This is a genomic window from Mesorhizobium sp. P2_D6 (genome assembly GCF_056404315.1).
On record NZ_JBFUEG010000005.1, the window covers coordinates 55,150 to 108,905 of the forward strand.

60 protein-coding genes, 1 tRNA gene and 2 pseudogenes (2 of these 63 only partly in view) are annotated in these 53,756 nt (G+C 62.3%); 32 read left to right on the forward strand and 31 right to left on the reverse strand.

Annotation, left to right across the window (positions count from 1 at the left end; genetic code table 11):
* Positions 1–376, forward strand: the 3' portion of a protein-coding gene (locus tag AC1D1L_RS12250; protein WP_477341569.1) for an ankyrin repeat domain-containing protein. Its footprint begins 173 nt before the window's first position; only the last 376 of its 549 coding nucleotides appear in the window; its start codon lies beyond the left edge, outside the window; its stop codon occupies positions 374–376.
* 59 nt (positions 377–435) lie between these two features.
* Here the strand turns inward: AC1D1L_RS12250 and AC1D1L_RS12255 are convergent, their stop codons facing one another.
* Together AC1D1L_RS12255 and AC1D1L_RS12260 are read right to left on the reverse strand one after the other, a co-directional pair.
* A complete protein-coding gene (locus AC1D1L_RS12255; RefSeq protein ID WP_477341571.1) occupies positions 436–963 on the reverse strand; it encodes a gamma carbonic anhydrase family protein in 528 nt (175 codons plus the stop codon).
* A gap of 100 nt (positions 964–1,063) precedes the next feature.
* On the reverse strand, positions 1,064–1,432 hold the full coding sequence (locus AC1D1L_RS12260; protein WP_477341573.1) for a DUF6949 family protein: 369 nt from the start codon (positions 1,430–1,432) through the stop codon (positions 1,064–1,066).
* Positions 1,433–1,547: 115 nt separating this feature from the next.
* On the opposite strand from AC1D1L_RS12260, the gene AC1D1L_RS12265 reads away from it, so the two are divergent.
* Positions 1,548–2,273, forward strand: a complete 726-nt coding sequence (locus AC1D1L_RS12265; protein WP_477341575.1) for a hypothetical protein — start codon at positions 1,548–1,550, stop codon at positions 2,271–2,273.
* A 263-nt stretch (positions 2,274–2,536) separates the two neighbouring features.
* On the opposite strand, the gene AC1D1L_RS12270 is transcribed toward AC1D1L_RS12265, so the two are convergent.
* From AC1D1L_RS12270 to AC1D1L_RS12280, 3 genes are all read right to left on the reverse strand, one after another.
* Entirely contained in the window at positions 2,537–2,740 is a 204-nt protein-coding gene (locus AC1D1L_RS12270; RefSeq protein ID WP_112563401.1) for a DUF3126 family protein, read from the reverse strand.
* A gap of 153 nt (positions 2,741–2,893) precedes the next feature.
* Positions 2,894–3,742, reverse strand: a complete 849-nt coding sequence (gene cysE, locus AC1D1L_RS12275) for a serine O-acetyltransferase (protein WP_112563436.1) — start codon at positions 3,740–3,742, stop codon at positions 2,894–2,896.
* Positions 3,743–3,935: 193 nt separating this feature from the next.
* Complete coding sequence (locus tag AC1D1L_RS12280; RefSeq protein ID WP_477341577.1) at positions 3,936–4,562, reverse strand: VOC family protein; 627 nt, start codon at positions 4,560–4,562, stop codon at positions 3,936–3,938.
* Between the two features lie 113 nt (positions 4,563–4,675).
* On the opposite strand from AC1D1L_RS12280, the gene AC1D1L_RS12285 reads away from it, so the two are divergent.
* Positions 4,676–5,284: an HD domain-containing protein gene (locus AC1D1L_RS12285; RefSeq protein WP_477341579.1), complete on the forward strand. Its 609-nt coding sequence runs from the start codon at positions 4,676–4,678 to the stop codon at positions 5,282–5,284.
* Positions 5,285–5,298: 14 nt separating this feature from the next.
* Here AC1D1L_RS12285 and AC1D1L_RS12290 read toward each other — a convergent pair whose 3' ends face one another.
* From AC1D1L_RS12290 to AC1D1L_RS12310, 5 genes are all read right to left on the reverse strand, one after another.
* On the reverse strand, positions 5,299–5,799 hold the full coding sequence (locus AC1D1L_RS12290; protein ID WP_477341581.1) for a GNAT family N-acetyltransferase: 501 nt from the start codon (positions 5,797–5,799) through the stop codon (positions 5,299–5,301).
* Positions 5,800–5,847: 48 nt separating this feature from the next.
* The gene (locus AC1D1L_RS12295; protein ID WP_477341583.1) at positions 5,848–6,174 is read right to left on the reverse strand and encodes a hypothetical protein; all 327 of its coding nucleotides are present in this window, start codon (positions 6,172–6,174) and stop codon (positions 5,848–5,850) included.
* A gap of 66 nt (positions 6,175–6,240) precedes the next feature.
* Complete coding sequence (locus AC1D1L_RS12300) at positions 6,241–7,008, reverse strand: alpha/beta fold hydrolase (RefSeq protein WP_477341585.1); 768 nt, start codon at positions 7,006–7,008, stop codon at positions 6,241–6,243.
* 9 nt (positions 7,009–7,017) lie between these two features.
* On the reverse strand, positions 7,018–7,593 hold the full coding sequence (locus tag AC1D1L_RS12305; RefSeq protein ID WP_477341587.1) for a DUF192 domain-containing protein: 576 nt from the start codon (positions 7,591–7,593) through the stop codon (positions 7,018–7,020).
* Between the two features lie 123 nt (positions 7,594–7,716).
* Positions 7,717–8,313, reverse strand: a complete 597-nt coding sequence (locus tag AC1D1L_RS12310) for a cold-shock protein (protein ID WP_112563409.1) — start codon at positions 8,311–8,313, stop codon at positions 7,717–7,719.
* Between the two features lie 358 nt (positions 8,314–8,671).
* Between AC1D1L_RS12310 and AC1D1L_RS12315 the strand changes: the two genes are divergently transcribed.
* Entirely contained in the window at positions 8,672–9,112 is a 441-nt protein-coding gene (locus AC1D1L_RS12315; RefSeq protein ID WP_112563411.1) for a VOC family protein, read from the forward strand.
* A 133-nt stretch (positions 9,113–9,245) separates the two neighbouring features.
* On the forward strand, positions 9,246–9,536 hold the full coding sequence (locus tag AC1D1L_RS12320) for a DUF2218 domain-containing protein (RefSeq protein WP_352585921.1): 291 nt from the start codon (positions 9,246–9,248) through the stop codon (positions 9,534–9,536).
* Positions 9,537–9,538: 2 nt separating this feature from the next.
* Here the strand turns inward: AC1D1L_RS12320 and AC1D1L_RS12325 are convergent.
* Positions 9,539–10,093 (reverse strand): annotated as a pseudogene (locus tag AC1D1L_RS12325) (DUF1697 domain-containing protein).
* Positions 10,090–11,346: a threonine ammonia-lyase IlvA gene (ilvA, locus tag AC1D1L_RS12330; protein WP_112563442.1), complete on the reverse strand. Its 1,257-nt coding sequence runs from the start codon at positions 11,344–11,346 to the stop codon at positions 10,090–10,092. Before ilvA ends, AC1D1L_RS12325 begins: the two are co-directional and overlap by 4 nt.
* Before the next feature lie 117 nt (positions 11,347–11,463).
* Here ilvA and AC1D1L_RS12335 point away from each other — a divergent pair, with 117 nt between their 5' ends.
* From AC1D1L_RS12335 to AC1D1L_RS12345, 3 genes are all read left to right on the forward strand, one after another.
* Positions 11,464–12,867, forward strand: a complete 1,404-nt coding sequence (locus tag AC1D1L_RS12335; RefSeq protein ID WP_477341590.1) for an aminopeptidase P family N-terminal domain-containing protein — start codon at positions 11,464–11,466, stop codon at positions 12,865–12,867.
* A 101-nt stretch (positions 12,868–12,968) separates the two neighbouring features.
* Positions 12,969–14,042, forward strand: a complete 1,074-nt coding sequence (locus AC1D1L_RS12340) for an alpha/beta hydrolase (RefSeq protein ID WP_477341592.1) — start codon at positions 12,969–12,971, stop codon at positions 14,040–14,042.
* Between the two features lie 132 nt (positions 14,043–14,174).
* Positions 14,175–15,332, forward strand: a complete 1,158-nt coding sequence (locus AC1D1L_RS12345) for an alpha/beta hydrolase (protein WP_477341594.1) — start codon at positions 14,175–14,177, stop codon at positions 15,330–15,332.
* A gap of 12 nt (positions 15,333–15,344) precedes the next feature.
* Here AC1D1L_RS12345 and ade read toward each other — a convergent pair whose 3' ends face one another.
* Positions 15,345–17,156 carry an adenine deaminase gene (gene ade, locus AC1D1L_RS12350; protein WP_477341596.1) on the reverse strand — a complete coding sequence of 604 codons (1,812 nt, stop codon included), beginning with the start codon at positions 17,154–17,156 and terminating at the stop codon, positions 15,345–15,347.
* A 345-nt stretch (positions 17,157–17,501) separates the two neighbouring features.
* Here ade and AC1D1L_RS12355 point away from each other — a divergent pair, with 345 nt between their 5' ends.
* From AC1D1L_RS12355 to AC1D1L_RS12365, 3 genes are all read left to right on the forward strand, one after another.
* Positions 17,502–18,353 carry an alpha/beta fold hydrolase gene (locus AC1D1L_RS12355; RefSeq protein WP_477341598.1) on the forward strand — a complete coding sequence of 284 codons (852 nt, stop codon included), beginning with the start codon at positions 17,502–17,504 and terminating at the stop codon, positions 18,351–18,353.
* Between the two features lie 115 nt (positions 18,354–18,468).
* Entirely contained in the window at positions 18,469–19,131 is a 663-nt protein-coding gene (locus tag AC1D1L_RS12360) for an outer membrane protein (RefSeq protein ID WP_477341600.1), read from the forward strand.
* Positions 19,132–19,266: 135 nt separating this feature from the next.
* Positions 19,267–19,352 (forward strand) — tRNA-Leu (locus tag AC1D1L_RS12365).
* Between the two features lie 1,932 nt (positions 19,353–21,284).
* On the opposite strand, the gene AC1D1L_RS12370 is transcribed toward AC1D1L_RS12365, so the two are convergent.
* Complete coding sequence (locus tag AC1D1L_RS12370) at positions 21,285–21,530, reverse strand: hypothetical protein (protein ID WP_477341602.1); 246 nt, start codon at positions 21,528–21,530, stop codon at positions 21,285–21,287.
* A gap of 276 nt (positions 21,531–21,806) precedes the next feature.
* On the opposite strand from AC1D1L_RS12370, the gene AC1D1L_RS12375 reads away from it, so the two are divergent.
* From AC1D1L_RS12375 to AC1D1L_RS12385, 3 genes are all read left to right on the forward strand, one after another.
* Positions 21,807–22,007, forward strand: coding sequence for a hypothetical protein (locus AC1D1L_RS12375; protein WP_477341604.1), 201 nt, complete (start codon positions 21,807–21,809; stop codon positions 22,005–22,007).
* A gap of 336 nt (positions 22,008–22,343) precedes the next feature.
* Positions 22,344–22,532, forward strand: a complete 189-nt coding sequence (locus AC1D1L_RS12380) for a hypothetical protein (protein WP_477341606.1) — start codon at positions 22,344–22,346, stop codon at positions 22,530–22,532.
* 412 nt (positions 22,533–22,944) lie between these two features.
* Entirely contained in the window at positions 22,945–24,450 is a 1,506-nt protein-coding gene (locus AC1D1L_RS12385) for an HAL/PAL/TAL family ammonia-lyase (protein WP_477342167.1), read from the forward strand.
* 21 nt (positions 24,451–24,471) lie between these two features.
* Here the strand turns inward: AC1D1L_RS12385 and AC1D1L_RS12390 are convergent, their stop codons facing one another.
* Positions 24,472–25,050 (reverse strand): NUDIX domain-containing protein, encoded by a 579-nt coding sequence (locus AC1D1L_RS12390; RefSeq protein ID WP_112567320.1) that lies wholly within the window; start codon positions 25,048–25,050, stop codon positions 24,472–24,474.
* A 143-nt stretch (positions 25,051–25,193) separates the two neighbouring features.
* Here AC1D1L_RS12390 and AC1D1L_RS12395 point away from each other — a divergent pair, with 143 nt between their 5' ends.
* From AC1D1L_RS12395 to AC1D1L_RS12410, 4 genes are all read left to right on the forward strand, one after another.
* The gene (locus tag AC1D1L_RS12395; protein WP_477341608.1) at positions 25,194–26,291 is read left to right on the forward strand and encodes an NADH:flavin oxidoreductase/NADH oxidase; all 1,098 of its coding nucleotides are present in this window, start codon (positions 25,194–25,196) and stop codon (positions 26,289–26,291) included.
* A 125-nt stretch (positions 26,292–26,416) separates the two neighbouring features.
* Positions 26,417–26,731: an SH3 domain-containing protein gene (locus AC1D1L_RS12400; protein ID WP_477341610.1), complete on the forward strand. Its 315-nt coding sequence runs from the start codon at positions 26,417–26,419 to the stop codon at positions 26,729–26,731.
* 73 nt (positions 26,732–26,804) lie between these two features.
* On the forward strand, positions 26,805–27,083 hold the full coding sequence (locus tag AC1D1L_RS12405; RefSeq protein WP_352560999.1) for a DUF982 domain-containing protein: 279 nt from the start codon (positions 26,805–26,807) through the stop codon (positions 27,081–27,083).
* A gap of 42 nt (positions 27,084–27,125) precedes the next feature.
* A complete protein-coding gene (locus AC1D1L_RS12410) occupies positions 27,126–27,365 on the forward strand; it encodes a DUF2188 domain-containing protein (protein ID WP_477341612.1) in 240 nt (79 codons plus the stop codon).
* A gap of 79 nt (positions 27,366–27,444) precedes the next feature.
* Here the strand turns inward: AC1D1L_RS12410 and AC1D1L_RS12415 are convergent, their stop codons facing one another.
* Entirely contained in the window at positions 27,445–27,723 is a 279-nt protein-coding gene (locus tag AC1D1L_RS12415; RefSeq protein WP_477341614.1) for a hypothetical protein, read from the reverse strand.
* Between the two features lie 98 nt (positions 27,724–27,821).
* Positions 27,822–28,790 carry an alpha/beta fold hydrolase gene (locus AC1D1L_RS12420; protein ID WP_477341616.1) on the reverse strand — a complete coding sequence of 323 codons (969 nt, stop codon included), beginning with the start codon at positions 28,788–28,790 and terminating at the stop codon, positions 27,822–27,824.
* A 171-nt stretch (positions 28,791–28,961) separates the two neighbouring features.
* Between AC1D1L_RS12420 and AC1D1L_RS12425 the strand changes: the two genes are divergently transcribed.
* Positions 28,962–29,702, forward strand: coding sequence for a competence/damage-inducible protein A (locus tag AC1D1L_RS12425; RefSeq protein WP_477341618.1), 741 nt, complete (start codon positions 28,962–28,964; stop codon positions 29,700–29,702).
* Positions 29,703–29,799: 97 nt separating this feature from the next.
* Positions 29,800–30,633: a universal stress protein gene (locus AC1D1L_RS12430; protein WP_192251083.1), complete on the forward strand. Its 834-nt coding sequence runs from the start codon at positions 29,800–29,802 to the stop codon at positions 30,631–30,633.
* 4 nt (positions 30,634–30,637) lie between these two features.
* Here the strand turns inward: AC1D1L_RS12430 and AC1D1L_RS12435 are convergent, their stop codons facing one another.
* Entirely contained in the window at positions 30,638–31,549 is a 912-nt protein-coding gene (locus AC1D1L_RS12435; protein WP_477341620.1) for a LysR substrate-binding domain-containing protein, read from the reverse strand.
* A gap of 331 nt (positions 31,550–31,880) precedes the next feature.
* On the opposite strand from AC1D1L_RS12435, the gene AC1D1L_RS12440 reads away from it, so the two are divergent.
* The 3 genes from AC1D1L_RS12440 to AC1D1L_RS12450 all read left to right on the forward strand — a co-directional run bounded on the left by AC1D1L_RS12440 (position 31,881) and on the right by AC1D1L_RS12450 (position 34,564).
* Positions 31,881–33,284, forward strand: a complete 1,404-nt coding sequence (locus AC1D1L_RS12440) for a pyridoxal phosphate-dependent decarboxylase family protein (protein WP_477341622.1) — start codon at positions 31,881–31,883, stop codon at positions 33,282–33,284.
* A 74-nt stretch (positions 33,285–33,358) separates the two neighbouring features.
* Positions 33,359–33,859, forward strand: a complete 501-nt coding sequence (gpt, locus tag AC1D1L_RS12445) for a xanthine phosphoribosyltransferase (protein WP_477341624.1) — start codon at positions 33,359–33,361, stop codon at positions 33,857–33,859.
* A 207-nt stretch (positions 33,860–34,066) separates the two neighbouring features.
* Positions 34,067–34,564: an NUDIX hydrolase gene (locus AC1D1L_RS12450; RefSeq protein WP_477341626.1), complete on the forward strand. Its 498-nt coding sequence runs from the start codon at positions 34,067–34,069 to the stop codon at positions 34,562–34,564.
* A 52-nt stretch (positions 34,565–34,616) separates the two neighbouring features.
* On the opposite strand, the gene AC1D1L_RS12455 is transcribed toward AC1D1L_RS12450, so the two are convergent.
* A complete protein-coding gene (locus AC1D1L_RS12455) occupies positions 34,617–34,934 on the reverse strand; it encodes a type II toxin-antitoxin system RelE/ParE family toxin (RefSeq protein WP_477341628.1) in 318 nt (105 codons plus the stop codon).
* 2 nt (positions 34,935–34,936) lie between these two features.
* The gene (locus AC1D1L_RS12460; RefSeq protein WP_192251095.1) at positions 34,937–35,182 is read right to left on the reverse strand and encodes a type II toxin-antitoxin system ParD family antitoxin; all 246 of its coding nucleotides are present in this window, start codon (positions 35,180–35,182) and stop codon (positions 34,937–34,939) included.
* A gap of 179 nt (positions 35,183–35,361) precedes the next feature.
* Between AC1D1L_RS12460 and AC1D1L_RS12465 the strand changes: the two genes are divergently transcribed.
* The 3 genes from AC1D1L_RS12465 to AC1D1L_RS12475 are packed head-to-tail and all read left to right on the forward strand — an operon-like array spanning position 35,362 to position 36,579.
* Positions 35,362–35,682: an ArsR/SmtB family transcription factor gene (locus tag AC1D1L_RS12465; RefSeq protein WP_142864953.1), complete on the forward strand. Its 321-nt coding sequence runs from the start codon at positions 35,362–35,364 to the stop codon at positions 35,680–35,682.
* A complete protein-coding gene (locus AC1D1L_RS12470) occupies positions 35,679–36,143 on the forward strand; it encodes an SRPBCC family protein (protein WP_477341630.1) in 465 nt (154 codons plus the stop codon). Before AC1D1L_RS12465 ends, AC1D1L_RS12470 begins: the two co-directional genes overlap by 4 nt.
* Before the next feature lie 22 nt (positions 36,144–36,165).
* A complete protein-coding gene (locus tag AC1D1L_RS12475) occupies positions 36,166–36,579 on the forward strand; it encodes a GFA family protein (RefSeq protein WP_477341632.1) in 414 nt (137 codons plus the stop codon).
* A gap of 44 nt (positions 36,580–36,623) precedes the next feature.
* Here the strand turns inward: AC1D1L_RS12475 and AC1D1L_RS12480 are convergent.
* From AC1D1L_RS12480 to AC1D1L_RS12490, 3 genes and pseudogenes are all read right to left on the reverse strand, one after another.
* Positions 36,624–38,428: pseudogene (locus tag AC1D1L_RS12480) on the reverse strand (ABC transporter ATP-binding protein).
* 525 nt (positions 38,429–38,953) lie between these two features.
* Positions 38,954–40,636, reverse strand: coding sequence for an NAD+ synthase (locus AC1D1L_RS12485; RefSeq protein ID WP_477341634.1), 1,683 nt, complete (start codon positions 40,634–40,636; stop codon positions 38,954–38,956).
* A 96-nt stretch (positions 40,637–40,732) separates the two neighbouring features.
* Positions 40,733–41,446 (reverse strand): DNA-3-methyladenine glycosylase I, encoded by a 714-nt coding sequence (locus tag AC1D1L_RS12490; RefSeq protein WP_477341636.1) that lies wholly within the window; start codon positions 41,444–41,446, stop codon positions 40,733–40,735.
* Positions 41,447–41,546: 100 nt separating this feature from the next.
* Here AC1D1L_RS12490 and AC1D1L_RS12495 point away from each other — a divergent pair, with 100 nt between their 5' ends.
* Positions 41,547–42,110 (forward strand): DUF1003 domain-containing protein, encoded by a 564-nt coding sequence (locus tag AC1D1L_RS12495; protein WP_477341638.1) that lies wholly within the window; start codon positions 41,547–41,549, stop codon positions 42,108–42,110.
* The gene (locus AC1D1L_RS12500; RefSeq protein ID WP_352585870.1) at positions 42,107–42,712 is read left to right on the forward strand and encodes a DedA family protein; all 606 of its coding nucleotides are present in this window, start codon (positions 42,107–42,109) and stop codon (positions 42,710–42,712) included. The genes AC1D1L_RS12495 and AC1D1L_RS12500 overlap by 4 nt, the downstream gene beginning before the upstream one ends.
* A gap of 3 nt (positions 42,713–42,715) precedes the next feature.
* On the opposite strand, the gene AC1D1L_RS12505 is transcribed toward AC1D1L_RS12500, so the two are convergent.
* The 3 genes from AC1D1L_RS12505 to AC1D1L_RS12515 form a co-directional block, all read right to left on the reverse strand.
* On the reverse strand, positions 42,716–43,309 hold the full coding sequence (locus AC1D1L_RS12505; RefSeq protein WP_477341640.1) for a hemerythrin domain-containing protein: 594 nt from the start codon (positions 43,307–43,309) through the stop codon (positions 42,716–42,718).
* 41 nt (positions 43,310–43,350) lie between these two features.
* Complete coding sequence (locus AC1D1L_RS12510; RefSeq protein ID WP_477341642.1) at positions 43,351–43,710, reverse strand: diacylglycerol kinase; 360 nt, start codon at positions 43,708–43,710, stop codon at positions 43,351–43,353.
* 79 nt (positions 43,711–43,789) lie between these two features.
* A complete protein-coding gene (locus AC1D1L_RS12515) occupies positions 43,790–44,209 on the reverse strand; it encodes a GFA family protein (RefSeq protein WP_436260152.1) in 420 nt (139 codons plus the stop codon).
* Between the two features lie 323 nt (positions 44,210–44,532).
* Here AC1D1L_RS12515 and AC1D1L_RS12520 point away from each other — a divergent pair, with 323 nt between their 5' ends.
* The 3 genes from AC1D1L_RS12520 (at position 44,533) to AC1D1L_RS12530 (ending at position 46,837) form a co-directional block, all read left to right on the forward strand.
* Positions 44,533–45,603 (forward strand): GGDEF domain-containing protein, encoded by a 1,071-nt coding sequence (locus tag AC1D1L_RS12520; protein WP_112567235.1) that lies wholly within the window; start codon positions 44,533–44,535, stop codon positions 45,601–45,603.
* Between the two features lie 105 nt (positions 45,604–45,708).
* Entirely contained in the window at positions 45,709–46,107 is a 399-nt protein-coding gene (locus AC1D1L_RS12525; protein ID WP_477341645.1) for an antitoxin Xre/MbcA/ParS toxin-binding domain-containing protein, read from the forward strand.
* Positions 46,067–46,837, forward strand: a complete 771-nt coding sequence (locus tag AC1D1L_RS12530) for an RES family NAD+ phosphorylase (RefSeq protein WP_477341647.1) — start codon at positions 46,067–46,069, stop codon at positions 46,835–46,837. The genes AC1D1L_RS12525 and AC1D1L_RS12530 overlap by 41 nt, the downstream gene beginning before the upstream one ends.
* A gap of 57 nt (positions 46,838–46,894) precedes the next feature.
* Here the strand turns inward: AC1D1L_RS12530 and AC1D1L_RS12535 are convergent, their stop codons facing one another.
* The 5 genes from AC1D1L_RS12535 to AC1D1L_RS12555 all read right to left on the reverse strand — a co-directional run bounded on the left by AC1D1L_RS12535 (position 46,895) and on the right by AC1D1L_RS12555 (position 53,143).
* Positions 46,895–48,268 (reverse strand): class II 3-deoxy-7-phosphoheptulonate synthase, encoded by a 1,374-nt coding sequence (locus AC1D1L_RS12535; protein WP_477341649.1) that lies wholly within the window; start codon positions 48,266–48,268, stop codon positions 46,895–46,897.
* Between the two features lie 135 nt (positions 48,269–48,403).
* Positions 48,404–48,835 carry a DUF3995 domain-containing protein gene (locus AC1D1L_RS12540; protein WP_477341651.1) on the reverse strand — a complete coding sequence of 144 codons (432 nt, stop codon included), beginning with the start codon at positions 48,833–48,835 and terminating at the stop codon, positions 48,404–48,406.
* A 2-nt stretch (positions 48,836–48,837) separates the two neighbouring features.
* Positions 48,838–49,170 carry a DUF962 domain-containing protein gene (locus AC1D1L_RS12545; protein WP_192251155.1) on the reverse strand — a complete coding sequence of 111 codons (333 nt, stop codon included), beginning with the start codon at positions 49,168–49,170 and terminating at the stop codon, positions 48,838–48,840.
* A 117-nt stretch (positions 49,171–49,287) separates the two neighbouring features.
* The gene (gene mfd / locus AC1D1L_RS12550; protein ID WP_477341653.1) at positions 49,288–52,785 is read right to left on the reverse strand and encodes a transcription-repair coupling factor; all 3,498 of its coding nucleotides are present in this window, start codon (positions 52,783–52,785) and stop codon (positions 49,288–49,290) included.
* Between the two features lie 70 nt (positions 52,786–52,855).
* On the reverse strand, positions 52,856–53,143 hold the full coding sequence (locus tag AC1D1L_RS12555) for an FAD assembly factor SdhE (RefSeq protein ID WP_477341655.1): 288 nt from the start codon (positions 53,141–53,143) through the stop codon (positions 52,856–52,858).
* A gap of 350 nt (positions 53,144–53,493) precedes the next feature.
* On the opposite strand from AC1D1L_RS12555, the gene recG reads away from it, so the two are divergent.
* Positions 53,494–53,756, forward strand: the beginning of a protein-coding gene (recG, locus tag AC1D1L_RS12560) for an ATP-dependent DNA helicase RecG (protein ID WP_477341657.1). 1,846 nt of this gene lie beyond the right edge of the window; only the first 263 of its 2,109 coding nucleotides appear in the window; it begins with the start codon at positions 53,494–53,496; its stop codon lies off the right edge, out of view.

Here is a 53,756-nt window from a genome sequence, read left to right on the forward strand (position 1 = left end):
GATTTATTGGAGCCCCGCCGGCTTTATCTCGACCTTGCTGGATGCCGGCTCGGATCCGAATTACCAGGACCACGGCGGGTTTCCGGCAATCATTGCGGCGCTGTCCACCGACCGAACCGATAGGCTGGAAATCGTCCGGGTGCTGATCGACGGTGGCGCCAACCCCGACATGCGGGGGGTGAACGACTGGACGCCGCTTCACTATGCGGTGGCCATCCGCAGTGTCGAGGCGCTCCGCCTGCTTTTGGCTGCGGGTGCCGATCCGGCGCTCGAAACCCGGATTGATGACTATACGACGCCCCTTGAGGAAGCCGACAATGCCGGCTTTGAGGCCGGCGCTTCATTGCTGCGCGATGCGATGGCCGGGCGCGGCTAAAACGGACAGTGAGTTGAACCGCACTGAACCGCCCGCGACAGGGACCGGTCACGCTGGCCTCAAACCTTCTTCAGCCCGGCCTTGAACCGCTTGCCGTTGGCGAGATAGTGCGCGGCCGAGGCGCGCAGCCTGGCGATTGCGGCGTCGTCCAGCGGCCTGATCACCCGCGCGGGCGAGCCGACGATCAGGCAATTATCGGGGAATTCCTTGCCTTCGGTGACCAGCGCGCCGGCGCCGACCAGTGAGTTCTTGCCGATCCTGGCGCCATTGAGGACGATGGCGCCCATGCCGATCAGGCTGTTGTCGCCGATCGTGCAGCCATGCAGCAGAGCGCGGTGACCAATGGTGCAGCCCTGGCCGATTGTCAGCGGAAAGCCGGGGTCGGTGTGCATCACCGTGTACTCCTGGACATTGCTGTCGGCGCCGATGACGATCGGCTCATTATCACCGCGGATGACCACGCCGAACCAGAAGCCGGCATTGCGGCCGACCTTGATGTCGCCGATCAACGTCGCATCGGGCGCAATCCAGTTGCTGTCGGCATCCTCGAAACGAGGCGCCTTTCCATCGATCGCATAGGTCGGCATTTTAGTCTCCGATTCATCTCAGGCGGAACGAACCCTAAAACAATCCTAGGAAAACCGCGTGGCGGTTTTTCCTAGGGAAAATCGCGTAGCGGTTTTCCGTTCAAGACAAATACCGGGCCAGCGATTCCACCAAAAGCTGAACTGCTCCAGGAGAGCCGACGCCCCACGAGGCAATGGCGATCAGAACGATGCCCAGCGCTAGCGCCCAGGCCATCACGGTGCAGCCGCAGGACATCAGCATCAGCGTCGAAATGCGGCCTTCGCGCCGCGCATCTAGCGCATCGTTGGCGAGCATGAACGGCCCTGCGCAAGCGGTTGCGGCCAGCGAGCGCAGGATGTGCGCCGTCGACACATAGGGCTCGGCAAAGGCCAGCCGGCGGCCTGCCGCCAGTTCCATCACGGATCCGGTGAGCCCGCAGGCGGTGAGCCCGACGGCAAAAGCGAAGAGAACGGGCATCAGCAGGCTCATCTTTACCTTCCGTTTACCATGAAATCGCACAGTCGCATCCGACAGCCGCGCTGCAAGAGCCATGCCGTGGCATGTGTGCCGTCCAAGGACAGGAGCGGCGATTATGGGGATTGCGATGAAGCAGGCAGCGGCCGCCGAAGAATTCAACGTCGTCGATTCCGTGCTGATGAAGCGGGTGTTTTATGCCTTTGCGGCACTGGCGCTGCTGTCGCTGGCGATCAGCCTTGGCGGCAAATGGTTCGGCCGCTCGATCGCCATGGCCGGCTATACCGACGACACCACGGTCCATCGGGTGGTAATCGGCAACAATGTCATTGCCGTGCCGGCCAACGCCATCCGCTTCCTGCAGGCGCGCCGCGACGGCATCGCTTCGCGCCTCGACCTCTATCTGCGCTATCCCCAGATGGAAGGTTACAGCGAGGCCGCCCGCGACGACTTCAACCACACGGGAACGACCAAAAACATCATCTTCCTGTCGTTCGAACCGCAGATGATGTCGCGCGACATGAGCGGCCGTTTCGCACCGATCTACAGCGCGCTGATCAGCCAGCCCGGAACGCCCGGCCCCGGCGGCACGATGATTTACGGCTTCAGCGAAAAATCAGGTTATCTCAACGAGGTGCTTGCGGTTGCCGGCCGCACCGGCAAGGATCCGTTCGTCGCCCGCTGCCTGAGCGGACCAAGTGCCGAGCAATCGCTGGCGCCCTGCGAGCGCGACATTCAGGTCGGCGACAGCCTCAGCCTGACCTACCGCTTTCCCAGGGAACTTCTGGACAACTGGCCGACGCTTGACGCGGCAATCGTCGCCGAGGCCACGCGTGTCCTCAAGGCAGCGAGATAGCCCCATTCGTCATCCACGGGCGGAGCGGGCGCGAAGCGATCGCGCAGACCCGAGGATCCAGTCCGTGCCTTTCATGGCGGCGAAGCGGTGCAGAATTCGCTGTTGGAAGAGCAGAGAAGGCAGTTCTGGACCGCCGCGTTCCTGGCCGATGCCCCGGCATGGATCCCAGGGTCTCCGCGACGCCGCTGCGCGGCTGCTTTGCCCTGGGATGACGATGGTGCGGCTGGCTGCCGCCGATCGCTAACGTCTGTAGCCTTCTGGGCTCAAGCCAGATCGATGTCGAGGATCGCCATCGAGAAATTGTAGTCGCCGTCGTCCTCGTCCTTGAAGACGATGCCGAGGAACTCGTCGCCGACATAGACCTCGGCCGAATCTTCCTTGCGCGGCCGCGCCTTCACTTCGAGTTTGGGATTGTGGAAGACGCGCTTGAAATAGGCGTCCAGCTTTCTGATTTCGTCCGGCTTCAAAAGTCTTCTCCGATCGTCGGGCTTGCTCGTTGGAACGCGCTTCTGGCACGTCGACAATGGCGATGTAAAGGCAAGCCGGCTGGATAGAACGCGAAGTTAAGGGGCAACAGCGCCGGCAGCCGGACTTCAGCCCGGCACACCGGATCGTGCAAATCAGATGTCGAAGCTGACGACCTGGTCCATCGACTGCGACGGCAAAAGCTGGTCCATCTGGCGCGAAGGCTGGTCACAGCCGGTCTCGCCGACGACGCGGGCCGGCACACCGGCAACCGTCTTGTTGTGCGGCACCGGCGACAGCACCACAGAGCCTGCCGCGATCTTCGAGCAATGGCCGACCTCGATGTTGCCGAGGATCTTGGCGCCGGCGCCGATCAGCACGCCGTAGCGGATCTTGGGGTGACGGTCGCCGCCGGCCTTGCCGGTGCCGCCCAGCGTCACACCGTGCAGGATCGACACATCGTCCTCGATCACCGCCGTCTCGCCGACGACGAGGCCGGTGGCGTGGTCGATGAAGATGCCCTTGCCGATGCGTGCGGCCGGGTTGATGTCGGTCTGGAACACCGAGGAGGAGCGGCTCTGCAGATAGAGCGCGAAATCCTTGCGGCCCTGATTCCACAGCCAATGCGCCAGCCTGTGCGTCTGGATGGCGTGGAAACCCTTGAAATAGAGCACCGGCATGATGAAGCGGTCGCAGGCCGGGTCGCGGTCGTAATAGGCCTGGATGTCGACACGCACGATCGACGACCATTCCTTGTCGTCGGCCAGCATCGACTTGAAGGTCTGGCGGATGAGGTCGGAACCGATGTCCTGGTGCGCAAGCCGCTCGGCCAGCCGGTGGATGACCGCCTCTTCCAGGCTCTCCTGGTTGAGGATGGTCGAATAGAGGAACGCCGCCAGAAGCGGGTCGCGGTTCACCGCCTCCATCGCCTCGTCGCGGATCGAGCGCCAGATCGGATCGACCGGCTGCACCATTGTGGGGCGGGCTATCGTAATGCTGTTCATCGACGTCTCCGGCCTGCCGGCTTGTTGTCCGGCCGCACATATAGGCCAGATCATAGCACGATTGAACTCAATTTTCCTTAGTCACTGATCAAATGGATTTGGTTCACGCGGATTCAAGCCGCCATGGAAAACGAACCCTTGATCACCGCCCGCCCAGGAAACGGGCCAGCGGACCCGCCTGATGCCGAGCCTTTCAGGTCGGCAGCGGCTTTCCGGCCTGTTCCGCCACCATATATTCGGCATACCAGTCGGGCCAGTTCACATCGTGCTTCCCGCCGGTCCGCTTCTCGTGCTCGCCATGTGCCGCCGCCGCGCGCCGAAGTGCTGCCGCTACTTCGCCCACCGAGGTGAATACCGTGTCGCCTGCATCCACGCGCCCGGGCAAGCGCTGGGTAATCTCCTGCAGGATGAAGCTGTTGCCGTCGGGATCGCTGAACGTGGCATAGGAGGAATAGCTGCGCCCTTCCGGATGCCTGCCGCTGACCGGCGGCTGCCCGGGTCCGGTGCGGTGGAACACCTCGCTCGCCTCGACGCCCCGCGCCACGAGTTCGGCACGTGCGGCAACGATATCGGACACCACGAGATAAAGTCCCTTTGCCGAGCCTGGCGCGGCTGTCGTCAGGCCCTTGCCGAAATGGATCGAGCACGGCGATCCCGGTGGCGTGAACTGCACGACCCGGAACGCATCGCCGACGACGAAGTCGGCGTCGAGCCGCCAACCCAGGCCGCCATAAAACTGTTTGGACCGCTCGGCATCCGCAACGGCAATGATGACGGCCTCCAGCTTCATGTCGATCGTTCCCGGCACGGTATTCGTCATGTCAGCCTCCTCAGTTGAAATGGAATGGCAAACATTCCCCAGAGCCCCTGCACGCGCAAGGTTTGAAATGATTGGTTTTGACTCCGAGGGGTTGAGATCGGTTAACTGGACGGATGACAAACTTGAAACACCAGCCCTTGATCGACGAACCGCTGAAGCGGCAGCTCTCGGCGCTCTATCGGGCCGAAGACCGCCACTACCACAACCTCAGGCACATCGAGGCGATGCTGGCGCTGGCCAAGGATTATCGCGCGTCGCTGCATGATCCCGAAGCCGTCGAGGCCGCGATCTGGTTCCACGACGCCGTCTATGACAGCAAGGCCAAGGACAATGAGGCGCAAAGTGCGGCCCTTGCCGAGAAACACCTGGCTGGACGCACTGCGGCGGAACGGTTGAGCCGGATCAGCGCGATGATCCTCGCTACATCCACGCACCAGCTGCCGTCGTTTGACGACGCGGCGGCAATACGCGACGCCGGCCTCTTCCTCGACATGGATCTGTCGATCCTGGGCGCCGAGCCGGATGCATTCGACGCTTATGAGCGCGCGGTCCGACAGGAATATGCCTGGGTCGAGGAGCCGATGTGGCGCGCCGGCCGCGGCACTGTCCTGAAGAGTTTTCTCGCCCGCGAAAACATCTTCCACACGAACGAATTCCGGCGCCGGTTCGAACCGCAGGCGAGGCGAAACATCGCGCGCTCGATCGAAACTCTGACCGGCTGATCGCGGTCGCAGCATTAGTCGGGAAATGTCTCCACGCGCTGTGCATAAGCCTTGAAGCCTGCCCGCCCGTAGACCGATTGCGCGGACGGATGGTCATAGGTGTCCGTATGCAGCCAGACCCTTTGCGGCGCATGCGACCAGACGGCGCGAAGCGCATGGTCGAGCAGGAACGGCCCGAGCCTGCGACCCTGGAAAGCGGGAACCAGCCCAAAGTGAACCAGCTCGACGTCGGGCTGGCCGACGCCGTTGAATTCGCAGAGACCAGCGGCCACGCCCTCGACGCGCAGCACGTGGATGTGTGTCGAGGATAGAGCCAACAGGCGCTCGAGGTCTCCAGCCGCCATGCGCAGCCGCTGATCCCACTGCACAGGCTCGCCGACGGCCCGGTAGAGGCTGATGTAACTGGCGCTGTCCAGCCTCTCCGGCGCAACCGAGGCGCCGGCTGCCGGCTTGATGCGGGCAGGCGCCGGATTGGCCTGGCGCATTTCCATGTAGGTGACGAGAAGATCAACCAAAGCGGCACCAGTACCGCGAAAAGCAGGAAGGCGGCAGCTCGCGCGCACTCACGTGAAAGCGCCGATCGTGGATGCCATTGCCGCCAGCAGCGCCAGCCCACCCGCCACCGACAGCCCGTTCAGCACAATCCCCAGCAGCCCAAGCCCGCGACTGTCGTTGGAGCGCCCCAGCGCCATCACGCCGAAGACCACGCCGGCGACATGCGCCACCGGAGCTGCCAGCAGAAACACCAGCATGAAGAAGCCCGTCGCAACGCCCTGCGTAAGCTGCGATGCGTCGCTCGGCATCGCCACCATGATGGCGATCGCAACCGCTCCGGCAGCAAAGGCAGCCAGCGCCAGTATAACTGAACGTTTGCCGAGCTTTGTCTGCACGATCTCGCCTGGAACGGCGGCCGCGCCCCTTCCCCATTGCACCCAATTCCCCCCTTGCCATCCGCCTCAGAGCGGATTTTCGGCATAAAACTCCAACACGCGCTGCTTGAAGGTCTTGTCGCCGACGGCCAGCATATGGTCGCGGCCCTCGATGTGAAACGCCCTGGCATTCGGCATCAGTGCGGCAAGTTCATCGGGCGAACCGCCGATATCGTCTGTCGTTCCGACGGCAATCAGCGTCGGCTGGGCGATGCGCGTCATGTCATCTTCGCTGAGCAACTCGCGCGACTTTGCGATGCAGGCGGCCAGCGCCCGGCGGTCGCTGCGTGTCTGATCGGCGAAGGCGCGAAACGAGCGGCCGCGCGGATGGCTGGTGGCGGCCGGGCCATCGGCCAGCAGCGCTTCGGCGATCGGGTCCCAGTCGCCGACGCCGTCGACCATGCCGATGCCTAGGCCGCCGAAGACCAGCGTCGCCACCTTGTCCGGATCGGACAGCGCCAGGAACGCCGAGATGCGCGCGCCCATCGAATAACCCATGACATGCGCACGGTCGATGCCGAGATGGTCGAGCAGCGCTGCCGCATCCGAGGCCATTTTGGCCGGCGTGTAGTCGGCCTCGTCATAGCTCTTCGACGACGAGCCATGGCCGCGATTGTCGAAGGCGATGGCGCGGTAGCCGGCGTCGTTCAGCGTCTTGAACCAGCCCGGCGATACCCAGTTGACATAATGGCTGGAGGCGAAGCCGTGGATCATCAGCACCGGATCGCCCTTACCCGACGCCGGCTGGCGGTCGAGGAAGGCGAGATCGAACCCGTCATGCGAAAAGAACTGCATCGACGCCGCTCAGCCGGCGCCGGGCGTGGGCGAATCGCCCTTGTCCGCCGGCGGCATGCCAGACCCGGGCACCGTGCCAACGGCCGGATGGCGCAGCTGATCGCCATATTCGATGCCGTTTTTGGCGGCGGTGCCGGCCTTGAGCTCAAGCACGAAGCGCACCGGCACACCCGGTGAAATGACCGCGTCCGATTGAGGCTCGCCATGCTTGACCGCCCGGATCTTGCCGTCCTGGCCGACAAAGATCAGGTCCAGCGGCATCGGCGTGTTGCGCATCCAGAAGCCGACCTGCTTCTGCATCTCGAAGACGAACAGCATGCCATGATCGTCCGCCATGTCCTGGCGATACATCAGGCCGGCCTCGCGCTCCGCTTCGGTGTTCGCGACTTCGATGGTAAAGGATTTGTCTCCGCCTTTCGTCGCCACCACCAGCGGTGTCGGATCGACGGGAAGGATCATCGCCTGGCTGTCGCCGGCGGGAGCCTGCTGGGATGCGGTCGGCTGCCCGGAATAGAAGTAAGCGCCAGCGGCCACCGCAACGATGACGCAGAGCGCGCCCGCAGTCAGCCAGTTCCTGTGCGCCATCTGAAATCCTCGACCGAAGACCATGATCCCGAAAAGTGGTCTCAGGTATTCGAATAAGATCGTGGTGAAACCAAGAAAACAAGGAAAGAGAGCCGTCCCGAATTCGTCGGGATGGCTCGCGTCCTAATGCGCGACCGGCAAGGTGCCCATATCGGGGTGAATCTCGGCAGCCATAAGGCCTTTGTCACCGCGTCCGAAGCGCACCAGAACAACCTGCCCGGGCCTGAGTTCGGTGATGCCGTAGCGGCGCAGCGTCTCCATATGGACGAAGATATCCTCGGTGCCCTCGCCCCTGGTCAGGAAGCCGAAGCCCTTGGTGCGGTTGAACCACTTCACCAGCGCCCGTTCGAGACCGCTTTCCGGCGTCACCGACACATGGGTGCGCTGTTCCTGCATCTCGGCCGGATGGATCGCGGTGGTGGTGTCCATGGACAGCACCCGGAACGCCTGCAAGCCGCGGTCGCCATGCTTGACGAGGCACACGACACGCGCGCCCTCTAACGCCGTCTGGAAACCGTCCTTTCGCAGACAGGTCACATGGAGGAGGATGTCGCCCGAAGAACCGTCATCGGGAAGGATGAAGCCGTAGCCCTTGGCCACGTCGAACCATTTGATGGCGCCGGCGATTTCGACCAGATCGGCGGTATCGCCGCCACTGTCGCGCTTCAGGGCGTCGTCAAGGTTCTCATCCCGCCTCGTGAAAGAGGCCCTATCCCCCATAAGAACGCCCCCTTTTTTTCAACAAAACCGCAAGTGATTCTTGACATCAGATTAACACCGCCGCTTCCCAGGTGTGCAAGACCTGCAGTGCCTTTTTTCACGGTTGGATACAAGAATAGCTGATTTGTTGTTTGCCGGCGTTGCTGCCGGCCGCAATGACGATCTGTCCAGGCCGTCAACCGGTCGGCAATTTGCGCAGGATTTTGCCGGAATCGGCAACCACTTGCGTCCGATGCTTTTGTCAGAGCAATCTGACTTTTCCAAAACCGGCCACCGCTTTTTCGGTCCGATGCTCGTTGCCCTTCGGCGGGGTGGACCCTATGTTGCCCCGCAACCCAAACATCCCCGAGGAAATCCTATGCGCTACCTCCACACAATGGTCCGTGTCGCCGACGTCGATGTCTCGCTCGATTTCTATGTCAACAAGCTCGGCCTGAAGGAAGTGCGCCGCTACGAAAACGAGCAGGGCCGCTTCACGCTGATCTTCCTCGCCGCCTCCGAGGACGTAGAGAGCGGCATCGCCGAAAAGGCACCGCTGATCGAACTGACCTACAATTGGGATCCGGAGGACTACAAGGGCGGCCGCAATTTCGGCCACCTCGCCTATGAGGTCGACGACATCTACGCCACCTGCCAGCATCTGATGGACAATGGCGTCATCATCAACCGGCCGCCGCGCGACGGCAACATGGCCTTCGTCAAGTCGCCGGATGGCATCTCGTTCGAGCTGCTGCAGAAGGGACCGGCCAAGCCCAAGGCCGAGCCGTGGGCGTCGATGCCCAACACCGGCACCTGGTAGCGATCACGCCATCTTGAGCGAGGCGGCCGCGCGACCAAGCCGGCCGCCTTTGCCATTTCGGGCGACCGCACCTATTTACCTGCCTGACGCGCGAGCCAGTCAAAGCCAGCGCTCCGTCCAGGAGAATTCATTCATGCCGACCAGCCGGGTCGATGTCACCACCGCCTATGCCAGCCGCTATCTGCAGCAGCTGTGCAAGCACTGGGCACACAAATTTCCCGTCGAGTTCGATCCGAACCATGGCACCATCGATCTGTCGCTCGGCCGAACGGTTCTCGATGCCGATGCGGCAGCGCTGCATATCACGGTGTCGACGGATGAAGGCGGATCGCTGGAGCGCCTAGAAAGTGTGGTTGCCGATCACATCAAGCGTTTTGCTTTCCGCGAAGAACTGACCTTCGATTGGAAGCACGCGCCGGCATAACTCTATTTTGCGCCGGCCTGGCCGGCCATCTCCAGCAGCGCCAGCACCGAACGCCAGTTGCGCGCGGTGCCCGGCACTTTGAGCACGCGTGGAATAAGATTGGCGAACACCGATTTGCCGAGCCCATCGGGTGCCTTGAGGTAGAGCACATCGCCTTTGACCTCAAAGCTTTCGGGGCCGGTGCACTTTTCGGCAAGCCTGGCAATTTCGTCCGCTGTCGGCTAGCGCTCCAGCGTATAGGCGTGCAGCTTGGTCGGATCGCCGGCCACTTCCGGATAGGGATTTTCACTCACCAGCCGTTCGAACCAGCCGAGATCGCGCACCATGATGCGCGAATGAAAGCCCCATTTCTTCTCGAACGCTGCCTCAAGCTGTTTGGCCAGCGTGACCGCATCGCCTTTCTTGGCGCGGAACACGACGTTGCCGCTCTGCACATAGCTGGCGACATCGGTGAAGCCGAGTTCCTCGAAGAACGCCCGCAACTCCGCCATCTTGACGATCCGGTTGCCGCCGACATTGATGCCGGAAAACAGCGCAACAAAGACCGTGGCGCTCATATGATGAACCCCGCCAGGGTCTCGTTGTCGGTGATGTCCTGATAGTGGACGCCCTCGGCCTCGAAATTCGCCTTCAGCAGGTCGAAATTGCGCCGGTCCTTTGTTTCGATCCCGATCAGCACCGAACCGAAATTGCGCGCCGATTTCTTCAGATATTCGAAGCGGGCAATGTCGTCGTCGGGACCGAGCATTTCCAAGAAGTCGCGCAGCGCGCCGGGCCGCTGCGGGAAACGGATGATGAAGTATTTCTTCAGGCCCTCGAAGCGAAGCGCCCGCTCCTTCACGTCGGGCAGCCGCTCGAAATCGAAATTGCCACCCGACACCACGGCGACGATGGTCTTGCCGCGGATCTCCTTCCGCGAAAAATCCTTCAGCGCATCGATCGCCAACGCGCCGGCCGGCTCCAGCACCACGCCTTCGATGTTGAGCATTTCGATCATGGTGGCGCAGAGCCGGTTCTCGGGGATCAGACGCACGGCGTCAGCGGCGAACTCCTTGAGGTGGCGCAACGGTTCGCGGCCGATCTCGGCCACCGCCGCGCCGTCGACGAAATTGTCGACATTGGCGAGCTTGATACGCTTTCCGCTGGCCAGGCTCTCATGCAGGCTCGGCGCCCCGGCAGGCTCGCAGAAGACGTAGCGGGCTTCGCGCTGCTGGTCGGCGAAATAGTGCGTCACCCCGGCCGCCAGGCCGCCGCCGCCGACCGGCAGCATGATGATGTCGGGCATGCGCGCACCGGGCATCTGGTCAGCGATCTCATAGGCAACGGTGGCCTGCCCCTCGATAATGTCCTTGTGGTCGAAGGGCGGCACCATATGCGCGCCCGCAGTTTCGGTGAATTCGAAGGCGGCGCGGTAGCAGTCGTCGAAGAAATCGCCGACCAGCCTGATTTCGACGAAATCGCCGCCGAACAGCCGCGTCTTGTCGATCTTCTGCTGCGGTGTCGTCACCGGCATGAAGACCACGCCTTTTTTGCCGAAATGGCGGCACACGAAGGCAAAGCCTTGCGCATGGTTTCCGGCCGAAGCGCAGACGAAAAGCTCGGCCTCGTTGCCGGCGGCCAGCGCCTTGCGGAAGAAATTGAAGGCGCCGCGGATCTTGTAGGAGCGCACGGGCGAAAGATCCTCGCGCTTCAAAAGCACCCGCGCCCCGGTCTTCTTCGACAGATAGTCGTTTTCCTGCAGCGGCGTTTCGGGAAAGATTTCGCGGATCGCTGCGGCAGCAATGGCGACGCGGGAGGAGAAACTATTCATGGCGCCCGTGATCACGTGGTTGGAATGCCAAGCCTATTGCACAATTCGCCGTTTGCGGCCACCGATGCCGCGCGGCCGCTTTTGACGCGCCAGCAGGAAAATCCGATGGAGCCGTCCATGCCTGTTTCGGCTGTTGCCCTGAAGACCGTAGCGCTTCCCGAGTTCGGTGAGCCGACGGTGATGCCTGTGCTTCAACGCCGGACCTACGAGACGCGCATCGAGGCTCTGCTGGCGCACGGCGCCGAGGCGGGGCTCGACGCCTTCGCCGTCTATGGCGACCGCGAGCATGCCGCCAATGTCGCCTACCTCAGTGGTTACGACCCGCGTTTCGAGGAGACGCTGCTGGTCATCGTTCCAGGCAACCAGCCAAAACTTCTCGTCGGCAATGAGGGCTGGGGCTATGCCGAAATCTGCGACGGACCCTATGAGCGCGTTCTCTACCAGACCTTCTCGCTGCCGGCGCAGCCACGCGACCGTTCCGCCTCCCTGTCCGACACGCTTGCCGCCTGCGGCCTAAAGACCGGCCAGAAGATCGGCGCCATCGGTTGGAAACCGTTCGGCCCCGGCGATGGCGGGTTTGGCGAGGCGACGCTCGACCTGCCGTCCTTCATCGCCGACACGTTGCGCACACTGGCCGGCGACAAGGGTGCGGTGGTCAATGCCGCCAACCTTCTGATGAACCCAACGGATGGTCTGCGCGCCATCAACGAGGCCGACCAGCTGGCATCCTTCGAATTCGCAGCGACCTTTTCCTCGCAAGGCCTGCGCAATGTGCTCAGGGGTATCGAGCCCGGCATGAGCGAATTGCAGGCGGCGCGGCTGATGGGGATGAATGGCCTGCCTCTGTGCTGCCACCCGATGCTGTCCGCCGGCAAGCGTGCGCCCTACGGCCTGCCAAGCCCGCGCCTGGATATCATCAAGCGCGGCGACCCCATCACCATGGCCTATGGCATCCAGGGCTCGCTCAATGCCCGCGCCGGCTTCCTGGTCGAGAGTGCGCAGGAACTGCCGCGCGGGATAAACGACTATGTCGACAAACTGGTCGCGCCCTATTTCGCCGCCGTCGTCGACTGGTACGAGACCGTCGGCATTGGCGTTGCCGCCGGTGCCCTATGGAAAGCCGTGCATGACCGCATCGGCGATCCATTCTTCGGCGTCTCGCTCAATCCCGGCCATCTCGTCCATATCGACGAATGGATGCATTCGCCGGTGTTTTCCGGTTCGGACATCAAGCTGCGGTCGGGCATGGCGCTGCAGGTCGACATCATCCCGGCGACCGGAACCAGCTATTTCACCACCAACATCGAGGACGGCATCGCGCTCGCAGACCAGGCCTTGCGCGAGGAGTTCGCGGCTCGCTATCCCGAGGCCTGGCGCCGCATCGAGGCGCGCCGTGCCTTCATGGTGGAGGTGCTCGGCATAAGGCTGAAGCCCGAGGTGCTGCCCTTCTCCAACATCCCGGCGTTCCTGCCGCCATTTTGGCTTTCGCGCAACAGTGCGATGACCGTGGCTCGGCGCTGAACGCATTTAGGCTGGACACGACTTACTTCTGCCGCACTTGGCCTGTCCGGGAGGTGTCGCGGAGGGTGGATGGCCCTTTTGGGCTTAAGTGGAATTTTGACGTGCGTTTGAAGACGATTTGCATTCTTGCGCTTGCCTTGCTTGTGGCGGGCTGCGGCGGCCGCAACACCGAGGAACTGCTCGGCAGCGCCGTCATGTCCACGCCGGTGACGGAAATTTCGGGCAATCACTCGATCTTCATCGCCACGACGCGCAAGAAATCCGACGATCCCAACAAGGTTTTCGACGGCGAGCGCTCGGCGACGCTGAATTATGCCCGCGTCAACGTCACCGTTCCCGGCATCCACGAGACCGGCCAGATCGAGCGCCGCTCGCGCGGCAAGTCCAACGACCCGGCCAAGTATTTCATGGCTTCCGAGGTTGTCGGCTACGACGCGCAGCCGAAATTTTCCGCCGCGCTCAACGCCGATATCGCCGCGCGCGGCGGCCGCGTCATGGTCTTCGTGCATGGCTACAACACCGGCTTCGACGACGCCGTCTACCGCGTGACGCAGATCGTCCATGATTCCGGCTATCCCGGCACCCCGGTGCTGTTTTCCTGGGCATCCGGCGCCAAGACCACCGACTATGTCTATGACAAGGAAAGTGCGAGTGCTGCCCGCGACCAGCTCGAAGTGACCTTGCGCATGCTGCAGCAGTCCGGCGCGCGCCGCATCGACATCGTCGCCCATTCGCTGGGCACCTGGGTCACCATGGAAACGCTACGCCAGCTCGCCATCACCGGCGACCGCGATCTCGGCGGCAAGCTCGGCGATGTCGTGCTGGCCTCGCCCGACATCGATGTCGACGTGTTCAAGAGCCAGATGCGCCGCTACGGCAAGCCCGACAAGCCGTTTATCCTGCTGCTCTCCGACGATGACCGTGCGCTCAGGCTCTCCGGCCTGATCGCCGGCTCGCGGCCGCGTGTCGGCGACTACAAGGATGCCGCCGATCTCGCCGCCTATGGCGTCACCGTGGTCGACCTCTCCAAGGTCAAGGGAACCGACAGCTTCAACCACACCAAATTCGCCGACAACCCCGAACTGGTGAAGATGATCGGCCAGCGGCTGCGCGAGGATGACGGCTTTGCCAGCGACCAGACAGTGACCGACCGCATCAGCCAGCTCGCGCAATAGGGTTGTTGCCTTGCGGCTACGGTCACGGCGCGAGTTCGCAAATGCCGCCCGGCCCGCTATTTTCAACTGGACCGGGCCGGTCTCTGCCTCTATCGACATTGAAATCGGCGCCATGCGCCAGCGGGAGCCCGCGTGAACGTGCGTTGGAAGACCGTCCTCGTCCTTGCGTTCGCGCTCGCTGTCGCCGGCTGCGCCGGCCAAAACACGCATGACCTCTTGAACAAGACGACGGTGTCGGTGCCCGCGTCCGATATCGCGGCCACGCACGAAATCTTCGTCGTCACCACCCGTCAGCCGGCGACCAAGGATCCGCGCCAGGTGTTTGACGGCGACCGTTCGCTGACCACCAATTACGCCCGCGTCGACGTGACCGTGCCGAAGGTGCACCAGCTCGGCGCCATCGAGCGCGCCAAGGGTTCGGCCGACTCCAACCCGGCCAAGCAATTCACCGCCACCGACGTCGTCCACTATGGCGACGCCTCGCAATTCGCCAAGGCTGTCGGCGCCAACATCGCCATGAACGGCGACCGCGCCCTGGTCTTCGTGCACGGTTTCAACAACGGTTTCGACGATGGCGTCTACCGGCTGACGCAGATCGCCCACGACACCAAATATCCGGGCACGCCGGTGCTGTTTTCCTGGGCTTCGAGCGGCAAGACCACCGGCTATATCTATGACAAGGAAAGCGCCAACGCCGCGCGCGACGACCTCGAGGCGACGCTCAGGATGCTCGCAAAGACCCGAGTGAAAAGCATCGACATCATCGCCCACTCGATGGGCACCTGGGTGACGATGGAGGCGCTGCGCCAGCTCGCCATCACCGGCGACCGCGATCTCGGCGGCAAGCTCGGCTATGTCGTCCTCGCCTCGCCCGACATCGATGTCGACGTCTTCAAGAAACAGATGATCCGCTACGGCAAACCCGACAAGCCGTTCGCCATCCTGCTCTCGGGAGACGACCGTGCGCTGAAGCTGTCGTCCATTATTTCCGGCGACAAGCCGCGTGTCGGCGACTACGGCAATGCGGCCGACCTCGCCAGCTATGGCGTGGTCGTGGCGGATCTCACCAAGACCAAGGGCGGTGACCGTTTGAACCATGCCAAGTTCGCGGACAATCCGATCCTGGTGCAATTGCTCGGTGACCGGCTGCGCACACCAGCCGCCCTGCGATCGAACGATCCGGGCGAGTTTGACGACATCGGCCAAGGGATCGGCAAGGCGGTCGGCTCCATGGCCGAAGTCGTCATCACCACCCCGTTCAAGGTGCTGACCATCGCCACCGGCGGATGACAGCCGGGTCTGTCAGATAAAAAGATCGACCTTCTGGAACGTCGTCACGTCGATCAGGCCGACGTCGGAAATCCTGAGCTCCGGAATGACGACCAGCGCCAAGAGCGAGTGCTGCATATAGGCGTTGTTCAGGGAACAGCCCATCTTGCGCATCGCCTCGGTCAGCTTCTCGGCTTTGGCCGCGACGATCTCGGCGCGTTCGTCCGACATCAGCCCGGCGATCGGCATTTCGACCAGCGCCAGTTCCTTGCCCTTTGAAAACAGCACCACGCCGCCGCCGACCTCGCCCAGCCGGTTGACGGCCAACGCCATGTCTTCCTTGTTGGTGCCGACGCAGATGATGTGGTGGGCGTCATGCGCCACGCTGGAAGCCAGGGCGCAGTCGCCCATATAGCCGAAGCCGGAGACGAAGGCGTTGGTGACGCCGCCCGTACCGCGGTGGCGCTCGACCAGCGCGATCTGGCAGATGTCGTTGCGGCGATCCATGGCGACCAGCCCGTCCTCGACCGGCAAATCGGCCTCCAGCGCCCGCGTCGGCGCCTGGTTCTCGATGACGCCGATGACGCGCACCCGTACTTCGTTGGCCCCCTTGGGCGCTACAATATCGAAGTCGCCTGCCTTGAGCTTCTTGCCGAGCTTGACCGTGTTCTTGGCCGTCTTCGGATAGTCATAGGCTGGAATGTCGATCTCGAGCTTGCCGGCCTTGGCCAGCCTGACGCCGCGGCCATAGACCTCGTCAATGGTCATGGCGGCGAGATCGGAGACGATCAGCAGGTCGGCCAACCGTCCCGGGGCGATCGAGCCGATCTCGCGCTCCAGCTTGAAATGCTGGGCGGTGTTGAGCGTCGCCATCTGGATCGCCGTCACCGGCTTCAGGCCCTGTTGGATTGCGTGGCGCACCACCCGGTCCATATGGCCTTCATGCACCAGCGTACCGGAATGGCTGTCATCGGTGCACAGGATGAAATTGCGCGGGTCGAGCCCGCTCTCCGTCACCGCCTTGATCTGCGAGGCGACATCGTACCAGGCCGAGCCGAGCCTGAGCATCGCCTTCATGCCCTGGCGCACGCGCGCGATCGCATCTTCGGCGCGCGTGCCTTCGTGATCGTCCTCCGGACCGCCGGCGACATAGCCGTGGAACGGCAGGCCGAGATCGCGCGAGGCATAGTGGCCGCCAACGGTCTTGCCGGCCCTCACCGTGGCGGCGATCTCGCCCGACATCACCGGATCGTTGGCGGCGACACCGGGGAAATTCATCACCTCGCCAAGGCCGATGATGTTCTCCCAGGTCATCGCTTCGGTGACATCGGCAACCGTCAGTTCGGCACCGGCGTGCTCCAGCCCCGGCGCCGAAGGCACGCAGGACGGCATCTGGACGTGGACGTTGATGGGCATGGCGACAGCTTCGTCATGCATCAGCCGCACGCCGGGGAGCCCCAGCACATTGGCGATCTCATGCGGGTCGATGAACATCGAGGTGGTGCCGTGCGGGATGACGGCACGGCAGAATTCGGTCACCGTCACCATGCCGCTCTCGACATGCATGTGCGCATCGCAAAGGCCGGGCACGAGATAGCGGCCCCCGGCGTCGACCACCTTGGTGCCCTGGCCGATGGCGTGGCTGGCATTCGGCCCGCAATAGGCGAAGCGACCGCCGGCAATGGCGATGTCGGTGCCGGCGATGATCTCGCCCGAATGCACATTCACCCAGCGGCCGTTGCGAATGACGAGATCGGCCGGCTTGCGCCCGGTCGCGACATCGACCAGATGGGTCGCCATCTCGGTCCAAGGCTTGGGTTTCGTCGCGTGCGCGGTCTTTGCCATGGGAGACTCCTGTTTGCCCCGACTGTGCCAAGCCGGCATGGCTTTGACCAGCGATTGCGGGCGAAATCCGCTCGGCGAGGTTTATTTGTGCCGGCACTTATGCTATTGTTTTGTAGATGGTGCTGATTTGCGCCAATGACCCGCCGCGAGGCGGGTTTTTTGTTGCGATTGCCGTCACAGGCGGAACCGGACGCGTTGCGGCGGCGGCACGGATTGAAATTTCAATTCACGCCGCCAGCCCGCCCCCCCATTCGTTGACTCCGCACACGGGAAGACTGTTAAATCGACCTTCGCAATCGTCCGGGGCCGAAACGACCCAAGGACGAAACCCCCTGAGGTGAAGTCATGACCCGGTTCCTGAAAGCGCTCGTCTTCGTCACCCTGTTCCTGATCTCGGCCGGCTTTGCATCCGCCGAGGAGCGCTGGCTGACGCTGCCGGAGCCGGCGGCGATGCCCAAACCGGATCAGAGCGGCTATGCGCCGGTCAACGGCATCCAGATGTACTATGCCGTTTTCGGCGCCGGGGATCCGATCCTGTTGATCCATGGCGGCCTTGGCCACGCCGATATCTGGGCGAGCCAGGTGGCGACGATGTCCAAGACCCACAAGGTGATCGTCGCCGACAGCCGCGGCCATGGTCGCTCCACCCGCACCGAGCAACCTTACGGCTACGACCTCATGGCGTCCGATTATCTGGCCCTGCTCGACTACCTCAAGATCGACAAGACCGCTCTTGTCGGCTGGAGCGACGGCGGCATTATCGGTATCGACATCGCGCTGCATCATCCGGAGCGGCTGACCAGGCTCTTTGCGCAGGCCGCCAATGTCACCACCGATGGCGTCGATCCCGGCGTGATGACCAACAAGACCTTTGCCGCCTACATCGAACGCTCCGGCCGCGACTACAAGAAGATGTCGAAGACGCCGGACCAGTATGATGCCTTCGTGGCGCAAATCAGCCACATGTGGGAGTCGGAGCCGGCCTGGACCAAGGAGCAGCTCGCCAAGATCACCACGCCGACGGCGATCGTCGCCGGCGATCATGACGAGGCGATCAAGCGCGAACACACCGAATACATGGCCTCCGTCATTCCGGGCGCCAAGCTCATCATCCTGCCCAACGCCAGTCATTTCGCCATGCTGCAGGCGCCGGACGAATACAGCCAGGCGGCGCTGGACTTCATCGACGCCAAATAGAGAATAGCGCGCAGCAACAGGCGTATTTCGATTGTTGAACAATGGGTTCCGTTTTGCGGCGAATAGAGCTACCTTGCGGCCAGGAGTCTTCTGAACCGCCATTTCGGAGAGCTCGATGCGTCGTCTGACGCTCGCAAGTGCCGGATTTCTGACCGCTCTGGCCGCGCCGGCTTTTGCCGCCGACCCGATGGCGGTGCCGATGACCGAACCGGGCTTCGACTGGACCGGCTACTATGCCGGCCTGCAGGCCGGCTACGGCTGGGGCCAGTCCGACATATCAGGAACAGAAGGCGCGCCGTTTTCCATCTCGCCCGACATTGACGGCGGTTTCGTCGGCGGCCATGTCGCTGGCCTCTGGCAGTTCGATCAGGCGGTTATCGGCGCCGAGGCGGAGCTCAACTATTCCTCGATCGATGGCACGGCGGAATCTGGCCTTGGAAGCATATTTGGCACCGACATCAAGTGGTTCGGGTCAGTCAACGCCAAGGCGGGCTTCGCCATGGACCGCGTGCTGGTCTATGGCGTCGGCGGCGTCGCCTTTGCCGGCATCGAAACGTCGCAGGTCGCGGGGGCGTCGTTCGCCAGCACGCGCACGAACGTCGGCTGGACCGTGGGTGCCGGCGTCGACTACGCGCTGACCGACAAGTTCATCGTCGGCGCGCAGTATCGCTACTATGATTTCGGCTCCGAGCACTATGACGTGGCGCAACCCTTCAACGATCGCGATCAGGACGTGAAGCTGAACGCGGTCGGTGTGAACCTGAGCTACAAGTTCTGATTGTCGCCGGTGACTGAGAGTTTCGCCACAACCAATTGTTTTAAAATCACGAACCACCTTTCATGAATTCGAATGGCGACACTCGGCAAAAGATGGCTTGACGGGTTTCCGCTGGCGTCTGAAAAGGGCTGGCCTGCGGACGTGGCGGAATTGGTAGACGCAAGGGACTTAAAATCCCTCGATCTCTGATCGTACGGGTTCGATTCCCGTCGTCCGCACCACGTTGAAATCAAATGACAATCGGCTCTGTTTTGACTTAGTGGATACCCTGACGAAATCGCTCATGGGTAGCCTTGGGGGTAGCCGGCAAGCTTTGAGGAGGGTCAATCAATCAATTCGACGACATCATTTCCGGCAAGGAGGCATTCCTCCAAGGTCCGCAATTGGAAGGCTGCTCTTACAACCATGAATTCGTCAGGGATCGTCCGCCAGTGCGGGACGATGTAGGTGGTTCTTGCGGGCTCAGCCACGGCTGGCATACTTCACCTTGCCCCACTGACTGCATTGAGGACACAAAGGATGGAGATAGGCCAACTTGTCGCCCGGAATATTTCCCGAACTGGTGATCGTCAGGCTGCGGCCCTCGAAACCCTCCAAGCTGTAGGATTCCCAGGTGCCGCTGAGGGGCTGAGCGTCTTCTCGTAGTTTCAAATACCCGGTGCGACCGCATTCGCAAACCAGCTTTTCCCGCAATACAGTTGAGAGCACTTAGGACAGCCTTCTGATAATGCGGCGAACTGGCCCCATTTGGTATTCGGGTTTCCCGCACTGCCCAAGCTACAGGCGTATTAGCGATCGCTCAACTAAGACTGAAGTCCCCTAAGCCCCCTCTCGAAGGTCGGCCTCCGCTCAAAAACTTCCGCGAAGGCTAGAGCGAATGATTCCAGTTCGAAGGATCGGATTAGTTCTGGTCATCTTCGACCACGCGGACGAACCATTCGCCGCAGGCTTCGACCACTTCAATGCACGGCGAGACTTTGCCGTTCGGCTCCACGCTATCCATCGCAGCCTCCATACGAAAGCAGTGGCAACGTCGCGTTTTATAAGTCTGCCGAAACCGGCCTTTCAATAAAAAAGATGGTACGGAATCGTACAAAACGGCATCACGCATCCTGGCAGGGCGGCAAGTGGTAAACTCGCCGGGCGAAGACCCCCACGACCTCAAGCCCGGCGAGCCTCACAAACCTGATCAGAGTACGCGATCAGGACCGGGGTCAGCCGGCAAACCTGCGCTGCAAGATTGATGCCGACAAATCTCGTTCAAAATGGCACAGGCTCACATCTGCGCGTCAATCAGAGATTGGAGGAGCCGCTATAGCCTCATTGACAATAACACCACCAGTGCCACCACTACCGACCAAACAGTATGCGACCCAGACGCTGGTCATGGGTCCTGCTTAATCCGCACAAATCGTGCTGCACGTGAGCGCACCTTACCGCTGCCCTTCGGCGCCGCCGTGAAGATTCTAGACCCATTCGCCGGTGCGGTTCTTCATCGCCCCCAAGATGACTTCGAACACGGCTTCTTGGTCGACTGCCGTCAGGACTTTTTATCGGCATTTGGATTTGGCGCCGGCGCCTCGCGCACATCTCGCGGTGGCGGGTCGATATGTTGAGGCTCCGGCGATGCGTCCTGGTCTGGACGGACTGGCGCCTTCCTCTGGCTGGGTTTCGGCGGCGGATCCTTGATCTTGCCTCGCATGCTCAAAGAACCGACATAGCCGCTTCTTGTTCCCACGCACGCTCTGATATTTTAGCAGCTGCGAAACAAAGTCCCCGCTCCCGCGTTGAGATTTCGTCCACAAAGGGAGAAACTCGCAAATGGATCCGGCAACTGCAGCAATGATGGTTCTGCTGTCGTGCAGTCCAGGCCAAGCTGTCTGCAAACCGCTCGACCCGTCACCGGCCAAGATGTTCGTATCCCTTGACGAATGCCGGGTTGCGTTGGCCAACAGGCTCGCAAGCGCCCCCAACGGAGAGATCGTCGGGCGATGCAGTCCGGTCGGCCCATCCGCTACAGGTTCCCTTCCCGCGGGATACAGGACGGTTGTCGTCACGCGGGGCAAGGGCGCGAATGCGGTGAGCAGTCGCTACATCGTGCTGCACAAAGACTGAAGCCCGCCACCGTGAGGAAGCCGGCACGGCCGCCCGAGCTACTCCAAAGGCGGTTCTTCGCTCGGTGGAGTCAAAACGGTAATATCCATTCTGGCGATTGTCGACGCGGCGCGCCCCTGCGCACCAGGATCTGTGTCGCCACTTTCTGCCACCATAGCCTTGGCGCGATGTCCTACGCTATCCGCGCTTTTGCCTGGAGCAAACACTTCGCCCGGTTCTGTCTTTGCGGGTTTCGGTTGGGTTTCCGGTGCCTGCCGATGTTGATTGCCAATCGCCGAGACCATTGATACCTCCGCTGATGAGGCCATGACCTTACCTGTCAAGGCTGTAGCGAGCCTGACCATTCTAAACTGCCGGCCACCGTGAGGTGGCGGACTTCAAGTCGCCAGCGTGGGCAACTGTCGTGCCGATAGGTGAGCTCCCACGACGTCGAAGTTGGGATATCTCGTCGGTTCAACCTCAGTCCCCCTTGATGCCGCATCGGTTTCGCCCAACAATAGGGAACAATTTCGCCCGCCATGTGTTACGCAGTTATGGACTTTGCGGACCCCGGACCCAGAATGGCAGCTGATCTTCTGACGATGCGAGTCGCCGATGCCGAGCAGCGCATCAAGCAGACCGAACTCGCGCTGGTACTCAGCGAGAAAATGGTGGCTGAGAACCTCGCCGCATCCAACAGGATACGATCTGCGCGGCGGCGTGTCGTGAAATCCGGTCTGACGACAATCGACCCAACAGCGCTGAAACAGTTCGCACAATAATCGCACTTCACTGCGGATAATGTGGGAGAGGTTGTTGGCAGCCCTTGGCGGTGATCGGCCAATACGTCGCAGGAACCAAAGCGTTCGGCAGGGGTTGGTGTTCTGAAGGGATATCAACCCAAAAGGACGCGGAACAATGGACCTGATGAACTTGGAACTGGCCAGAGCGCGACAGAGCGTCGGCCGGATCTCGAACGCGCTGAAAACTTGCTCGATGAAGAGGGCGGCGTCGCCGTGAACCTCGCCTTGTGTTGCCGAATTCGCTCTGCGCAACGGCGCGTGGTCGAGGCCAGGCAGCGGCTCACGAAGATCGACCCCATCAAGGCAAATTAACCGATGATCGCGACCCTGAACCCCGAAATCGCGAGAAGTGGGCCCATCTATCGCCCGGCGCAACTCGCGCTACTCCGGCATCAGTTGATGCAACACTTCGAAAGCACCGACTCTGCAGCCAGGCAGGTCGAGGACGAGCTGGCCAAGCTGTCCAAAGCAACCGCTATAGATCGGCAAGCGCCCCACATCTGAAACGGGCAGGTCACCCGAAGCAGTTGCCTCAAATGTCGAGATAGCCGGCAGCGACAAGCATAGCCTTGTATCGTCGGGCAAATCGGCTGGGCACACGGCTGAGGTAGCCGGAGGCGCCAATATCCCAATGCGCGCCCAGTGCAACTTCCGGACGACTAGGCGACCGGGATTCGCGGGTCAAGCCCGATAATGCGCGCGCCGAAGTGGAGCCGTGGTTGAGCCCGAAAGCGGATTGAGCCTCAGGTGCTGGATCAAGAGTTTTATTACCCACGACGTCGCTCCAGTCGCATCAATCGCCGATTCCTTCGTCACTATGCATCGCGGTTCTGCGCTACGGAGCCAAGGGCAAGGTTCTCACCAGCCTTTCGTGCGACCCAACAGCGCTTTCCGCAGCGCTATTTCGGAACGACCAATGACAATAACGCTAGATGGCAACGCGAGCTGGCGCGACATCGCGCAAGTGAGCGAAGGCGAATCCCTGGCGCTCAGTCCGGCAGCGTGGGAGAGGATCGCCTTTGCGAACCAGATCGTCGCTTCCATCGTCGAAAAAGGCATCCGCGCCTATGGCGTCAACACCGGGGTCGGCGCATTGGCAAGCAAGGTGGTGGCGCCTGCGCTGCAAAAGAAACTGTCGCGCAATATCATTCGCAGCCACGCATGCGGCGTCGGTGACCTGGTGCCGAGACGCGGCGTGCGCGCCATCATTGCCGCTCAAGTGGCAAATTTCGCGCATGGCCATTCCGGTGTAAGCCCCGCAATCGTCCGTAACTTGCTCACCTTTATCGAGCGCGACTGCGTTCCCGACGTGCCGTCCAGGGGATCGGCCGGGTATCTGACGCACAACGCTCATGTGGCACTGGTCTTGATCGGTGAAGGCAGTGCAACGGTGGCAGGTCGCTCGATGAGCGGACTGGAAGCGCTTGCCGAAATGGGTCTGGAGCCCTTGGAGCTTGGCGCGAAGGAAGGCTTGAGCCTCGTCAATGGCACGGCGTGCGCGACCGGCCTGACCAGCATCGCCGTGCAGCGCGCGGAGCGCTTGTTGAGATGGGCTGACGCCGCGGCCGCTTTGACGCTTGAAGCCGCGGGCGCACAAATGCCGGCCTTCGGCGAGCAAATCCTGGCGATGCGGCCCTCGCCCGGCATTCAGGATGTGGGCAAAGCGCTGCGCGGCTGGCTTCACGGCAGCGAGCTCATCGCGCTTGCTCACGGCAGTCGCACGCAAGACGCACTCAGTCTTCGCGCCGTGCCGCATGTTCATGGCGCCGCCCGCGAGGTGTTGGACCGGTCCGCTGAGCTGGTTGACCGTGAATTGGCTGCCGTCACTGACAATCCCGCGGTATTCGGGTCGTTGAACGATCCCCAGGTTGTTTCAGAGGCGCATGCGGTGGCGCCGGCGCTCGGACAGGCCGCCGATGGCCTGACGATCGCCTTGGCGCAGGTGGCCGGAATGAGCGAGCGTCGCATCGACCGTCTCGTCAATCCCCTGGTCAACAATTTGCCGCCCTTCCTTGCTGATGAGGACGGAGCCAATTCCGGCTTCATGATTGCCCAATACACCGCCACGTCGCTCAGCAACGTCAACCGGCGCCTGGCCGCTCCGGCGGCGACCGACGGCGGCGTCACATCCGGCCTGCAAGAGGATTTTTTGGCGCATCCAACGGTGGCAGCCAACAAGCTGCTCGCCGTTATCGACAACGCGGAATACATTTTGGCAATCGAACTCATGGCCGCCGCGCAGGCCCATGATTTTCTGGCCGAGCGCGGTGCACGCGCGCCCGGCACCGACACCATCTACCGCATGGTCCGGGAGAACATAGCGCACTATTCCGACGATCGGCCTCTGTCCGGGGACATGGAGGAATTGCGCAACTTCATCCGCGAAGTGGACGTGCCACCCTGTCCGCAGCCCACCGAGTGAGGCCCGCCGAGCTTCGCGGAGCTAAGCCTTCAGCGGGTACAGTTTCAGGTGCTGGATCAGGATGATCGTCTTGGCGTCGATGATGCGGCCGTCGGCTATGCCGGCGAGCGCCTCGTCGAGCGGCATTTCGAGCACCTCGATGTCCTCGCCCTCTTCCGGTGCGCCGCCGCCCGCCGAGATGCGGTCGGCAGGTGAATAGCGCGCCACGAAGAACCACAGCCGTTCGGTCACGCTGCCCGGGCTCATATAGGGCGCAAACAGCCGCTCGATGTTCTCTAAGTGATAGCCGAGCTCTTCCTCGGCCTCCTTGAGGATGGCGGTTTCCGGATCGTTTTCGTCGAGCAGACCGGCGCAGGCCTCGATCAGCGGTTCGCGGTGGCCGGTGACATAGGCGGGATAGCGGAACTGCCGCACCAGAAGAACCGTCTGGCGCTCGGGATCGAAGGGCAGGATCACCGCGCCGTCGCCGCGATCGTAGGTCTGGCGAATCTGCGTCTCCCACTGCCCGTCGCGCCGGCGATAGTCCAGCACGGTCTTCTTCAGAACAGCCCAGTCGTCGGAGAGGACTTCCTCCGAGCGGATGCGAATGCGATCTTCCATGACGAACTCCATGCTGTCGGCGCCATGGCGTAACCGCGAACCGTTTTTCGCGCAACCAGGACGGCAAAGCTTCACCGTCTCGTGTCTGGTGCCATCAGCTGCCATCGCCTAAATAGCTGCAATCCCTTCCCCGGAGTTTCCTGATGACCGCAGCGCTTTTCCAGCCGATCACCCTCGATGGCCTGACCTTCCCGAACCGCATTGCGGTGGCGCCGATGTGCCAATATTCCGCCGATGACGGCTCGGCCAGCGACTGGCACCTCTATCATTGGATGAACCTGGCCATGTCGGGCGCCGGCATGGTCACCGTCGAAATGACCGATGTCGAGCGGCGCGGCCGCATCACCCATGGTTGCCACGGTCTTTACTCAGACGACAACGAGGCCGCCGCCCGGCGCACGCTGGATGCCGCCAGGCGCGTCGCCGCCCCGGAGACGAAATTCGGCATCCAGCTTGCCCATGCCGGGCGCAAAGCGTCCAACAGAAAGCCCTGGGAAGGCGGCGGTCCATTGCAGCCGGGCGAGGATCCCTGGCAGACCGTATCGGCCTCGGCCATCGCCTACGACACCGGCTGGAACGTGCCGCATGCGCTGGAGGAGGATGAAATCCTGCTGCTTGTCGAGCGCTTCGCTCAAGCCGCAAGGCGGGCCGAGCGCGCCGGCTTCGACTTCCTTGAGCTGCACGCCGCGCATGGCTACCTGATCTTCCAGTTCCTGTCGCCGCTTTCCAACCAGCGCACCGACCGCTGGGGCGGATCGCTGGAAAACCGCATGCGTTTTCTGCTTGAGATCGCCAAATCGGTGAGGAAGGCCGTTCCAAACCTGATGCTTGGCGCACGCCTGTCGGTAACGGACTGGGTCGATGGCGGCTTCGACGTCGCGGACGCGATCGATGTGGCCAAGGCGTTGAAAGCGCTCGGCATTGCCTATCTCTGCTGCTCGAGCGGCGGCAATTCTCCCTTGCAGAAGCTGCCGACCGGCCCCGGCTATCAGGTGCATCTGGCCGAAGCGGTGCGCAAGGGCGCCGGCATTCCGACGCGGGCTGTCGGCCTGATCGACGATCCGGGCCAAGCCGAAGCGATCGTCTCCGACGGCCGCGCCGATATGGTGGCGCTGGCTCGCGCCTTCCTCGCCGATCCGCGCTGGGGCTGGCGCGCCGCCGCCACCTTTGACGAGAAAATCCATCCGGCGCCGCAGCTTGCCCGCTCGGTAACGACGATGCAGCACTGGATGAAGGTCTAAGCAGGCTGCACCGACGGATGCGCAAAAGCGCATTTGCTGGACAGGCAGCCGCAGCTTCGCTTTAATCCACCCACACTGTTTCCGTGGGGTAAGGTCGCCTTTGCGGCCGGGTTGGGAGCAAAGTCATGGTATCAAGGGCGCTCTATCCCGCGGCCGCCGCTCTGGTGGTCGCGCTGTCGTTCGCTGCGTCATCTCCGGTTGGCGCGCAATATTGCGAAGGTACGGTGCATGGCCTGTCCAGGCACTACGATCTGGACTCAGGCAGCGGGTTTCTTGCCGTACGCGCGCGGTCGAACTCGTCGTCGCGCATGATCGGCCAACTGTTCAATGGCGACCACACCGAAATCTTCGACCGTCGCGGCAACTGGTACCAGATCGACTTCAAGGGCCGGACCGGCTGGGCCAACGCGCGCTGGCTGCGCAACGACTGCGGCTACTGAGAGGCCTCTGAGACGTTTGGGCGCAGGCTGACTGCCACTTTTGCAACCAAATTGGCTGCTTTGCGTTGCGGCCATCATGGATAACAAACCTTTTGAAACGCCCGTCGTGGTCGAACTCGGCCACGTCGGCAAATATCGCCAGATCCGCAGCGCCCAGGAAGCGGCGGAGTGTCTGATGACTGTCTGGCCGCTCAATCGCGGCCCGCGCCATCGTGATGCTCTCGACACTTGCCTCAAAGTGCTGGAAGGTTATCGTTCGACGGCTGATGCGCGCAGGGCTTTGATCGAAGCGGCCAAGGAATCGGAAGTGCTGGTTCCCGAAGACCGGTTGCCCGACGCCAAATTGCATTGAAGAACCGGCCGCATTGAACGAACGGACGAACCGGAGGATTTCATGGCGAAGCTGATTTACAAGATCGTCGAGCATGACGGGGGCTGGGCCTACAAGGTCGGTTCGACATTCTCGGAGACATTCCCCACCCACCAGGACGCTCTGCGCGCCGCCGAGATCGCCTCGGCCGAGCAGCAGGTCGCCGGCGCGACAGACGGCATCCAGTATGAGGATGCCGACGGCAAGTGGCACGACGAACTGGCCGACGGCCGCGATCGGCCACAGACCGAAGTTTCCGACTAATCCTTGGTTGTTTGATATCGCTGCCGGCCGTGGATGCCTGTTTCAGGCATCCTGCCGGTCAGTCGAGAGTCTGCGTCGATTATTTGCCGCAATACTGATCGTTCACGTTGGGCCTCACATTTCCGTAGGGTCCTGACGGTGCAGAGGCACACGGCCCGGCAGAGCCGATATAGTCCTGGCCGCGTGAGCCGTCGGCATTGATGCTGCCGGTGGTGCTCTGGTCGACCGTCGAGGACTGCTCGTTGCCGAACGGCCACCAGCTGCGATGGTTGGAGGAGGTTCCGTCAGATGATTGAGCCATCGCCGACGTGGCGAGACCGATCGTCAGAACAGATGCTGCGAAAAGTTTCCTGTACATTGAATTACTCCGTATCTGCCGGCCTTGGGTGCGACACGGAGTAAATCCGGACATCCGCCGAATGGTTCAGTGAAATTGTCGTGAGGCCGCGGTGATGCCTATGGCAAAAATGCCCGCTCGGCGATGCGCGTGATGAAGGCGATGACGCGGTCCGGCTCGGCGAATTGCGGCATGTGGCCGAGGCCATCGACCGTCTCGGAATCGAGCCCGCCGATCCTGTCCTTCATTGGCTCTCCGTGGATGCGCATGTCGATGACGCGATCGGCAGTACCGAAGAAAATGCCGGCCGGCATGGCGATCTCGCCGTAACGCTGCTCAATGCGGCCAAGATCCTCTTCGACCGCCACGAAATCGGTGGAGGTCGCATGGAAATGGCTCGGCCTCAGCCCGAGCCATCCGCCACCATGGACCATGTAGTCGGCGGGAACGGCCTGAGGCGCGAAGATGAACTCCAGGGTCTGCAGCGCATATCGGAGGCTTGTCGGTACAGCGACGGTATAGGCCATGATCCGGCGCCATAGCCGCGAGCGGATATAGAGCAGGCCCGCCTTCTCGCGCACGCCGGCTTCCAGATGCGTCAGCGGCGCCAGCAAGGCGATGCCGGAAATCGCCTCGGGATGTTCCACCGCCAGGGTCAGCGTGACGGCGCCGCCTAGCGAATGGCCGACCACGAGCGGCCTTTCCAGTCCGAGCGTTTCGATGAAGCGCCTGACGATCTCGGCCTGTTCCGGCAATCGGCCGGTGGCTCCTCTCGCCCGCACCGAATAGCCCGATCCCGGCCGGTCGAGCGCGATCAGCCGGTAGCCCGGGCCAAAGCGGCTAAACAGCGTGTGCCGGAACTGGTGGAGCTGCGCGCCAAGTCCGTGCACGAACACGATCGGCCGCCCCTCGCCCGTTTCGACATAGTGGATGCGGTTGCCGTCGATCTCGACGAACTGTCCGCTGGCCGACACCAGTCTTTCGGCCTTGGCCGCAATCCAGAGCGTCGCCGCCACCAGGCAGGCGGCGATGACGAGAGCCAGCAGAAGCAGACCGCCAAGCAGCCACAGCAGAATCGATACCAGCATGTTTCACCGGGAGCGAACCAGCGCGCACCATCACCCACCGCCGGACACACGGCAAGGCAGCCTGCCGGCTTCTGACGGCATTGCCGCCCGTCCCATGTCGCGCTATCTCAGGCGATCTTGTCTGCCCAAGGCGATCCGTCTGCCCTGAGGCACCTTCCACCGGAGCCTTCCATGCCCGAAATCGTCACTGCCGCCATGCTCGTCATCGGCGACGAGATTCTGTCCGGCCGCACCAAGGACAGGAACATCGGCCACCTCGCCGACATCATGACGGCCATCGGCATCGACCTGAAGGAAGTGCGCATCGTCCCCGACGAGGAGGACGAGATTGTCGCGGCGGTGAATGCCGTGCGCGCTCGATACACCTATGTCTTCACCACCGGCGGGATCGGCCCGACGCATGACGACATCACCGCCGATTCGATCTCCAAGGCCTTTGGTGTTCCATGCGAATACGACGCCAAGGCCTATGCCATGCTGGGCGAGAGCTATGCCGCGCGCGGCATCGAATACACCGAGGCGCGCAAGCGCATGGCACGCATGCCGCGCGGCGCCGACCATATCGACAACCCGGTCTCCGTCGCGCCCGGCTTTCGTATCGGCAATGTCCATGTCATGGCCGGCGTGCCGGCGATCTTCCAGGCCATGCTCGACAATGTCGTGCCGACGCTGAAGGCCGGCACCAAGATGCTGTCGGCCACTGTCCATTGCCCGTTCGGCGAAGGCCTGATCGGCGGCCCCTTGGGCGACATCCAGAAGGCGCATCCCGACACGATCATCGGTTCCTACCCGAAATATGGCGACGGCAAATTCTGGACGGAGTTGGTCGTCCGCGCCCGCAGCCAGGAGGCGCTGGATTCGGCGCGCAAGGACGTTGAGGCGATGGTGGCCGGCTTCACCGCCGCCAGCTGAGCTGGGTTCGCGGCCCATCGCCGAGCCGGAACCAAGCGCCATACTCTGACGTTTTCCCTCGGGCGCATCAGGCGCCGGCAGATTTGAGGGATTTCCGATGCGCTTCAAGACCATCGTCGCCATATTGCAGAACGAACAGGATGCCGAGCGCGTGCTCGACTGCGCCATCCCGCTTGCCGACCGGTTTGAAAGCCATCTCATCGGCATTCATGCCGAAGCGCTGCCCGTGCCCTACACTTCCGCCACCGGCTTTCCCGACACCGAGTTCCTGCAGGTCTCCGCCGACATGAATCGCGAGCGCGCCGAAAAACTGCAGGCGCTTTTCCTCGGGCGGATCGAAAAAACGGGCCTTTCCTTCGAATGGCGCAGCCTCGAGAGCTTTTCGGGCGACAGTGCGCTGACCGGCATTTCCAGCGTACGCGCCGCCGATTTGATCATCGCCGCGCAGCGCGAGACCGGCGGCGATCCGAGCGCCGATGTCGACACGCTGGTCTATGATGCCGGCCGGCCGGTGCTGGTGGTGCCGCATGAGGGTCCACTCGTCACCACATTCAAACATGTGCTGCTGGCCTGGAACGGCAGCAAGGAAGCCGCACGCGCCGCCTTCGACGCCCTGCCCTTCATCATCGAAGCCGAGAAGACCGATATTCTGGTTATCGATCCGCCGGATACACTGGACGACAATCCGGAGGCCGCCGGCGCGGAGATCGCCGCGGCGCTCTCCCGGCATGGCGCCACCGTCAGTGTTTCGGTGCAGCAGTCGGGCAATGCCTCGATCGATGACGTCATCCAGACCCGGATCGCAGAAACCGGCGCCGACCTTCTGGTGCTCGGCGCCTACAGCCATTCCTGGCTGCGCCAGCTTCTGTTCGGCGGCGTGACACGCACCGTGTTGCGCACCGTGCCGGTGGCGGCTTTCCTGTCGCGCTAGCAGGTCAAGAATTCTGGCGCGTAGCAAAATACGCCCGAACATGATCAACGATGGTGGAAGTCACGTCATGCGGCGCGTGAGGACTGAGCCGCAAAACTACGTCATAGTAACCAACAGACGGAAGGCCTTGCTCAGGCCCGAATGGCGCCAGTTCGGGCGACAAGGCTACAATCGGCAACGGCGCAACTGCCAGCCCCGCCATTACCAGCGCGAGCTGGCCTACAAGATTCTCACTTGTACAAACGATCTGATAAGAGATGCCGGCTGCGTCGAGCGCATCGATAGCTGACTTCCGCCAGATGCAACTCGCCGGACCTGCGGCGACCGCCAGCGGACGACGGAGATGGGCGGTTCCATGTGCAAGGCCTGCCCACACAAGCCGATCTCTATGGATGGCCGTGTCGGGCCATCCAGCTCGATCGGTCGCGCCCGCGGTCACCAGTGCCACGTCCAGTTCGCCCTCATCCAGCATCCGCGACATCGTGCTGCTCGTGCGGCACATCACGCTGATCTCCACTAGCGGATAGGCCGCTGTATAGCTGGCGAGAACCGAGGGAAGGAACGCAACGGCATATTCGTCCGTCATTCCCAGCCGCACGGCGCGTCCGTGCAACAGGCGATTGAACCGCACTATCGCCTCTTCGGCTATTCCAAGAGCGCGCCGCGCATAGGTCAGAAGCGCTTCACCTGCTGGCGTCAACATTATGGAGCGCCCCTGATGCACAAAGATCGGCTGTCCGATCTGCGTTTCGAGTCGCTTCATTTGCATGCTGATGGCAGATGGCGTCCGGTGCACTATTCGGGCAGCGCCGACGAAACTGCCTGTGTCGACAACCGCCATCAGGGTACGCAGCAGCGCGTTGTCCAGCCCCAATAGAACACCCGAATCTGGCCGTAAGCGTGCGCGGGTCGACATGAGTGGCAAGCCCCAATTCGCCAATTTCGCTGATGTCTAGTGTAAGTCCTTTTCGTTTGTCGGAGCAATCAGCACTGGTCAAACTGAGTAAATCCAAACGGACCGATCGGGTTCAACGCACATGGTGGCCCCGCCAGCAGCGCCCTACTCGTGTGGCACTGGCAATCGTCTACGGTGGATTCCGACCCGCGGATTTGAATTTGGCAGGTTTCGGGTGGTTGACTGAGAAATCCTCCGGCAACTTGGCGAATGGGTTCTTCCAGCACCAGATTCATCGCACTGGTGGGCCGCCCGGAGAAACGCCCACGACGAAAGAGAAGGAACCCACTCAATGAACACGGCGCTCAATCTCGCATACCATGCAGCACGGGCATGGATCGACGGACTGGATGATCGTCCGGTGGCGGCCACGGCCAACCTATCGGACCTCAAGCGATCTTTCGTCGGTCCATTGCCGCCCGATGGCAGCAGTGCGGAGGACGTGATCCAGACACTTGTCAAAGACGCCGGCGTCGGGATGCATGGTAGCGCAGGTGGACGCTTCTTTGCCTGGGTGATTAGCGGCGGGCTGGAATCTGCACTGGCGGCCGACTGGCTCGTTGCCACCTGGGATCAGAACGCAGCGCTCTATTCTGTCAGTCCTGCATCCGCAGTAATCGAAGAGACAGCCGGCCAATGGGTCAAGGAACTGCTCGATCTGCCGCGCGATGCGTCTTTTGCTTTCACCAGTGGTTGCCAGATGGCGCACATGACGAGCCTTGCCGCTGCGCGGGCCGCGCTACTCAAGCGCGTCGGCTGGAATGTGGAAGAGGACGGGTTGTTTGGAGCACCTGAAATTAGAATACTCACGAGTGACCAGCGGCACGTCACCATAGACCGCGCGGTGCGCTTTTTGGGAATCGGCCGCAACGCCATTGAACAATTGAAAACGGACAAGGATGGGCGCGTCTCTCCCGCGGTTCTCGATAGCGCGCTTTCCGAAAATTCCAAGCCGGCCATACTCGTGCTGAATGCCGCCGACTTGAACATCGGCGCATGCGACCCGTTCAAGGACTTGATCCCAATGGCACATTCGGCCGGCGCCTGGGTTCACATCGACGGCGCCTTCGGTCTCTTTGCACGCGCGAGCCGAACGTACCGCCACCTGCTCGATGGCGTGGAAATGGCCGACAGCTGGGCGACAGACGGCCACAAATGGCTGAACGTTCCCTTCGATTGCGGTATCGCGATCATCGTCGATCGCAACGCGCATCGGACTGCGATGACATCGAACGCCTCCTATGTCGCGCCGGTAACTGTCGCGCGGGACCAGATTGACTGGAATCCGGAGTACTCTCGCCGGGCGCGCGGCGTTCCCGTCTATGCCGCGCTCAAGGAACTCGGCCGCAACGGCGTGGAGGCGCTGGTGGATCGCTGCTGTGCGCATTGTGCCAGCATCGTGGAGGGAATTGGAGAACTACCGGGCGCAGAGATTCTGGCAAGACCAACACTCAATCAAGGTCTGCTCAGGTTCAGCCGGCCGGACTTGTCGCCCGAGGAGAACGATGATTTTACCGACGAAACAATTCAAAAAATCAACGCGACAGGCGAAGCCTTTTTCTCCGGCACGACATGGCGAAACCGCCGCGCCATGCGCGTCAGCGTGGTCAACTGGCGCACAAGCGAACAAGACGTACGGCGAGCGATCGCTGCCGCAACTTCTGTGCTAACGCCGGAATCAGCTACGCCCATTTAACCGAAGCTTGCCAATGCCCTGACTTTCCAGTTAATTCCGCGCGCATTCCATAGTGTAGCGCGCGGAGTGCACGAATGTCTCTTCCTGAAAAAGCCTTTCCGGTCTCCTGGGACCAGTTCCACCGCGATGCCCGGGCGCTCGCCTGGCGGCTTGCCGGCGCCAACAAGGGTCAGTGGAAAGCCATCGTCTGTATCACCCGCGGCGGGCTTGTTCCCGCGGCCATCATCTCGCGCGAACTTGGCATCCGCGTCATCGAGACGGTCTGCGTGGCCTCCTATCACGACTACACCAGCCAAGGGCAGTTGCAGGTGCTGAAGGAGATCACACCGGCGCTGCTCACCGATGACGGCGTCGGCGTGCTGATCATCGATGACCTCACCGACACCGGCAAGACGGCCGGCATCGTGCGCGCCATGATGCCCAGGGCGCATTTCGCCACCGTCTACGCCAAGCCGAAAGGCCGGCCTTTGGTCGACACCTTTGTCACCGAAGTCAGCCAGGACACCTGGATCTACTTTCCCTGGGATATGGGTTTTACCTACCAGAAGCCGATCGCCGACGATCACGCCGGCTGATTCGCAGCACCCCTTTATCCGCCCAAGTGGCAAGGCCCGCGCAGTTTGCTGTGGAAACTGGCGCCGCAAGACACAATATTCTGTTGAATCGACACCTGTTGGCGAATTTTGACGGGTTGGTGTGACCTTTTTTACTTTTATGACCTACACTTCGCCGTAAGATTCGTGTGACGGCAAACGATTCTGAGGGCTGGGGTAGCTTCTCCGATGCTGACGAGACCAACGACGCACAGCCATATGGCCGAAAGGGTCCAGCGCCTCTTCGGCACCGCGCCGTGCCGTCTTCAGGTTGCCGCGCTACCCTGGCGCACCACCGAAAACGGCATCGAAATCATGCTGATCACCAGCCGCGACACCGGCCGTTGGGTGCTGCCCAAGGGCTGGCCCGAGGCCAGGGAACCGCTCTGCGAGGCCGCGGCGCGCGAGGCCGGCGAGGAAGCCGGATTGCGCGGCAAGATCTCTCATTTCGAGGCTGGCCGCTACTTCTACGCCAAGGCATTGGCGTCCGGCGAGGAAGTGCCGTGCGAAGTGCTGGTGTTTCCAATGCAGGTCGAGCGCGTCTCCGACCGCTGGAAGGAAAAGCGTGCACGCACCCGCAAATGGGTCAATGCTGCCGACGCCGTGCGCATGATCAACGAGCCGGATCTTTGCCAGATCATCACGAATTTCTGCGCCGATCCGCAGAAATTCGTCGTTAGAACCTAGACACGGCGCTAGGCTTCTAGCGGCACACTAACGCTTTCCGCCGGCCGCTACTTCATGCGTCGCCATCGTCTTCCGCGAATAGTGCATCAATATCACGATGTCCCTCTATGATGTTGGCCCCCTCAAGATAGTTTTCGCGATAGCGGAAGAAGATCACATAACCCCGGCACGGAACGCTCCGCACATCTGGCCGTAGTTCCGGGCGTGCCCGGCCGATGGTCGCCGGCAAGGTCGCCAGGTCGCGGCATTTCTGCCGCAGCGCGCTGACAAATCGCATAGCGATCTGCAGGTTGCCGCTTTCGTAGGTGATGTGCTCCAGCAAATGAACAAGGTCGGCCTGTGCCGACGGCAGCATTCGCAGGCGTGGCATGCTTAGAAACCCGCCTTTGCCAGTTCCTCAGCCTTGGCTTCAAGAGCGGCATCGATGGCGTCTTCAGAAGCCTCACCGCCTTGAGAAAATGACCTGTCGAGCATGGCGCTCAGCGCCTTCAGTTTTTCCTCGCGCTCCTCGACCAGACGCAAGCCTTCGCGAACGACCTCACTCGCCGAACCATAGCGGCCGCGCTTAACGATTTCCGCGACGAACGCCTCCCAGCGATCTCCCAATGACACGTTCATAGCACATCTCCTGTCAGTAAGTACGATATGCCAATATCAAAAACTGCGCAATTAATGACATAACCATCTCTCATTCCGGCGCCGAAACGCCGGCTACCTCATTTCAGCCTAACATCGACAGCCGCGCTTGACATGCAGGTATTTACCTGCATATTGTCATTGCAAGATGAGTGAGACCGATGGACGCCGACAAGGTTTTCAAAGCGCTGGGCGACCCGACACGCAGAAAGCTGCTTGATCTTCTGTGCGAGAAGAACGGGCAGACGCTGGGCCAGCTTTGCGAAAACCTCGATATGGCCAGGCAATCCGCGACGCAGCACATCGATCTTTTGGAGGCGGCCAATCTGATCAGCACGGTCAAGCGTGGCCGCGAAAAGCTGCATTTCATCAACCCCGTGCCGCTGCACGAAGTCTACGAGCGGTGGGTGCGCAAATTCGAACGGCAGCGGCTGAGCCTGCTGCACGACCTGAAACAAGAACTCGAAGGAGACGACCAATGACCCGGGAAACCACCAGCTTTGTCTATGTGACCTACATCCGCTCGACGCCGCAAAAGGTGTTCGAGGCCATAATCAGGCCCGATATCGCCAAGCGCTACTGGGGCCACGAGAACGTCTCCGACTGGAAACCCGGCTCGAAATGGGAACACATCCGCGCCAATGACGAGCGCACCGTCGAACTCGTCGGCAAGGTGGTCGAGATCTCGCCGCCGACCCGTCTGGTCATGACCTGGGCCAACGCGTCCCAAGCCGATGACCCGACCAAACAAAGCCGGGTGACCTTCGCCATCGAGGAATATGACGCCATGGTCCGGCTCACCGTCACCCATGATGAGCTCGAAGCCGGCAGCGGCATGGCCAAGGGCATCAGCCAGGGCTGGCCGGCCGTGCTGTCCAGCATGAAGTCCTTCCTCGAAACCGGCACTGGAATCGACCTTTTCGCCAAGCCGAAATCGGCCTGAACCAGCCAACGGGAGAACGACGATGACCAGGCATTTTACCGGCGGCTGTGTCTGCGGCGCGATCCGCTATGAGGCGAGCGGGGAGCCGATCTTTCAGAATCACTGCCAATGCCTCGATTGCCAGAAGCGCAGCGGCACGGGCCATGGCTCCTATGTGACCTTCGGCCGGCGCGACGATGTAAAGATCACCGGCCAACCGAGCACCTGGCGGATGATCGCCGACAGCGGAAATGAGAAGATCCAGGCCTTCTGCCCGACCTGCGGCACGCCGCTCTACCTGACCTTCGTCGCCATGCCGGAACTGACGGCGATCAACGCCACCAGCCTCGACGATCCCGGCCAGTTCAACCCGCAGGCGGTCACTTACACCGTTCGGGGCCACGCCTGGGACACGATCGATCCCGTGCTCCAACCATTCGAGAGAATGCCTGGATGAACCAAGCAGAGCCCTATCCCCTCGGATAGGGCTCTGCTTTCAGCTCAGACCACCAGGCCCTTGGTCAGTTCCAGTGCCTGGCGCTCGAACAGGCGGCGGTAGATGCCGCCCTTCAGCCGGATCAGCTCGTCATGCGAGCCCTCCTCGACGATCTTGCCGCGATCGAACACCAGCAGCCTGTCCAACGCTCGCACCGTCGACAGCCGGTGCGCGATGACCAGCGTTGTGCGGCCGACCATCAGCCTCTCCATCGCCTGCTGGATCAGCACTTCCGATTCCGAATCGAGGCTCGATGTCGCCTCGTCCAGGATCAGGATACGCGCGTCCGCCAGGAAGGCGCGCGCGATCGCCACGCGCTGACGCTCGCCGCCCGACAGTTTCACGCCGCGTTCACCGACCAGCGTGCCGTACCCCTTCGGCAGGCTGGTGATGAAGTCATGCGCACTGGCGAGCTTCGCGGCATGCTCGATCACGCCTGTGTGGCGTTCGGCCGGGCATAGGCGATGTTCTCCGCCAGCGAGCGGTGAAACAGGATCGGCTCCTGCTGGACAATGGCGATCTGCGCCCGCAGCGACGCTTGCGCCACCTGCGAGATGTCCTGCCCGTCGATCAGGATCCTACCGGCGCTGACGTCATAGAGACGCTGGATCAGCTTGACGAAGGTCGTCTTGCCCGAGCCGGAATGACCGACCAGCCCAACGCGTTCACCGGCCACAATGTCCACCGAAAAGTCGCGGTAGAGCGGCAAGCGATGACTGCCATAGTGGAAGGTGACGTTGCCGAAGCCGATACGACCATCGGTGATCCGGATCGGCCGAGCGCCGGGCCGGTCCTCGATGCCGAGCGGTTGCGACTGGAAATCGACCATTTCCTCCATGTCGTTGATCGAACGCTGCAAATTGCGGATATGCGTGCCGATATCCCGGAGATAACCCTGCAGGACGAAGAACGAGGTCAGCACGAAGGCGACATCGCCGGCGCTCGCCTGGCCCCAGGCCCACAGCATCAGCGACAGCCCGATCACCGCGGTCCGCAGCACCAGAAGCATGGCGCCTTGCGTGGTGCCGTTGATGGTGCCGCGCACCCAGGTGCCGCGCGTCCGCGCGCGCCATTTGGCGACGACCTTGGCAAGCCGGGTTTCCTCGCGCGTCTCGGCGCCAAAACCCTTGACCACGGCGTTGCAGCTCACCGCGTCGGCGAGCGAGCCGCCAAGCCGCGTATCCCAGCTGTTGGCGAGCCGTGCCGCGGGCGCGACATAACCGAGCGACAGCATCGCCGTCACCATGATGAACAGCACCGAGCCGACCGCGACGACCAGTCCCATCAGCGGCCAGAACCAGCCGGGCAGCAGCGTCGAGCCGATCAGCATGGCGACCGACGGCAAAAGCGCGATCAGGATCGTGTCGTTGAGCAGGTCGAGCGCCCACATGCCGCGCGTGATCTTGCGCACCGTCGATCCGGCAAAGCTGTTGGCGTGCCAGTCGGTGGAGAAGCGCTGCACGCGATGGAACGCGTCGGCGGCGATGTCGGCCATCATCTTGAGCGTCAGCTCGACAATGCCCATGAAGGCGAGGTTGCGCAGCACCACGCCGGTCAGCGCGAGGCCGATGAGCGCGAAGAAGGCTGCCATCGCGGCATTCCACGCGACATCGTCGGCCGCCGCATTGCTGGCGACGGCATCGACTAGCCGGCCGGAATAGAGCGGCGTCAAGACGTCGGCCAGCGTCGACAGCAGAAAGCCGCCCATGATCAGCGAAAGCCGCCAGGGCTGGCGCCGCCAGTGGCTGAGCGTGAAGCCAAGAACGCTGCGAAAGACGCTAGCGCGCAGATCGATTCGAAAACGAGCCATGATGTCATCCGGGCGCAAACGCGCCCGGTCCCGGTAAAGTCGAAAATTGAAAACCGCGCTGGGCAATTCGCCCGGGGCTGCGGAGGTTCGGCATAGGTGGCGGGCGCCCTGGATATCCGGTGGCGACCGGTATCGGCAGAAGCCTGTACTCGATCCGGCATCGGCGCGAAGGACTGACCCTCGCCGGACGCCGGTAGAGACCTAGGCTTCGCGGCCTCGCATTACCATGTGAAATACTGCCATTCGGACCTCCCGCAAGACAATTGCGGAGCGGTCCTTATAGAGACGCCATGACGGATCGCCAAGACGGGCGCACGCCCAAAGCGCAACTGGTCCAACCAGTGATGTTATTTTGCAACAACAGATATGGAGGACTGTCACGGCACCACCGGACAAGCTTTCTGGTCGCGATCGCAGTCGTAAGGTCGGTGACGGATTTGAGGTCGACGAAATCGACCTCCATCCCGTCGCTGAAGTGATGCCGCCCCTGCTCTCCCCCAAGGGTTCTCGAATTAAATCAGGATTTTAGCCGCGATCCCTGAAACGGTTGGTGATGGGATAGCGGCGGTCGCGGCCAAAATTCTTCCGGGTGATCTTCACGCCCGGCGCCGCCTGCCGGCGTTTGTATTCTGCAATGTAGAGCAAATGTTCAACGCGCGTCACCGTCGCCCGGTCATGGCCGCGCGCGACGATGTCGTCGACGCCCATCTCGTTTTCGACCAGGCATTCCAGAATATCGTCCAGCACCGGATAGGGCGGCAGCGAATCCTGGTCGGTCTGGTTCTCGCGCAGCTCCGCCGACGGCGCCTTGTCGATGATGTTTTTCGGGATCACCTCGCCCGACGGCCCGAGCGCGCCCGGCGGCAGATGGCTATTGCGCCAGCGCGACAGCGCATAGACTTGCATCTTGTAGAGGTCTTTTATCGGGTTGAAGCCGCCATTCATGTCGCCATAGAGCGTGGCATAGCCCACCGACATCTCGCTCTTGTTGCCGGTGGTGACCACCATCGAGCCGAACTTATTGGAGATCGCCATCAAGATCGTGCCGCGCGCGCGGCTTTGCAGGTTTTCTTCGGTGATGCCTTCCTTGGTGCCTTCGAAGAGCTGCGTCAGAGCATGCAGAAAGCCTTCAACGGGCTCGAAGATCGGCACGATGTCATAGCGGCAGCCAAGCGCGCGGGCGCAGTCCTCGGCGTCCTTCAGCGAATCCTTCGAGGTATAGCGGTAGGGCATCATCACCGCGCGTAGCCGCTCCTCGCCGAGCGCATCAACGGCCAATGCGGCGCAGATCGCCGAATCGATACCGCCGGACAGGCCGAGCACGACGTTCTTGAAACCGTTTTTGTTGACGTAATCGCGCAGGCCCAGCATGCAGGCGCGGTAGTCCGCTTCCTCTCGCTCGGGTATTTTCGACATTGGCCCTTCCGAGCAGACCCAGCCGGCATCCGTGCGCTTCCAGGTGGTGACGTCGACAGTCTCCTCAAACTGGCTCATCTGGAAAGCCAGCGTCTTGTCGGCGCCGATCGCAAAAGAAGCGCCGTCGAAGATCAACTCATCCTGGCCGCCGATCTGATTGGCATAGATCATCGGCAAACCGGTTTCGATGACCTGGCGGATAACGACCTGATGGCGCACGTCCATCTTCGCGCGATAGTAGGGCGAGCCGTTCGGCACCAGCAGGATTTCCGCTCCGCTTTCAGCCAGGGTTTCACAGATGCCGACGTCGCCCCAGATGTCCTCGCAGATCGGAATTCCGATGCGCACACCACGGAAGTTGACCGGTCCCTGAGCCTCGGGTCCGGCCTGGAAGACGCGCTTCTCGTCGAACTCACCATAGTTGGGCAAATCGAGCTTGTAGCGCTCGGCCAGGATCTTGCCGCCATCGGCGAAGATGATCGAATTGTGGGTGCCGCTCTTGCGCTTCAGCGGCGTCCCGATAATGACGCCCGGCCCGCCATCGGCGGTGTCGTTGGCGAAGTCTTGCGCAGCCTTTTCGCAAACCTTGAGGAAGGCCGGCTTCAGCACCAGATCCTCGGGCGGATAACCGGCAAGGAAAAGCTCGGTGAAGAGCACGATGTCGGCGCCCTGGCGGGCCGCATCCGCCCTCGCCTCGCGCGCCTTGGCAAGATTGCCGGCGACATCGCCGACCGTGGGGTTGAGCTGGGCGACAGCGATGCGCAGAATATCGGGAGCGGTCTTCTTGGTCATGCCTGCGGTTTAGCGCGGCAAAATTGCCCCGGCAATGGCGTTCGTTTGGACCAATCCAGACCGATCGAGTTCGATCGTGTCCTGAGGGCGACAGCCCTACTCGCCCATGTATTCGCGCAGCGCCTCCGGCGAATGGTTCTCGCCGATCGACATCGCCAGGATGCGCGAGATGTGCCGGCGCGGCAGGCCAGTTTCCTGTGCCCATTTGTTGATCTGCGCCTGGATCTTGTCGAGATCCCTCTTCGACGTCGGGCTTTCGGCGATGTCGAGGCCGGCGTCGCGCAGGGCGGCCGCCATATCGACCGAGATGACGAAAGCATCCCATTCCAGCCAGCGCAGGAAATATTGGCCGGTGTTGCCGCCGAGCCGGCTGCCATGCTTGCCGAGATACGCCATCAGCCCGACCTGGTCGTCGGCGGGCCACTCGGCCAGGAACTTGCCGAAGCCGCCATGCTCCTTCGACACGCGCTCGACGAAGGCGGCGTTGTCGCGCACCGATTTGATCTTCTGCGGATTGCGCACGATGCGCTTGTCGGCCGTCAGATCGTGCCAGAAATCGTCGGGCTGGAACAACAGTCGCTTCGGCTCGAACTGCAGGAACGCTTCCTCGAAACCCGGCCATTTCTGCTCGATGACGCGCCAGACGAAGCCCGCGGCAAACACCCGCTCGGCCATCGTCGACAGGATGCGGTCATCGGTGATTCTGGCCACGGCGGCGTTATCGGGCGAAGGCCCGAGCAGCGACGTCAGCACGGCGTCGCCGCCTTTGCGTTTTGCGGCACGGGCACGAATCTTCTGGAAGTCTGCCATTGCCGCCCTGCTTCAGTATGGATGGACGCGGCAATCTACCACTTCCCGTGCGCACCGGTAGCCTCTAGGTCTAGGCCAGACGCTGACCATGGAGGCGACCATGCATAAGACCGTGCCCGAACTGGCCGACCGCTGGCTGAGGCGAACGCCTGAGACCCTCAGCGAGCTTGAGCGGCGGGTCTTGCAAAGCACCGTCGACCGCAAGCCGATCTCGCAGGACATCAACGACAGTCTCGCCGGGCTTCAGGGGGCCGGCGACCGGATCGCCGATGCCATTGCCCGCGTCGGCGGTTCGTGGACGTTCATCCTGTCCTTCATCGCCTTCCTGGTTCTCTGGATCGGCGCCAATTGGTGGCTGCTGGGGCGAGATTCGTTCGACCCCTACCCGTTCATCTTCCTCAATCTCGTCCTGTCGATGATCGCCGCCCTGCAGGCGCCGGTGATCATGATGTCGCAGAACCGCCAGGCCGCGCGCGACCGCATCGACGCCGCGCACGACTATGAGGTCAATCTCAAGGCCGAGATCGAGATCATGGCGCTGCATGAAAAGCTGGACGAACTGCGCCACAGCCAGATCATCGGCGTGCGCGAGGACATAGCGCGCCTGGCCGAACAGATGAGCCGCATCGACGAAAAACTGTCGGGCCGGCAAACGTCTCAATGACCGGGATCGTCCATCACCTCATCGAGCAATATGGGCTTATCGCGGTTTTCCTCGGCTGTGTCGCCGAAGGCGAAAGTGCGGCCATCCTTGGCGGCTTCTTCGCCCACCAGCATGTCTTCGTCCCTTGGAAGGCTTTCCTCGCGGCCGCCATTGGCGCCTTCGTCGGCGACACGTTTTTCTTTGTCCTCGGCCGCAGCTTCGCCGATCATCCCAGGGTTCTGAAACTGAAGGCGCGGCCCGGCTTCAACCATGCCTACCGCCTCGTCTCGTCGCACCCCAACATCTTCGTGCTGTCCAACCGCTACATCTACGGCCTGCGCCTGGTCGGCGGCATCGCCGCCGGCTTCGCCAGCATATCGGTGCCGCGCTTCGTCATCCTCAACGCCATCTCGTCGCTGGTCTGGGCGGCCTTGTTCTGCGGCATCGGCTATGTCTTCGGCCTCGGCGCCGAGCAGATGGTCGGCAAGGCACTGCTCCATCACGAAAGGTTGCTGATCGCCCTCGGCATTGGGCTCGCCGTCGCCATCCTTGCCTGGCTCATCGCCCGCACCGTCGCCGGCAAGGAGCGCGCCAAGGACGCTCGCGAGAGCGAAGCCGGCTGAAGCTCAGTCGTCGTCCTCGACCAAAGCGCGGTCGCCACGGTCGAGGATCAGCGGGATGATCAAATCCTCCTCGTCGGCAAGATGCCGCTTCAGCATGGCGATCAGCCGGCTGTTCTCGTCGGCATAGGCATCGGCGGCGAAGCGCTGTTTGTCCTCGCTCTCCTCAAGCGTGCGGATGAAGGCGTTCGCGGCCTCGGCATTGCGCTCCAGCCCGTCATGGATGGTGTGGTGATCGGCATCGAGTATGTCAAAGCCCCGCTTCAGGCGCGGCTCGGCCTTGGCGAAAGCCGGGAAATATTGATAGTCCTCGACATTGTGGTGGCCGTCGAGATTGCCGAGGAAATGGTTGAGGCGTGGCGCGAACCAGCGCGCGAAATCCGGCGCCGTCAGCCGACCTTCGCGATAGTCGCCAATGCCGTTGGTGAGCATGCCGCCGAGCTCGCGAAACATGTCGTGCCGCTGCAGCCACAAATTGGCGAGGCCATGGATGTTGGCGTGACCCTGCCAGTTTTCGCGCGGGTATTTCTGCGCCAGCCAGCGCAAATCGTCCGGCAGGCCGGCACGTTCAAGCAAGAGGGAATTGGCGGCTTCGCTCAACGTCAGTCTCCTTTAGTGACTGACAGATAGGAACGCAGGTTCTAGATCGGTAGTCCTGTGATGCGCTCGATGATGGCGATGCCCCAGACGCCGGCGACGATGATCACCGAAATCAGCACCGCCAGCGAGCCGCAATCCTTGGCAAGCTGGATGTCGACGTTGAACTCGCGGCTGAAGGCATCGCAGGCAGCCTCGATGCCGGTGTTCAGCACCTCGACCATGATCAAAAGCAGCACGGCGCCGATCAGCAGCGCATAGCCCCGCCACGACACCGAGACGAACCAGCCGAGCGGCAAGGCGAGCACGAGCAGCATCAGTTCCTGCTGGAACGCCTTTTCGCTGGTTGCGAGCTTGCGAAAAGCCCGCACCGAATTGAAGAAAGCATCGATCAGCCGCTGCATTGCCCGCGCATCCCCTTCGAATCACCGGCAGGGGATATCGCAATGGCTGGATCAAGGGAATAAGGCAGCCATACCAAAATCATTCGTCCGCAACCTTGATGGTCGGCGTCGACCTCTCGAACTGCGGCAGCCCATCGTCGATCGTATAGTAATCGCCCTTGTCGCCGACGAAGATATGGCATTCGCCCTCGAGCCCGGTCGGCCCATCGAACGACCCGGCCAGAACCGAGACGTAGGCATCCTGGCCCGGCTTCCAGAACAGCACCGAGCCACATGTCTTGCAAAAGCCGCGCCGGGCAAACGAAGATGCTTCGTACCAGGTGATATTCTCAGACCCTGTTACGGTGATGTTGTCATCGGCGACGTTGGTTGCGGCGTAAAAATGCCCGCTCTGCTTGCGGCACTGCGAGCAGTGGCAATAGATCACGCCGCGCAGCGGCCCGCGCGTCTGGAAACGCACCGCCCCGCACAGGCAAGATCCGCTGCTGATATCACTCATCCCTGCCCTCCACCGGCCATCGTTCACGGCTTCACCGCCACCGGAGAGGATTTCAGTTTTGCGGCGGCCAGGTACGAGCAAATGCGACACGATATTGGCGTGTTCGCGCTTCTCCCCTGCAGCCTGAAGTAGAATAGTCGCGTTACCTAGCGGCACATTAAGGAAACTTTAGCGCCAGCGCATTTATGGTCGTTGCCAAGCGAAGGCCGCGATGGGGACGCGTCCTTGGTAAGATGATCCGAAATACGGCTGGTTCTCCCCCGGTCGGCGACATCTCGCACGCGCAAGTTTGCGATGGTTCCCAGGGGTAGAGTGAACAGAACATGCAGCCGGCAGCCGCCCAGACCGACCGAAACAGCGACATTGCAACAGCTGTTGTGACGACCATGCGCCAGCTTGGCGTGCTCGGTCTGCCGCGCAATTACGAGATCTTCTACGAAGCGCTGAAAGGCACCAATCGCGAACTCAGCCTTGCCGTCGTGGCGCTCGGCAACCGGCCGACGCAGGACGATCTCGACCGCATCGGCCGCGCCTTCTTTGCCCAGCACCATGGTCCAGGCATTGTCGAGCAGGCACGCGATGTGCTGGCCAGGGAACTCGAGGATATCGCCTTGCTGCTGCGAAGCGAACGCAGCCATATCGAGAAATACGGCAAGATCCTCGATGAGACGTCGAGCGGCCTCGCCAACCGCAGCCTGCTTTCACAGGATCTGCTGCAGAAGGTCGCCAACGCCATGGCGGTCGCCACCAATTCGACCCTCGACCATGGCAGGCAGGTTGCCACCACGCTCAGCGACAAGACGGCGGAACTGGAGAGCGTCAAGTCGAAGCTCGAGGAGTACAAGCGGCTCGCCGACACCGATCCCTTGACCCATATCTGGAACCGCCGCGCCTTCGACAAACAAATCACCGGGATTTACACCTCCAACAGGGGCATCCTGTTCAACGCGCTGATTCTTGCCGACATCGACCATTTCAAGGACATCAACGACCGCTACGGCCACCCGGTCGGTGACAAGATCATCCAGATCATCGCCGAAATCTTCCAGACCAGCATCCGTGAAGACATGTTCGTTGCCCGCACCGGCGGCGAGGAATTCGCGCTGATCATCGAGGGCGCCAGTGAGGATACCACCTACGAGATCGCCGAACGCATCCGCGTGCTGATCGAACAGACGCCCTTCACCAGCAGCCAGACCGGCACCAATTACGGCACGGTGACCGTTTCCATGGGCATCTGCATGGCTTCCGAGGCCGAAAGCCCGGAAGATCTCTACACCAAGGCGGATCGGGCGCTCTACCGCTCCAAGGTCGGCGGGCGCAACCGCGTCACCAGGCATTCGACAATGGCCGGCCGCACTGGCAAGAACTGGCTGCTCTACAAGAAAGACTGACGCTTCGGCGCACAGCCTATTCGCGGACGTGGACAAATTTATCGAGCACGGTCTCTTTCCATATGAATTTTCATGGCCTATATTTTCTATGGAAAGAGAGAGGCCATGTCTGTTTCACAACCCAATGCTGCCGCCCCCGATATCACCGCAAAGACGGCCGAAAACGCGGTTCTGACCAAGGCCACGCTGCGCGCTGCCGAGCTGCTGGACATAACGGCCAGGACGCTGGCGTCGATCATCGGCGTCTCGGAAGCCACGGTTTCGCGCATGCGCAGGCAGGAATTCCTGCTCGAGCGCGGCACCAAGCCATTCGAACTCGCGGTGCTGTTCGTGCGGCTGTTCCGTTCGCTCGACGCCATTGTTGGCGGTGACGAGGCGATCGCCCGGGCATGGCTCAAGAACACCAACACGGTGTTCGACGGCAGCCCGCTTGAAAAGATCCTCACCATCACCGGGCTTGTCGATGTCATTGCCTATCTGGACTCCCGACGCGCTCTCGTCTGAAGCCGTACGGCTCGACGGCAAATACTGGCGCATGGTCGAGGCGCAGCACCGCGTCTCGACGCTGAAAATCGTCGACACGCTGGACGAACAGGCGCTGATCGAGGATCTGATCGAGGAGACCAAGCCGCAGATCCCCATGGAATGCCGGCATCTCCACTATCTCCTGGCGACGCCCTTTCGCTACGGCTCGATCTACCCTTACGGCTCGCGCTTCCGCCGCGCCGGCCGCACCCTGGGCGTCTATTACGCGGCGGAGACGATCATGACCGCCGTCGCCGAAATGGCCTTCTACCGCTTGCTGTTCTTTGCCGATTCGCCCGACACGCCGTGGCCGCACGACGCCGCCGAGTACACCGCCTTCGCCGCGGCGATCCGCACCCACAAAGCCGTCGACTTGACGCGGCCACCGCTTGACCGCGACCAGGCTCAGTGGACGCATCCGATCGACTATGCCGCCTGCCAGGCCATTGCCGACGTTACGCGCGAGGCCGGGCTGGAAGCGATCCGCTACCGCTCGGCGCGTGATCCCAAAGGCGCCAACGTGGCGCTGCTGACATGCCGCGGCTTTGCCAAGGCCAAGCCTCTGGAGCCGCATACCTGGCGCATCCGGCTCGGCTCGTTCGGCGTGCAGGCGATCTGTGAGTTTCCGGAAAGGCGCATCGAGTTTTCCAGAACCGCTTTCGCCAATGATCCCCGGCTCAACGGCCTGCGTTGGGAACGCGGCCGCTGATCAACAAAAAAGCGCCGGATTTCGCCCGCGCTTTTTCTCTTCAGCCTGCAAACAGGTTCAACCGTTGGCTACCTGCTTGTGCTGGACCGGATGGCTCTTCTTCAACAGGTCGGAGACCAGGAACGCCAGCTCGATCGCCTGGTCGGCGTTGAGGCGCGGGTCGCAATGGGTGTGGTAGCGGTCCTGCAACTCCTCGGCGGTGATGGCACGCGCCCCGCCGGTACATTCGGTGACATTCTTGCCGGTCATTTCGACATGGATGCCGCCTGGATGCGTGCCTTCGGCGCGATGCACCTCGAAGAAGGTCTGCACTTCCTTGAGGATGCGGTCGAACGGCCGCGTCTTGTAGCCGGCGGCCTCGATGGTGTTGCCGTGCATCGGATCGGATGACCACACCACGCTGCGGCCTTCCTTCTGCACCGCGCGCACCAGCTTCGGCAGATGGTCGGCGACCTTGTCGGAACCGAAGCGGGCGATCAGCGTCAGCCGGCCCGGCTCGTTCTCCGGGTTGAGCAGGTCGATCAGTTCCAGCAAGCCGTCCGGCGTCAGCGAGGGACCGCATTTGAGGCCGAGCGGGTTCTTGATGCCGCGGCAATATTCGACATGCGCATGGTCGGGCTGGCGCGTGCGGTCGCCGATCCAGATCATGTGGCCCGACGTGGCGTACCAGTCGCCAGAGGTCGAATCGACGCGGGTCAGCGCCTCTTCATAGCCGAGCAGCAGCGCTTCGTGGCTGGTGTAGAAATCGGTCTCGCGCAAGGCGTAGTTGGTCTCCGAGGTGATGCCGACGGCCTTCATGAAATCCATCGTCTCGGTGATGCGGTTGGCGAGCTTGCCATATTTCTCGCCCTGCGGGCTGTCGGAGACGAACCCCAGCATCCAGCTATGCACGTTCTCCAGGCTGGCATAGCCGCCCTGGGCGAAGGCGCGCAACAGGTTGAGCGTCGCCGCCGACTGGCGGTAAGCCATCTCCTGGCGGGCCGGGTCGGGAATGCGCGACTTTGGGTCGAACTCGATGCCGTTGATGATGTCGCCGCGATAGCTCGGCAGCGTCACCTCGCCCTTGGTCTCGTTGTCGGACGAGCGCGGCTTGGCGAACTGGCCGGCAACGCGGCCGACCTTCACCACCGGCTGCGCGCCGGCGAAAGTCAGCACCACCGACATCTGCAGGAAGACGCGGAAGAAGTCGCGGATATTGTCCGCGCCATGCTCAGCGAAGCTCTCGGCGCAATCGCCGCCCTGGAGCAGGAATGCGTCACCGGCAGCGACAGCTGCAAGCTGCTTCTTCAGTTTGCGCGCCTCACCGGCAAAAACCAGCGGCGGAAAGGTGGCGAGCTGGGCTTCCGTATTCTTCAGCGCGACAAGATCCGGATAGGCAGGAACCTGCTTGATCGGCTTTGCTCTCCAAGAATTCGGCGACCATTTCGTCATCGCTGCACCCAAACGCTCTTTCCAGCGAGCTGTTGCCCGCCATTCCCGCCCCATATGGGGATCGCGGCTCCATACACGAAGCCGATTTCCTATTCTAGACCGGAATTCAAGTGCTGGCGAATGGTGGCCGGCGGCTCACTCTGCTGCCCGCGACAAAGCGAGATAGAAAAGGCCCAGCCCCAACAGCAGGCATGACGGACTGTAGAACCAGCTGTCGTAGCTGGCAAAACGTGTGGTCCGGACCCGGTTGAACAGCCCGAAATACCGGGACCAGCTCAACGCTCGCGAGGTGAAGATAAGCGCCCACAAGATGATGCCGGCCTTCAGCAAGGATTGCGGTAATGGCAGGTGAACCGCACCGGCGAAGCCAAGAACCAGCAGCACCAGCGCCAGGATCAACCCTATCGCCATCGCCCCAAAGGCCGTCTCCTTGATGGCGGGAGTGCCGTCCTCGCGTTGCGGCAACGCGACGCCGGCGCCAACGCGCCCACCGAAACCCCAATAGAGATGAAAGCCCGCCCCGAGCAGCAGAATGGCCGAGCAGAAAGCGACGACCACGCTCGCCATGCCTATCGGGCGACCTCGTTCAACCGCCGGAGCTGGCGACCGAGCCCGCCCGTCAGATCGAGAGCAAGCATGCGCAGCAGCGCGATGGCGCTCCACAACGGCCGATCCGCGAACGGCTTGTTGCTGTTGTGCTCGAGGAAAGGGTGAGTGAGAAAAGCCGCGACATAGAAGAACGGAATGATGACCAGAAAGGCCCACCAGACGACCAGAAAGGATGCGGCGATCCCTGCGAGCGGCGCGAAAAACAGGCCGATATAGTGGATAAGCCGGGTAGAAGCTTTTGAATGGCCGGCAAGATAACCGAGCCAGTATTCATCGAAGGTCTGCGGGTTCATGGATTTCCCCGTTCAGCGATGAGTTGCAGAATCCATCTGACGCCTTGGGCCCAAATACCTCAATGGCTCCAATCGTCGCAGACCTCCGGAGAGACCTTTGCTAGCCGAAATCCCGCCCTAGGCGGCCTTCTCGACCAATCGCGCCAGCTGCGCCATGACGACCGCCGAGCCCGCCAGACGCTTCTCCGCTGTCGGCCAATCGCGGATGAAGACCACGCTGTGATCGGCCCTGATCTTGGCCAGCGAGCCCTGCTCGCCGATGTATTTGACCAGCCCGACCGGGTTGGAGAATTCGCGCTTGCGGAAATGGATGACGACGCCCTTTGGCCCGGCATCCAGCTTTTCGACATTGGCCTTGCGGCAGAGCGCCTTGATGAAGACGATCTTGAGCAGATGCTTTACTTCCTCGGGCAGCGGCCCGAAACGATCGATCAGCTCGGCGCCGAAAGCGTCGATTTCGTCGGTATTTTCGAGATCGCCAAGGCGGCGATAGAGCGCCAGCCTGAGCTGCAGGTCCGGCACATAGCTTTCCGGGATCATGACAGCCGTGCCGACGGCGATCTGCGGCGACCAGCCGCCATCCTGGACCTCGCCGGAATCCTTTACCTCGGCGACAGCCTCCTCCAGCATCTGCTGGTAGAGCTCGAAGCCGACCTCCTTGATGTGGCCGGACTGTTCTTCGCCCAGAAGATTGCCGGCGCCGCGGATGTCGAGGTCGTGGCTGGCGAGCTGGAAGCCGGCGCCGAGCGTGTCCAGCGACTGCAGCACCTTCAGCCGGCGCTCGGCCGTATCGGTGAGCTTGCGGTTGGCCGGGAGCGTGAACAGCGCGTAGGCGCGCACTTTGGAGCGGCCCACACGGCCGCGCAGCTGATAGAGCTGCGACAGGCCGAACATGTCGGCGCGATGGATGATCAGCGTGTTGGCGGTCGGGATGTCGAGCCCGGATTCGACGATGGTGGTCGATAGCAGCACATCGTACTGGCCGTCATAGAAGGCGTTCATGATGTCGTCGAGTTCGCCCGGCGGCATCTGGCCATGGGCCACCGCAACTTTCAACTCGGGAACAGATTCCCGCAGGAAATCATGGATTTCAGCGAGATCGCTGATGCGCGGCACGACATAGAAGGAATGGCCGCCGCGATAGCGCTCGCGCAGCAGCGTTTCGCGGATCACCAACGGATCGAAGGGCGAGATGAAGGTGCGCACCGCCATGCGATCGACGGGCGGCGTGGCGATCAGCGACAGTTCGCGCACGCCGGTCAAGGCGAGCTGCAAGGTGCGTGGGATCGGCGTCGCCGACAGCGTCAGCACATGGACATCGGTTTTGAGATCCTTCAGCCGTTCCTTGTGCTTGACGCCAAAGTGCTGCTCCTCGTCGATGATCAAGAGGCCGAGATTCTTGAACGAGATCGCCGAGCCCAGCAGCGCATGGGTGCCGATGACGATGTCGACCTGGCCCTCGGCGATGCCTTTCTTGGTTTCCGCCAGTTCCTTGGCGCCGACCAGCCGCGAGGCTTGGGCGACGCGGATCGGCAGGCCGGAGAAGCGCTGCGAAAACGTCTTGAAATGCTGACGCGACAACAGCGTCGTCGGCACGACGACCGCCACCTGAAACCCTTCCATCGCCGCGATGAAGGCGGCGCGCAGCGCCACTTCGGTCTTGCCGAAGCCGACATCGCCGCAGATCAGCCGATCCATCGGCTTGCCGGCGCCGAGATCGTCCATGACGGAATCGATCGCGCCCTGCTGGTCGTCGGTCTCCTCATAGGGGAAGCGCGCCGAGAACTCGCCATAAAGCCCTTCCGCCGGCACCATGGTGGGGGCGGAGCGCATCTGCCGTTCGGCGGCGATGCGGATCAGTTGCCCCGCCATGTCGAGCAGGCGCTTCTTCAGCCGCGCCTTGCGCGACTGCCAGGCGCCGCCGCCGAGCTTGTCCAGTGAGGCTTCCGCCGAATCCGAGCCGTAGCGCGAGAGAAGCTCGATGTTTTCCACCGGCAGGAACAGCCGGTCGTCGCCGGCATAGTGGATCTCCAGGCAGTCATGCGGCGCGCCGACCGCCTCGATGGTGCGCAGGCCGATGAAGCGGCCGATGCCGTGGTCGGTGTGAACGACGATATCGCCGGCCGACAGCGACGACGCCTCGGCAATGAAGTCGGACGCGCGCTTCTTGCGCTTCGAGCGCCGGATCAGCCGGTCGCCCAGAATGTCCTGTTCGGCGACGACGACCAGCTGTTCGGTCTCAAAGCCGGATTCCAGCGGCAGCACGGCGAGTGCCGCCTGCCCCGGCTCGAGTTTTTCCGCCTCGGCCAGCGTCGCCACCGGCACCAGATTGCCGAGATGATGCTCGGCCAGGATCTGGCCCAGACGGTCAAGCGAACCTTCGGTCCAGCCGGCGACAATGACGCGGCGGCGCGCCGCGCGCTCGTCTGCAATGTGCTTCACGACAACGTCGAAGACATTGGCGTTGGGGTCGGCGCGCTCCTCGGCAAAACTGCGGCCATGGCGCGAACCGCCATGGAAGACCTTTTTGGCGCCGACGTCAGGCGCATCAAAGGCAGTGAAGTCGATGGCTTCGCGCGGTCCAAGCGACGCGACGAGGTTTTCCGGCGAGAGATAGAGCAAGTCCGGCGCCACCGGCTTGTAGGGCACGGCATCCTTCAAGGCGGCATCCGCTTGTTTGCGGCGCGCTTCGTAGTGATCCAGGATCAGCGTATGGCGCTCGGCCAGCGCCTCATGCGCCAGATGGTCGAAGATGACGGGTGCATTCGGCAGATAGTCGAACACGGTCTCCAGCCGCTCATAGAAGAGCGGCAGCCAATGCTCCATGCCGGCAAAGCGCCGGCCCTCGCTGACGGCTGCATAGAGCCCGTCGTCGCGCTGCGGCGCGCCAAAGGCTTCGATATAGGAGCGACGGAAGCGGCTGATGGTTTCCGGCGTCAGCGCCACTTCGCTCATCGCTTGCAGCGCCATCGACTTGCGCTGGCCGGTGGTGCGCTGGGTGGCGGCGTCGAAGACGCGGATCGATTCCAGCGTGTCGCCGAAGAAGTCGAGGCGCAGCGCCTCCATCCAGCCGGGCGCGTAGAGGTCGAGGATGCCGCCGCGCACCGCGAACTCGCCGACGCCGCGCACCGTCGGCACCCGCTCGAAGCCGGAAATCTCCAGCCGCGACACCAGCGCGTTCATGTCGATCTGGTTGCCGGGCCTGGCGTGGAAAGTCTGTGCCTCGACAAGGTCGGCCGGCGGAATGCGCTGCAGCAGCGCATTGGCGGTGGTCAGGATGACCGCGCGATGCGGCTTTTTCGCCAGCGCGATCATCGCCGTCAGCGCATCGAGCCGCTTGGCGGCGGCGTCCGAACCGGGCGAGACGCGGTCGTAAGGCAGACAGTCCCAGGCCGGCAATTCCAGCACCGGCAGGCCGGGCGAAGCGAAAGTCAGTGCTTCCGTGATCGACGGCAGGCGCTGGCCGTCGCGCGCCACGAACAGCACGGGCTTGTCGGGCGCGATCTCGTGGATCGCCTGCACCAGCGCAAAGGCTTCGTAGCCGTCGGCGACGCCATCGACGATGAACTGGCCGGCGCGGCCTTTCGGCAGACCGATTTTGGGAATGAGGCTCATGATTGCACGGTCTTGGTTGTCGCAATTCCGGACGGAAAACCGCTTGGCACTTTCCTGGAATTGCTTGTGTTCAGAATGTCATGGTCCGGCGCGATGCCAGGATCTTTTGCAGGACGGCACAGTCGATATCCCCGGGAACCGGGCGTTCGCCGGTCACCATGGGCAGGAATTCAGTGTCGGGAATGTCGAGGAGCCTTTCATATTGGTCGATTTCGTCGCCGGTCAAGGCGCCGATCTCGTTGTCGGCAAAGGTGCCGAGGATAAGGTCCATCTCGCGTATGCCGCGATGCCAGGAGCGGAACAACAGCTTGCGGCGCCTGATATCCAGCCCCTCGCTTGATCGTTTCGTCCCGGTCATCGTGCCGCATCCTCGCTTGGTGCGGCGCATATAGCGTGGATAGAGGGCGGTGTCAGCCTTGCAACAGCCGGGTGGGCGTCTAAACATCCCGGGTGTGAAGAACACTCCTGACAACAACGGCGCCGGACATCGCCCGCATTTTACCCTCCCCCTTGTGGGGAGGGTCGGCGAGCACGCTTCGCAAAGCGAAGCGGGGGAGACGGGGTGGGGGCGCGGCGCTGATGCGCCACTTCCTTCTGAAGACAGATGCGCACCGACCCCCACCCCGCTCCGCTTCGCGGATCGACTTGCCGGGGCGAGCCACGCGTCTCGCCCGTCCTACGGACCCCCACAAGGGGGAGGGTAAAGGAATGCGCCCTTCTCTCCTCGACCCCTTATTTGTCCCGATCACTTCGCTTGCCGGCGTCGGGCCGAAGGTCGGCGCGCTGATCGAGAAGGTCGTGACGGCCGATCTTGGCGAGCGGCCGGCACGCGCCGGCGACCTGTTGTTCGTGCTGCCGCACACCGTCATCGACCGCCGCAACCGGCCGGGCATCGCGCTCGCGCCGGCAGGCGCCATCGTCACGCTCGACGTGCGCATCGACCGTCACCAGCCGCCGCCGCGCGGCAACCG

Excerpts from the sequence above, each read along its gene's own strand:
- AC1D1L_RS12255 (WP_477341571.1), bottom strand. The coding sequence starts at position 963 with ATGCCGACCTATGCGATCGATGGAAAGGCGCCTCGTTTCGAGGATGCC.
- AC1D1L_RS12260 (WP_477341573.1), bottom strand. The coding sequence starts at position 1,432 with ATGAGCCTGCTGATGCCCGTTCTCTTCGCTTTTGCCGTCGGGCTCACC.
- AC1D1L_RS12265 (WP_477341575.1), top strand. The coding sequence starts at position 1,548 with ATGAAGCAGGCAGCGGCCGCCGAAGAATTCAACGTCGTCGATTCCGTG.
- cysE (WP_112563436.1), bottom strand. The coding sequence starts at position 3,742 with ATGAACAGCATTACGATAGCCCGCCCCACAATGGTGCAGCCGGTCGAT.
- AC1D1L_RS12280 (WP_477341577.1), bottom strand. The coding sequence starts at position 4,562 with ATGACGAATACCGTGCCGGGAACGATCGACATGAAGCTGGAGGCCGTC.
- AC1D1L_RS12285 (WP_477341579.1), top strand. The coding sequence starts at position 4,676 with ATGACAAACTTGAAACACCAGCCCTTGATCGACGAACCGCTGAAGCGG.
- AC1D1L_RS12300 (WP_477341585.1), bottom strand. The coding sequence starts at position 7,008 with ATGCAGTTCTTTTCGCATGACGGGTTCGATCTCGCCTTCCTCGACCGC.
- AC1D1L_RS12305 (WP_477341587.1), bottom strand. The coding sequence starts at position 7,593 with ATGGCGCACAGGAACTGGCTGACTGCGGGCGCGCTCTGCGTCATCGTT.
- AC1D1L_RS12310 (WP_112563409.1), bottom strand. The coding sequence starts at position 8,313 with ATGGGGGATAGGGCCTCTTTCACGAGGCGGGATGAGAACCTTGACGAC.
- AC1D1L_RS12315 (WP_112563411.1), top strand. The coding sequence starts at position 8,672 with ATGCGCTACCTCCACACAATGGTCCGTGTCGCCGACGTCGATGTCTCG.
- AC1D1L_RS12320 (WP_352585921.1), top strand. The coding sequence starts at position 9,246 with ATGCCGACCAGCCGGGTCGATGTCACCACCGCCTATGCCAGCCGCTAT.
- ilvA (WP_112563442.1), bottom strand. The coding sequence starts at position 11,346 with ATGAATAGTTTCTCCTCCCGCGTCGCCATTGCTGCCGCAGCGATCCGC.
- AC1D1L_RS12335 (WP_477341590.1), top strand. The coding sequence starts at position 11,464 with ATGCCTGTTTCGGCTGTTGCCCTGAAGACCGTAGCGCTTCCCGAGTTC.
- ade (WP_477341596.1), bottom strand. The coding sequence starts at position 17,156 with ATGGCAAAGACCGCGCACGCGACGAAACCCAAGCCTTGGACCGAGATG.
- AC1D1L_RS12355 (WP_477341598.1), top strand. The coding sequence starts at position 17,502 with ATGACCCGGTTCCTGAAAGCGCTCGTCTTCGTCACCCTGTTCCTGATC.
- AC1D1L_RS12360 (WP_477341600.1), top strand. The coding sequence starts at position 18,469 with ATGCGTCGTCTGACGCTCGCAAGTGCCGGATTTCTGACCGCTCTGGCC.
- AC1D1L_RS12370 (WP_477341602.1), bottom strand. The coding sequence starts at position 21,530 with ATGGTCTCGGCGATTGGCAATCAACATCGGCAGGCACCGGAAACCCAA.
- AC1D1L_RS12375 (WP_477341604.1), top strand. The coding sequence starts at position 21,807 with ATGGCAGCTGATCTTCTGACGATGCGAGTCGCCGATGCCGAGCAGCGC.
- AC1D1L_RS12380 (WP_477341606.1), top strand. The coding sequence starts at position 22,344 with ATGATCGCGACCCTGAACCCCGAAATCGCGAGAAGTGGGCCCATCTAT.
- AC1D1L_RS12385 (WP_477342167.1), top strand. The coding sequence starts at position 22,945 with ATGACAATAACGCTAGATGGCAACGCGAGCTGGCGCGACATCGCGCAA.
- AC1D1L_RS12390 (WP_112567320.1), bottom strand. The coding sequence starts at position 25,050 with ATGGAAGATCGCATTCGCATCCGCTCGGAGGAAGTCCTCTCCGACGAC.
- AC1D1L_RS12395 (WP_477341608.1), top strand. The coding sequence starts at position 25,194 with ATGACCGCAGCGCTTTTCCAGCCGATCACCCTCGATGGCCTGACCTTC.
- AC1D1L_RS12400 (WP_477341610.1), top strand. The coding sequence starts at position 26,417 with ATGGTATCAAGGGCGCTCTATCCCGCGGCCGCCGCTCTGGTGGTCGCG.
- AC1D1L_RS12410 (WP_477341612.1), top strand. The coding sequence starts at position 27,126 with ATGGCGAAGCTGATTTACAAGATCGTCGAGCATGACGGGGGCTGGGCC.
- AC1D1L_RS12415 (WP_477341614.1), bottom strand. The coding sequence starts at position 27,723 with ATGTACAGGAAACTTTTCGCAGCATCTGTTCTGACGATCGGTCTCGCC.
- AC1D1L_RS12420 (WP_477341616.1), bottom strand. The coding sequence starts at position 28,790 with ATGCTGGTATCGATTCTGCTGTGGCTGCTTGGCGGTCTGCTTCTGCTG.
- AC1D1L_RS12425 (WP_477341618.1), top strand. The coding sequence starts at position 28,962 with ATGCCCGAAATCGTCACTGCCGCCATGCTCGTCATCGGCGACGAGATT.
- AC1D1L_RS12430 (WP_192251083.1), top strand. The coding sequence starts at position 29,800 with ATGCGCTTCAAGACCATCGTCGCCATATTGCAGAACGAACAGGATGCC.
- AC1D1L_RS12435 (WP_477341620.1), bottom strand. The coding sequence starts at position 31,549 with ATGTCGACCCGCGCACGCTTACGGCCAGATTCGGGTGTTCTATTGGGG.
- AC1D1L_RS12440 (WP_477341622.1), top strand. The coding sequence starts at position 31,881 with ATGAACACGGCGCTCAATCTCGCATACCATGCAGCACGGGCATGGATC.
- gpt (WP_477341624.1), top strand. The coding sequence starts at position 33,359 with ATGTCTCTTCCTGAAAAAGCCTTTCCGGTCTCCTGGGACCAGTTCCAC.
- AC1D1L_RS12450 (WP_477341626.1), top strand. The coding sequence starts at position 34,067 with ATGCTGACGAGACCAACGACGCACAGCCATATGGCCGAAAGGGTCCAG.
- AC1D1L_RS12455 (WP_477341628.1), bottom strand. The coding sequence starts at position 34,934 with ATGCCACGCCTGCGAATGCTGCCGTCGGCACAGGCCGACCTTGTTCAT.
- AC1D1L_RS12460 (WP_192251095.1), bottom strand. The coding sequence starts at position 35,182 with ATGAACGTGTCATTGGGAGATCGCTGGGAGGCGTTCGTCGCGGAAATC.
- AC1D1L_RS12465 (WP_142864953.1), top strand. The coding sequence starts at position 35,362 with ATGGACGCCGACAAGGTTTTCAAAGCGCTGGGCGACCCGACACGCAGA.
- AC1D1L_RS12470 (WP_477341630.1), top strand. The coding sequence starts at position 35,679 with ATGACCCGGGAAACCACCAGCTTTGTCTATGTGACCTACATCCGCTCG.
- AC1D1L_RS12475 (WP_477341632.1), top strand. The coding sequence starts at position 36,166 with ATGACCAGGCATTTTACCGGCGGCTGTGTCTGCGGCGCGATCCGCTAT.
- AC1D1L_RS12485 (WP_477341634.1), bottom strand. The coding sequence starts at position 40,636 with ATGACCAAGAAGACCGCTCCCGATATTCTGCGCATCGCTGTCGCCCAG.
- AC1D1L_RS12490 (WP_477341636.1), bottom strand. The coding sequence starts at position 41,446 with ATGGCAGACTTCCAGAAGATTCGTGCCCGTGCCGCAAAACGCAAAGGC.
- AC1D1L_RS12495 (WP_477341638.1), top strand. The coding sequence starts at position 41,547 with ATGCATAAGACCGTGCCCGAACTGGCCGACCGCTGGCTGAGGCGAACG.
- AC1D1L_RS12500 (WP_352585870.1), top strand. The coding sequence starts at position 42,107 with ATGACCGGGATCGTCCATCACCTCATCGAGCAATATGGGCTTATCGCG.
- AC1D1L_RS12510 (WP_477341642.1), bottom strand. The coding sequence starts at position 43,710 with ATGCAGCGGCTGATCGATGCTTTCTTCAATTCGGTGCGGGCTTTTCGC.
- AC1D1L_RS12515 (WP_436260152.1), bottom strand. The coding sequence starts at position 44,209 with ATGAGTGATATCAGCAGCGGATCTTGCCTGTGCGGGGCGGTGCGTTTC.
- AC1D1L_RS12520 (WP_112567235.1), top strand. The coding sequence starts at position 44,533 with ATGCAGCCGGCAGCCGCCCAGACCGACCGAAACAGCGACATTGCAACA.
- AC1D1L_RS12525 (WP_477341645.1), top strand. The coding sequence starts at position 45,709 with ATGTCTGTTTCACAACCCAATGCTGCCGCCCCCGATATCACCGCAAAG.
- AC1D1L_RS12530 (WP_477341647.1), top strand. The coding sequence starts at position 46,067 with ATGTCATTGCCTATCTGGACTCCCGACGCGCTCTCGTCTGAAGCCGTA.
- AC1D1L_RS12535 (WP_477341649.1), bottom strand. The coding sequence starts at position 48,268 with ATGACGAAATGGTCGCCGAATTCTTGGAGAGCAAAGCCGATCAAGCAG.
- AC1D1L_RS12540 (WP_477341651.1), bottom strand. The coding sequence starts at position 48,835 with ATGGCGAGCGTGGTCGTCGCTTTCTGCTCGGCCATTCTGCTGCTCGGG.
- AC1D1L_RS12545 (WP_192251155.1), bottom strand. The coding sequence starts at position 49,170 with ATGAACCCGCAGACCTTCGATGAATACTGGCTCGGTTATCTTGCCGGC.
- mfd (WP_477341653.1), bottom strand. The coding sequence starts at position 52,785 with ATGAGCCTCATTCCCAAAATCGGTCTGCCGAAAGGCCGCGCCGGCCAG.
- AC1D1L_RS12555 (WP_477341655.1), bottom strand. The coding sequence starts at position 53,143 with ATGACCGGGACGAAACGATCAAGCGAGGGGCTGGATATCAGGCGCCGC.